The organism is Paenibacillus sp. NFR01 (assembly GCF_900111565.1).
Classification (GTDB): Bacteria; Bacillota; Bacilli; order Paenibacillales; family Paenibacillaceae; genus Paenibacillus_AQ.
This window is the reverse complement of sequence record NZ_FOIK01000001.1, coordinates 802424-860094: the sequence shown is the minus strand read 5'-3', so window position 1 is coordinate 860094 and position 57671 is coordinate 802424. Positions and strand designations below refer to the sequence as shown.

The window sequence follows — 57671 nt, the reverse complement described above, 5'->3', positions numbered from 1 at the left end:
GATGTCGGCCATGAGTTGTTCTTCGCTGCCAAAATGCTCAATGGTATATTCTTTGAGGAATTTCAGCGTTTCTTCGATCTGCTCTTTGCCCTTCTGGTTGGTGCATGCATCAAAAAACTCGTTCAGCTTCGCAAGCAGCTGTCTGTGCTGGCAGTCAATCTTTTCAACACCGATTTCATACGTTTCTTTCCAATCGATCATGGACTCCCCTGGCCACCTTCCATATTTTACATAGTAAATCCCCTTTATTCTCCCTGTTTCCTTATCATTCCGCTGTAATCCACATCACAAGTCGAAAAGCGCCGGAAATAAAGGGATTTTCGGAATATGGGTCGAAATCCCTATTAATCTGCCTGGAAGGAGTTTTTATCAAAGTGAAGCAACTGAATGATTTTAAAGATTCGCTCGGCATATTTTGGGATATCTTCTTGCTGTTCGCCGGTGCAGCAGTCCCGGGCATGTTCAGCCGCAGCAGTAGATGGCTTAAAAACAGGATAATCCGCTTCAGACTGCGCAATACTGTGGATATGGAACATCTAAATATTCTAAAAATATGCAGTGCAAATCCAAAATACGAGTATCGCGACATCAATACCCGCGTGGACGACAAAGAACTGTACATAGGCTTTCCGGAAGAATTCATTGCCCGGGTTAAAGAGACCGATCCAGACTTTCACATTCATTCGGATTGCTCCTTTGACGGTTCTCCCGACTTTCAGGATATCGTAGACCGCACGGAGATCGGCGAACTGAAAGAACTTATTGCCAAACACCGGGCGCTGGTTGCGGATAATTTTGTTCAACGAGCGAATGGCTGCCTTTTTAATCGCCCCAAATTCGGTATCTACGACATCCGTTTCGACGCACGGAAAGGTCATGCGGAAACGCCTGCCGTCAAAATCGAATTTTTCAAAACGGATTACTTCACCCACCGCGTGTTCCGCTCGATCTACAATGAACTTAAAGCCGCGGATCATCCGATCGCCAAGCTCACGCCCGATAATCTGAATGAAGGCCTGCAGAAATACAATGCGTTTACCACATCGCTTGGCATCAATGCTTTTGTTATGGCAAATGCCAAAGGTGGCGAAAGCGTAATTTTCAGCAAACGTTCGGTGCATGCAGCCTATGCAGAAAACCGGCTCAAATACAATTCCACGGTGATGGAAGGCGTGTCGCTGACGGACTGCGATACCCCAAACAATGTTTCTTTGGAACAGGCGGTTTATCGGGCGTTGATGGAGGAGCTGGGCCTGACGAGAGATCTTTTGTCTAAATACAATACGAAAATTAATTATTGCGACTTTTTCCTTGAAAAAAATTACTTTGAAATCGGACTGACCGCTTCCGTAACGATGAACTCCGTCTTCGAGGAGACGATTCGCGATCTTCCCGCCCAGGACAGGGAGCTTGAGATTCATAAGCTTCATCCGGTTCGCAAAACCAAAAAGGCGCTGGAGAAATTCATCCACAAGGAAAACATTTATCCGCAAGGGGTATTCACGCTAAAAATGATCATGGCGAGAGAAATGATCTTTCTGAATCTTAGAAAATAGTGCAACGGGTCGCAAAAATGATTGCTTAAACTTATTTGAATCCGGCCACGCTTCCTTGTAAAGTATGATTTAGCACCTTATGGAAAGGAAGATACGCATCTATGTCTGAAGCTCAATTCGCAATGAAAAATACACGGGCGGCCGCCCAGCGATTGGCGGTTGCCGCGTTAGGCGCAGTGCTCATGCTCGGCGGCTGCTCCGGGGGACGTTCCGCCGGCAGTGAAACGCCTATTGCCTCAACTACGGCACCGGTGGCAACGGCATCAGCAACATCCCCTGCACCGGCTGCTTCGGCAACTGCCGAAGCGACTGCTGAAGCTACCGCCACGTCAACGCCGGAAGCGTCTGCTCCGGGGGAAGACACGCTGGAGGCCCGAGTTGCCCAAATGTCGCTGGAGGAGAAAATTGGCCAGATGCTGCTGGTGGGCATCGAAGGCACCTCACTGGATGCCAAGGCCAAAACGATGATTGCCTCGCATGCGATCGGCGGGATCATTTTATATAAGGACAACATCGCTGATTTGGCTGGGATGGTAGCCTTGACCAATGATCTGAAGCTTAGCAATTGGGGCAACGGCGTACCGCTGTTCATCAGCGTCGACCAGGAGGGCGGCAAAGTCAGCCGTTTGCCGGCGGAATATGCCAGTTTTCCGTCGAACCGCGAAGTCGGGAACAGCGGTAAAACGGAAGATGCCTCCCAGATGGGCCAACTGCTCGCCAAGGCGGTCCGCAGCGCCGGTTTTAATATGGATTTTGCGCCGGTGCTGGACATCAACAGCAATCCCAAAAATCCGGTGATCGGCGACCGCTCCTTCGGCAGTTCTGCCGATCTCGTAACAAAGCTCGGGCTGGCGGAAATGAACGGCATAGCCGAAGAAGGCATTGTGCCGGTGATCAAGCATTTTCCCGGCCACGGCGATACCGGCGTCGACTCCCATTTGGAGCTGCCGGTCGTAAATAAAACGCCGGCTCAGCTCGCCAAGCTGGAATGGCTGCCGTTCCAGGCAGCGATCAATGCGCAGGCCGACGTCGTGATGGTAGCCCATATCCTGTATCCGAAGCTGGACCCGGATAAACCGGCCTCCTTGTCCAAAGCCGTTATTGGGGATCTCCTGCGCGATAAAATGGGCTTTGACGGCGTCGTCATCACCGATGACTTGACGATGGGCGCCATCGTCAAAAACTATACCCTCGCAGCCGCCGCAGTCGATTCGGTACAGGCGGGCAGCGATATCCTGCTCGTTGCGCACGGCTACGACAACGAGGCCTCCGTCCGCGCCGCGCTGCTGAAGAGCGTCAAGAGCGGCGCGATATCGGAGGCCAGGATCGATGAAAGCGTCCGCCGGATTTTGGCGCTGAAGGACAAATACAAGCTGAACGACCACTCCGTCGAGGTTCCGAATTTGAGCCCGTTGAACAAGGAGATTAAAGCTTGGAAGCAGTCGCTGCAACGCTAATCCCTGTTTGTAGAACGGTCAGCATCGGCCTGCAACCCTCTGCACTTCCATTTACGGCATGGGGGCATGTACAGGGATGCAAGACAGAACATTTCTTATTCCTTTGAACGCCCACGCTAAAAACAAAGAACCATCAAAACCGGGAATCCCGGCTTTGATGGTTCTTTTGATGAGATGCATGATCGGTAATCAGTCCCTGACCGGCAAACACCGTTCGGTTAACCCGGAATCTCCAACCCTGTCTTACTCCAGCTTCTCCTTCAGCGCTGCCGCTTCCGAAGACGAGGGCTCCTCCGGCCCGTATCTGGCCTGATAATACAGCTCCAGCATACGCTGCGCTGCGCCTGCGTCTTCTGCCTTGCCTTTGCGCGGCTTGCTTTCGCCGAGCCAGCGCTGCGCATCCGCCGCCGTCTCCTGCGGCGTTAGCGCGCGGTTCACGCTGTAGCCGGAAGCCTGACGGCGGCCGAGCCAGCGGCGATACAGCCAGCGTGCTTGCTCCCGCCCGCCGTGCATATCCTCCCACCGGTCCCTCGCGGTAGAACCCCACTTACTCTTGACGTAAGCGGCGATGTCCTTGACCGTCTTTTCCCAGCGGAAAATGCTGGACTCCTCGTCCTGGTACGTAGCCGTCCGCTCCTTCGACTCCCGGCGCAGCATGGCCAGCAGCCGGTCGGCGAACGCACGGAACCATCCGCGCGAGTTGCGGTACAGCCAGCGCGTCAAATGATACAGAAGGAACCCCAAAACGGCCGCGCCAAGTGCATAAAAGACCATGTCCGCAATTAAGCCGAATAAGCCTGATTCTCCACTCGGCGCCTTCGGCAAATTTTCCGGCGGAGCGGGTTTTGGCGGCTCCTCCATGACCCGCGGCGGCGAGCCATCAAACATATGAAGCACAAAACCGACGAACGCGCGAATCATCCGGAACAGCAGATGTCCGGCAGCCTGCCCGCCTCCTGCGGCAAGAAAAGCCGCTGCCGCCACGAGCACAACCATAAAGATGCGGTTATGCCGCCGAAGGCCCTGCGGAAGCCGGCGCGAATCGCTGCTGAACGAACTGTAACGCAAGTAAGCGCCGTTGCGTATCAGCAGATAGACCAGCAAGCAGAAGCTGCCCAGACCGGTTATCCAAGGCATATGGTCTTCAAATGCTTCAATCCGGCTGGAAGCCAATGCCGCTACCGCGTATAATCCTAACCCGATGATATATTGTTTATCGCGGCTGGCGGTGGAATCTGACGTTAGGCCGAGAAATCCGCATACCGTTCCTGCTGCGGCAAACAGTAGCAGCCAAGGGTTCCAGCCGGTGACAAGCAGCCCGCCCGTCAACCCCAGCAGAGGTGCTGCGAGCAGCTGCCGCCATCTGCGGCGGCAAAAGCCGCGCAGCAGCATGCCGGAGGCCATCGTCAGGAATAACGCCGCCAGCCACACGCTTTCCGGCGTACCCACCCGTGTCTGCGAATGAAGATAGAGCCAAAGGGGATACAGAAACAATCCATCCAGTACTAAGACAGGGAGCAGCTTCAGGCTGGCGGTCCAATATCCGGAAAGGTTTCGTTTCATGCGCTGGCCCTCCCTTCATTCCCCGGCTCCGGCAGCGGCGGGAGATCCAGCCATTCCACGCCGTTGCCGTTCCAGGCGAGCTGCGCTGCCGCCAGTTCAAGCTCGGGTCCCCGGTGGCAGCTGATGATCAAGTAGTCGTTGTCCCGGCTTCCCTGTGTCAGTTCCAGCTCAAGGAGCCGGGACATCGGAACAGAGCGTTCAAGATTAAGCCTCGCAAGCAGGCTCAGAATATCCTCCAGCGATCCGGCCTGCTCCAGGTCGACCGGCTCTTTCATGGACGAACCTTCAAGCGCGCCGTTTATGAGCAGGCCGACCTCCAAGCCATGGCGGGTAGCGTATTCCGCAACCGTGGCGGCGTAACTCAGGCCGCGTTCGATCCGTGCGGGATCGGTCGCGCTTCGCCACATGGCGTCGCTGTCCTCCACGTTTACGCAGATGATCAGCCGCGTATCGGCTGTGTAATCCTGCTTATGGACCTGCAGTGTGCCTGTACGGGCCGTCGCCTTCCAGTTGACGAGGTTCAGCGGATCGCCGGCCATATATTCCCGCGTCCCCGCTTTCACGAAGGGGTCCGGAATCACCCAGCGCTTGACCGTCAGCTCGCCAAGCCAGCTGTGCACCGGAAGCGGCAACTCGTCGTACGACAAAAGGGCCGGGTATACCATCAGCTCCAAATGGACGGGAATCGTCAGAGTTGAACGGCCGAGGCCTATCAGGTCGCCGGTCGTCAGGGTCACCGACTCGAGGCGAAAGAATCCCCGCCGGCTGCACTCGACCAGATGACGCCGTTTAATTCGGCGGTACGGCCGGAGATAGAACAGGCTCACATGGTTCTGGTATATGTTGCCCGCGCTGATCCCGAGGTTGTCCTGGCTGCCGAAGATCAAACCGGAAGTTATGATGGACTCCAGCCGCAGCCACGGGAGCGGCAACAGTTTGGCATTGGCGATCTCCTCGATCATCTCGATATGCGCTCCCTGGAAGACGTGCTGCTCCGAAAAATAGCGCGTATACGAAACTTTACGCAGTGCAAACCGCTGGTACACCCAGCCGACGATACCCAGCAGGATACCCGTTCCGAGCAGAAAATAGGGAAAGAAAGACAAGGCCTACGCCTCCTCTCTGCCCCGCACCGCCGCCGCTTCGGCCGGAACCTCCACCTGGCGCAGCACCTGCCGCACCAGCTCCGCGGCTTGGGCCTCGCTGGCTGCGGGGCCGCGCTGCAGCACCAGCCGGTGGGCCAGCACGGGCACGGCCACCGCTTTGATGTCGTCGGGCACGACGTATTGGCGTCCCCGCACGACGGCATACCCTTGCGCCGCGCGCAGCAGCGCGAAGCCGGCGCGCGGGCTGGCGCCCAGCCTTACCCCGGGGGCGCGGCGCGTCGCTTCCACGACAGCGATGATGTAGCCGAGCAGCTCATCGCTGACCATGAGGGCGGCGGCAAATTTCTGCGCCGCTACGATCTCGCCGGGACCGGCGACAGCCGCTGTGTCCTCGAGCGGGTTGTTCTCGCGGAAACGCCGCAGGATGTTTACGCCGTCCTGAAACGACGGATACCCGGTCGTGATCCGCATCAGGAACCGGTCCAGCTGCGCTTCGGGCAGCGGGAACGTCCCCTGGTTGTCGACCGGGTTTTGCGTCGCAATGACGAAGAACGGAGCAGCCAGCGCATGCGTCTCCCCGTCAATCGTGATTTGCCGTTCCTCCATGCATTCGAGGAGACTGGACTGGGTGCGCGGCGTAGCGCGGTTGATTTCGTCGGCCAGAAGCACGCCGGCGAATACCGGACCGGGGCGGAACTGGAACTCGCCCGTCTTCTGGTTATAAAAGTTGATGCCGCTTAAATCCGAGGGCAGCAGGTCCGGCGTAAACTGGATGCGCTTGAAGCTGCACTCGAGCGAGCGGGCCAGCGTTTTGGCCAGCAGCGTTTTTCCGGTCCCGGGCACATCCTCCAGCAGCACATGACCGCCGGCCAGCAGCGCAGCCAGCAGCAGGTCGATTCCTTCCTCTTTTCCCACGATCACTTTCGCTAGATTGCTCTTCAATGCCGAGAGCAGGATCTGCGATTCCTGCAAATTCATCCGATTTCACTCCCAAGATTCACTTTTAAAGGTATGTACTCCAGTTTCATCATACCAGAAAGCGCATCCATAAGAGAAATATTACGCATGATTCGGACTTGGCATCCTTTGTTTGAACAGCTTAAACCGTATCCAGTAAACGGTAAGGTAATACAGCGGAATAAGCTCCACGACGTACCAGTAGTTGATGGAGGCTAAGGAATGGAAATCGTTATAATAGTTGCTGACATTTCGGGCCGAATAGAAATAAGCAATGCCTGTGGCTATGCAGACAAGCGGTATCGTCATCCATTTCTTGCTTTTGGCAGAGGATTTGCTGAACACGGAGACCAGGCAGACGCTCGCGGTACATATGAGAAACGACGAATGGATAAACATGGAGAACGACCAGATGGCGATCAGAAAAAGGTCCAGGTTGCCGATAATGTCGTCATGCGACGAGCTGCGGACCATATCCAGGTACGGATACTGAAGTTTGGCTCCCAGATGCGGGCCGAAATTCAGGATGGTCATTCCCCAACCGAAAATCAGCAGGAGCAATAACGTCGCTTCCGCGATCATCAGCTTCCGCTGCATTTTCGGCGTAATTTTCAGTACCGGAGCAATAAATAAAAATACCATCCATTCCCCATACCATGAGCCGTCCGCGAACGCACCGGTTGCGATCACTTTAGGATCATGGTAATGAATAAAGGCCGGGATCATATGAAAATTGGCATTAACGGTAAACAGATAGCCGCAAATGGCGATCGAAGCCAGCAAAATCATAAAAATGCCGTCGGCCAAATACAGGATCGTTGAGAGGCCGCGGGTCGCCGTATAGGAAATGATAACGGCTAGAATAAGCTGAATAAACATGGGGGGCGTACCGCGCATATAGTTTGAACCGAAAAACAGTACAAAGTTCTCGATGTCGTACGAGGTATAGTAAACGCACCAGAGCATCAGGATAAAAGCAAATATCCGGTGAGGCCATTTCCCCATGATGTCAGCGCCAAAGTCAATCCAGCTTCTTCCTTCCCCGAGTTCCCCCAGCTTCATGCTCAAATATAATAAGCCCGCTCCGATCAGAGCGCCGCCAGAGAGCGTTAGCCAGCCTTGATAACCCGCATGCTCGACGGCCAGCGGAATCAGAAAAATCGAAGTCTGGGAGCTGTAGTACACCATGCTGAAGCGATAAATCTGCCACTTTGACGCCACGTGCATCCTTTTGTCCCCCTTTCTTATTTAACCGTTCCAAGGTCTTCCAGGCTTATTTGCGTGCTTACTCTGACGGGAACATGATTTTTGTAGTAATCGCTCCATTGCTCTTTGAGCTGCGCCCACTCCTTCGGACGATGCCATTCCAGCTGCATCCCGAGTTGCAATACGTCGGTGCGGTATTCCTTCGTCTTTGCAATGGCTCTGTTGGTGTCTTCGGTGATTTTCTCTTCAAGCAGCCTGGTGATAAGCGGACCTAGCTCTATTGCCGTCAGGCCGGCGGAATCCTGCATCAGGGTCAGGCTGGCTTTGCCCTTCATCCTTATCAGAAATTCGGGCCCTTCGGGCGTCATATGCAGTTTGATCGAAGAGCTGGATTTGTAAAATAACCCGCTGGCCTTGCCTTTATGTCCATTCTCGTTCCATTCCACCGTATAAAGCGGCAGCGCGAATTTTCCTGCCAGGCTGCCTGCCGCCCAAGCCAGGGCCCGGCTGTCTTTCTCGTCGAGCGTTCCCGTCATCTTGGCGTCATTGAACAGCATCAGGCCGCTAATGCCGGCCCATTTGACGGTGCCCCCTTTTTCAGACGTCTCCTTTTTCTCGCCGAAGGATAAATAATTCATGGCATATCCGACCCCGGAGGCTCTCGCGATGAGACAGTCCCGCAGCGTCTCGGCAAACACCATGTTGAGCTTGGAAAAGTTCATCAGCACCTGACTCGGAAACTGTTCGAAGATCGGGGCCAAAGCGACAATGTCTTTTGCTTTGACCGGCGAAGCCATAATGTAGGTACCGAGCGGAACCTCCGGCTGCCGGTTCAACCAGCTCAGCATTTCTTCAATGTTATGTTCGGCGTATTTTTTTCCGATGACAATGGCTTTCAGATGCGAAATTTCCAGCCGCCGCGACAAATCCTTTTGAATCAGAATGATGGCATCGGTAATGCTTCCCGCCGTTTTGGACACGGAAGAATACGCGGTGCCTCCCGTCGATCCCGATTGCGTATTGGCCAGCAGCCGGTTGGGCAGCGGCGAACTGATCGTTACCTCCACCGTGCCCGGCTCTTCTCCCGCATCGACAAAAAGACCATAGATAAAGGTTAATTCATTCAGCTCAATTTTGGACCAGCAGCCGGTGAGATTGAACAGAACCGCCAGAATAACCATCAGTTTGAGCGCCCTCATGACTATTTCTGTCTCCTGTCGTTTTTACGGTCCGTATAGGACGTACTCCTTTTTTTCATCTGCGGGTTAGGGACGCGTAAAAAAATATCTTTCCAGTCTTTGATGACTAGAGGCGCGACAGGCTGCATATAAGGAGTCCCAAAAGATTTGAGATTTGCCAGATAGGCAAAAAGAATAAATTCGGCAAAAATGATGCCGAGCAGCCCCATGATTCCTCCGAGAATCAGCAGCACGAAACGAAGCAGCCGGAAGGTCAGCCCAAGCTCCATATGCGGGATGATATACGACGCGATCCCGGTGATGGAGACGACGATAACCATCGGTGCGGAGACAATGCCTGCCTGGACAGCGGCTTGGCCGATTACGATCCCGCCGATGATGGAGACGGTCTGCCCGACCGGCTTCGGAATTCGCGTTCCCGCCTCGCGCAGCGCTTCGAAGGTCAGTTCCATGATCAAAGCTTCGGTAAGCGCGCTGAACGGGATGTTCTCTCTCGCCGCTGCGATGGTTATGAGCAGATCCGAAGGGATCAACTGGCTGTGAAACGTAGTGATTGAAACATATAGGGCCGGAAGCAGCATGGAGATCATCGAAAAAAAGAGCCGTACCAGCCTTATCCAGCTGCCGGCATAATAGCTTTGATAATAATCCTCCGAGGATTGCAGCAGCGAAAAAAACGTAACCGGCGTCAGCAGCGCCGAAGGCGTGCCGTCCTGCAGAATGCCAATGCGCCCCTCCATCAATGAAGCAGCGACCGAATCCGGGCGTTCCGTATACTGAAACAACGGGAAAAGCGAGTGTTGCTCCTTTTTGATTTGTTCCGCGAGATAGCTGATCCCAAGGATGCCGTCGATCGACAGACGGTCCAGCTTGTCTTCAATTTCGGACAGCACTTCGGGCTTGTATAAGCCTTCGATATAGACCAGATAGACGTCGGTTTTTGTGTACTTGCCAATTAGAAAATGTTTGGTTTTCAAGTCTGGGTGTTTGATCTTGTGGCGCAGAAGCGACAGGTTGGTCTTGATGTCTTCGATAAACGCTTCCTGCGGGCCGATCACGACCAGCTCGTTCTGCGATTCGCTTACCGTGCGTTTTTGATACTGCGACAATTCGAACGCGTAGACATAAGGCAGGTCTTCAAAGCAAAGCACGGCAAATCCGCTGACAACCAGATCTGCGGCTTCTTCGGGACGCGGAACTTTTGCATAGGGAAGGGCAAACGCGGAACCGCCCTCCAAACGCTTCAGATACCCATGCCAATCCGGCTCGGCGTTTGCCTCCTCCTTGAGCGGTTCGGCAATGTATTTTTGCAGGCTGAGCTGGCTCGTAATCGTAGGAATATAAACCAGGACGCAGGAATGCCCGTGCATGCTTAACGATTGGAATACGGCATCGCTGCTGCCGCTCAGTTCGTCTTTGAGGATCTGTAGCACACTGCGTTCCATCCTACGTCATCCTTTCTTTCTAGTTCTGAATAAAGGGCTTCAAGTCCTTTAGCATTGCAACCATCTGCTGAGAGCACGCCTCATACATCTTTTTGGCCCCCTCGTTTTGGGTCGACAGGCTGAACTGTTCCAGATCCGCCTCGCATTTCTTGAGCAGCGCATACAGCTGCGGTTTATCCTGGGGCTGCTGCACCTGGACGTTATCGGCATATAAATCAACCGTCAGCTCCCCATAGGAATCTACTTGCCCGAGAAAAACATTTTCGATCTTCACACCCAGCTTCTCCAGCTCGCCGTCCAGCCATTGCGGGGATAAATTAAGCGAATCCAGTGCTTTGTCCATGAGTTTTCCGTCCATGATGACCGCAAGCGTCTCTTTTTCCGGAGCAACCTTGATGCCAAGATGCTTCGGCGTAAGCGGCTGGTTTTCGCGGGTCAGCAGCACGTTGATGGCCCCGTCCGATTCCATGATGGCAAATTCGACATCGGCGACTTTGAACACATCCTTTTTCCGCAGCTCCTCCAGAAGCTCGTCTGTCGTGAGCCGTTCCTTCTTCATGTTGTCCTCTTGAATCTTGCCGTCCTTAATCAGCACCGTCGATTTGAAATCGATGAAGTCGCGCGCCTTTTTGCTCTTCATCTGTATAAATTCGATGCCGAGCGAGAAGGCGACCCATACCAGCAGCGCAATCATCCCCAGATGCCAAGTCTTATCGGTATCCAGAGAGATGTAGGCTGCGATACTGCCGATCGTAATGCCGGTGATGTATTCGAAAAAGGACAGCTGAGACACCTGTCTCTTTCCCAGCAGTTTCGTCAGGAAAAAGAGCACCACCACGGCGAACACCGTCCGCATGATAACCTCAAGCGATTCTCTCATTGTTCATTCCCTCCCGCACAAAATTTAGATACAAAATTTAGATACAGAAACTATCGGCCTTAATTTGGGCAGAAACAGTGAAGATTAACCATGAAAAATCATATTCCCCATGGTGATAATTCCCAGTATGCACAAGCCGAGAAAGTGAATAATAAATGCCGATAACGATGAATTTTGGAAAAGGAGAGGTTGCAAGATGACCGTCGCATCACAGGTAAAAACCTGCTTGTCATCGCTGAAAAGCGCGCAGGCCAGTCTAGAACAATTCGCCCTGGAGACTCAAAGTCAGGAGGCAAAGGACCTGTTTACGAATGCCGCCACGCAAACGCAGCAAATCGTCACTCAGGTGGAGAGCCGGGTAGCCGAGCTCGAGAAAGAGGAGCCGCAATATCGCGGGTTTTAAACAAAAATACCCCGCTTAGCGGAGGTATGGATTGAACATGGCAAAAGGCTGTCATTCCGCCGCTGCGTATCGCAGTTATGGACGGAATGACAGCCTTATTGTTTACCGCTTACGAAGGCTGCAGGACGCCTTCCTGTTGCATGTATTCGCCGATGTCGATTTTACATCCCCTGCGGGCGCTTTCGAGCGCGCCGAGTACCATCGCCATACTTAAGCGGTTGTCCCGGCAATCCGTTTCCGCAGCCCGGCCTTCCGCCAGCGAAGCGAACATTTCCTCCAGACAGCCGGCGTGGAAGGTCTCGTTCATGGAGATTTCGCCGCCGTCGACCCGTTGGTGTTCACGGACAAACTTCCCTTCGGGCCCGTCTGCATCCACGATTTCCGCATATGGCATTCCGATGCCGTCCCAGATCGCCGTGCCCCGTTCGCCTTGGATCCGCCAGGACGCCTCCCAGGAGGTCGGCGCGCCTTCGGCGCACCATGAGCCTTGGTAGGCAAACACCGAACCGTCCGACATTTCAAAGATGCAAATCGCCGAAGCGTTGCCGGCATACCAGGAGCCCGGAGGGTTCCATTCCTGGCAGTATACGCTCACCGGATCGGCGCCGCTGATAAACCGTGCCTGATCGAATGTGTGGATTGCCATATCAAGCAGCAGCGGGCTTTTCATGATATCTCGGAAGCCCCCGAAATGCGGCCCCAGGAAAAAGCTTGCCCCGATGTATCCCGTTCTCCCGATAACGTCATCCGTAAGCATGCGGCGCAGCGAACGGATTCGGGGATCGTACCTGCGGTTCTGCATCACGGCATGGGTTTTACCGCTGCGCTCGGCTGCCGCCACAATCCCGTTGCACTGCGGCATCGTCTCCGCGAGCGGCTTCTCGCTGAACACATGGCAGCCCCGATTCAGCGCTGCCGTGGCAATGCCGTAATGGCTCTCCGGGACGGTGACGTCGAACACCAGATCGGCGCCGGTCGCCGAGATGGCATCTTCAATACTGTGAAAGAACGGTGCAGACAAACCGTATCGGGCATTCATCGCCTCCGCAGACTCGCGGCGCAGGTCGACAAGCGCGACAATTTCAACATCATCTCTTTTCAACGCATAACGAACCCACTCATTCGCCATGGCTCCGCATCCGGCCACAGCCACCCGGTATTTCGCCGTCATTTCCTCTCCCCCGCTTTAAACAGGATTCGGCACGAAGCTGCCGCCCCGGCAAGATTTCAGATAATTCAAAGCATGTACTTGACCCGTCATCTCCAGTTCGTCACGGTACACCGGATCATGCCAGCCTTCAATGTCGATCGTGCCTTTGTAGCCCGCCTGCCGCAGAATCGTAATGACATCCGTCCAGTTCGTATCGCCGAAGCCCGGCGTGCGGTGCCAGACATAAGGCTTCGGTCCGTGAATGCCGTATTCCTTGATGACGTCCCAGGCGATGGTAGCGTCTTTGCCGTGGACGTGGAAAATTTTATCCGTCCATTTACGCAGCTGCGGAATCGGATCGATCAGCGCAACCATCTGATGGCAAGGTTCCCACTCTAATCCGAGATTGTCGGCCGGCACGGCATTGAACATTTTCTCCCAGGCAACCGGGTTATGCGCGATGTTCCAGTCGCCCGTCCGCCAGTCTCCGTCCATGGAGCAGTTCTCGAAAGCGATCTTCACGCCGCGGTCGGCTGCGCGTTTGGTCAGCTCGCCGAATACTTCGGCGAATTTCGGCAGCGAGTCGTCGATCGATTGTCCGGTGAGCCGGCCGGTAAAGCCGGAGACGAGATCGGTGCCAAACAGATGAGCGTGGTCGATCAGCCGTTCCCAGCTGGCAAGCGTATCGGCATTGTCGCCTTCGCCGGTCAGCGGATTGCCGAAAATGCCGACGGACGAAATGATGAAACCGTGTTCATCTGCAAGCTCGCGTACGCGTGCCGCCGTTTCGGCAAGGTTGGTATTCCCTGTCGTTTGCCAGAAGGTCAGGCTGTAAGATTCAAAGCCGTGCTGAGCAATTTGCGGAATGACCCGTACCGCGTCTGCGCCTCCGACCAGCGTTCCGATTCTAAGTGTGTCCTGCATCTTGTGAACCACTCCAATATTGGTTTATAGTAATTGCAACAAACCCAGTATAATGCGCTTTCTTGATGGATTCTCTACCTATCTTGTGCCATTATAGCTGAATCTTGCGGGAGTTGACATAACGTGACCTATCCGAATGAACTGAAGGAATATCCCAAGCTGGAAGAGACGGATTATCCCTTTCGCCTGTTCTTTAACCAGATTCAAGAGGCGCGTCCGGAGCAGAATATCCTGTTCCTGCACTGGCATGAACATTTTGAAATTATCCTGATGCGGTCGGGTAGAGCGATTTTTCACGTGGACAGCAAACCTTACGAGGCCGGTCCGGGCGATGTGCTGATCGTTCCTTCCGGCGGCCTGCATGTCGGATTCAGTCTTGCCCATGGCCTGATCGACTATGTATCCATCGTTTTTCACCCGTCGCTCTTCAAAGACCGCAGCCAGGATACCCAGCATGAGCAGCTGGTCGCCCCCTATCTGAACAACCGCTGCCGCTTTCCGGTGATGCCGGCGCTGCAGCTTCCGGAGAGTTCGGCCAGCTACCCGCTGCTGCAGTCCATCATCCGGGAGGTGGAGTGTAAAGAACCGGCATTTCAATTGGTTGTCAAAAATTTGCTGCATCTGTTCTTCATGATGCTTTCCCGCTGTTTTCCGCCGCCGCAGCGGCAGACAGACTACCGTTCCTCACTGAACCGCGAGCGGTTTAAGGCGCTTCTGGAGCATCTGGAGCAACATTACGACGAGAAGATGTCGATCGAAGAGGCTGCACGCTCAGTCAACTTAAACCCGTTCCATTTCTGCAAAATGTTCAAAAAACTGACCGGCCGCACCTTCATAGACCACGTCAATCTGCTGAGGATCAACGAGGCGGAACGTCTGCTGCTTGAATCGGACCTGACCGTCACCGAAATTGCAGGGAATGTCGGATGCGACAATCCGAATTACTTTACCAAGTTGTACAAACAGTACAAAGGGAAAACACCGTCGCAAGCCCGAAAATCGGGAGTTTAACCGATTGATGGGACGTCAAACTGAGGATGACGGTCCGTCATTTGCAAGAAGGGAGCTTCCGGCACGTTCAACCGTGCGGAAGCTCCCTTTTGCTGCAACAGGATTGGATTAGTCCAGCGTATATGGAGCCAGCCCCTCAGGCAGCGGCGCCGGCCGGCTGCAGGTGCTTTCCATTTCATAAAAACGCTGAGCGTCGGAGGAATCGTGGAACGCCCACATCGCCTCCAGCACATGGTAGGCCAGTTCGCCGCTGGCCCGGTGCGCACGGCCGGTGCGGACGGCATAGGCCATGTCGGCGGGACCGATGCCGCGCGTGTTCTGGTCGTAGCCGGCCAGCAGCTCCGCTTCATGCCATTCCTGCTCGCCAGTCTTCCGGTATCGCACCGGACCGCCGAAGGTATTCGGATCGGGGACCCGCAGCGTGCCTTCGGTTCCGTAGATTTCGATCGGCGGCAGCTCGCTGCCCCCGAAGATATCGAAGCTCGTAATCATCGTCGCGATTACGCCGCTCTCAAAACGGAGCGTACCGGCGACATGCGTCGGAATGTCGACCTGGATCGACTGGCCGGCTTTCTTCTCGCTGGTAATCTTCCGCTCCGCGAGCGCCATGCCGGTCATGCCGGCCACCGCGTCAATCGGCCCGAGCAATTGAACGAGTGCGGTCAGGTAATACGGCCCCATATCAAACATCGGTCCGCCGCCTGCGGCATAATAGAATTCCGGATCGGGATGCCAGTGTTCGTGGCCGCGGCTCATCATAAACGCAGTCGCCGCAACCGGCCGCCCGATGACGCCTTCGTCGATCAGCTTCAGCGCGGTTTGAATGCCGGCGCCTAGGAACGTTTCCGGCGCGCTGCCGACAAGCAGCCCCTTCTCTTTTGCCAGCTCCAGAACGCGCTGTCCCTCCTCGCGGGTTACGGCCAGCGGTTTTTCGACATACACATGTTTGCCGGCCTCCAGCGCACGCAGGCTGATTTCGGCATGAGCCGCAGGGATGGTCAAATTAATAATAATTTCAATTTCCGGGTCTTCAAGCAGCTGGTCCACTGTGTGGACCTGTGGAATGCCGTACTGCTCAGCTTGCGCTTTGGCCCGGCTCATGTCCACGTCTGCACAAGCCTTGAGCTCCAGAATTTCGAATTTCAGGCAATTTTCCATGTAAATGCCGCTGATTTTTCCGCAGCCGATAATGCCTACCTTCACTTTGTCCATGTTTGCACGCTCCATTTACAGCTGGCTGTCCGCCATACCGGTATATTCATAGGATGCTTGCCCTTCGCGCCCCGCAGTTGCCGCTGTTTTGCCTTCGGCGGCCCACAGCAGTCCGCGGCGCATCAATTCTTTCACCTGCGGGAGATCGACGATATCGGCGTGATGCCCAAGCGAATTGTAATATACCCGGCCCAAGCCCCAGCGTTTGGTCCACACCACCGGCATATCCACTGCTTTGTTCGCGGCATGCGGGCCATCCACTACCGGGAAACGGGTGGTCGCCAAAATTTCCACTGCCGGATCGTAATGGAGGTAATATTGTTCCGTGGATACGCTGAAATCCTCGATGCCGTCAACGAGCGGACTGGATCCGCTGTGGATTTCGACCTTGTAGTTTACCCCATCGTTGCCGGGATGCGCCACCCATTGTCCGCCGGTCATAAACTGCCAATCGACATTCGTGCGGAACGAATCGCACATCCCGCCGTGGCAGCCGGCCAGCCCCGTGCCTTGCTGAACCGCTGCGGATACGTTGTCCACCAGCTTTTGACTGATCTCGCCCATCGTCCAGACGGGCACGATCAAATCCAGGCCGAGCAGCTTCTCCCGGTCCGCAAACGCTTCCAGTGTATCGGAAATTTCCACTTCAAACGCTGCATCCTGCAGTAATCCGGCAAATATTTCGGCGACCTGCTTTGGCTCGTGGCCGTCCCAGCCGCCCCATACGATCAATGCCTTTTTCATGGTCAACACTCCCGTTTAATTGTGATTTTTTACATCTCCGAGATTTGAATCCACCGGCGTTCGTCGATCGAACGTTCCACGGCTTCCAGCACCGCCTGGCATTTTACCCCGTCACGGAAATTCGGCACCGGCTGCCGTCCCTCTGATACCGCGTTTGACAGCTCCAGCATTTCATGCGTGAACGTATGCTCAAACCCGATCGTATGTCCCGGCGGCCACCAGGCTTCGCTGTACGCATGTGCAGGGTCGGTCGCCAGCACGCGGCGGAAGCCCTGAACATCCTCCCCATCCGAGGTGAAATACACGTCCAGCTCATTCATCCGTTCAAAATCGAAACGGACGCTGCCCAAACTGCCGTTGATCTCAAACGCGTTGGTCGAACGGTGGCCCGCGGCAAAGCGGGTCGCTTCAAAGCTGCCCAGCGCGCCGTTTCCGAACCGGGCCAGGAACAAGGTCGCATCGTCCACGGTAACCGGGCCTTTCGGCGCGTCCGCACTTGCCCGGGCGCTGAGGCCGGTCATCGTCGAGGCAAGCGGCCGCTCTTTAACGAAGGTTTCGCTCATCCCGATGACCTCTTGCATATCGCCGACAAGATAATGGGCAAGATCGATTAGATGCGCGCCCAAATCGCCGTGCGAGCCGGAGCCGGCAATCTCCTTCTGGAGCCGCCAGACGAGCGGGAACTCAGGGTCAAGAATCCAGTCCTGCAGAAACCAGGCCCGAAAATGATAAATCTTGCCGAGCCGGCCGCTGTCCACCAGCTTCTTGACCAGTTGAACCGCCGGCGAGAAGCGGTAATTGAAGCCGACCATATGAAGAATGCCTGCCGCTTCGGCGGCCTCCAGCATCTCCCTGGAATCGGCCAGCGAAAGGGCGAGCGGCTTCTCGCAAAAAATATGCTTGCCGGCTTTGGCCGCGGCCAGCGCGATTTCCTTGTGCGCATCGCTCGGCGCATTGATATCGATCAGATCGATATCATCCCTTGCGACGAGCTCGCGCCAATCCGTGACGCTCTCCTGCCAGCCAAACTGCGCCGCGGCTTCCTGAACTGCGGCTTCGTTGCGGCCGCAAATTGCAGTCATCTGCGGCTTCAGCGCTGCCTGCGGAAAAAACATCGGCAAGCTGCGGTATGCATTGCTGTGCGCTTTGCCCATAAACTTGTAGCCAATCATGCCAACGCGAAGCTGTTTCATGAAAAGTCCTCCTATGGGTTAATGTTTGACCGAAGATGCGCGAACGACTAACTCGGTCGGCAGCTTAACTGCGATCACTGCGTCCGCGGGCTCTGAGTCGTTGCGCTCCTGGAGCTCCAGCACCTTGGCCGCGGCAATTTCGCCGATCCGGAAAAACGGCACCCGGACGCTGCTGAGCGCCGGTTGAGCCAGCTCGGCGGCATCCGAATCATCATAGCCGATGATCGCCGGCATGTTGTCGGCGACTAGACCCAGCTCCCGTAAGCCTTGCTGCAGCCCGATGGCCATCCGGTCGTTCGCTACGGCCACCGCCTCGATGCGGTTCAGCTGCCCGGCGATCGCTTTCGCCGCAGCCGCCCCGCTCCGGCGGCTGAAATTGCCCTCGTACAGCAGCGTCGGGTCTAGCTGGAGACCTGCATCCGCTAAAGCCTGCGTATAGCCATCCAGGCGGTCGCGGCTGTTGGAATAGGCTGGCGGACCATTAAGGAAGGCAATGCGCCGGAAACCCTGGTCCAGCAAATGCTGCACTGCCTGACGGCTGCCTTCAATATGGTCGGCGTCAACCTCGTGGAACCCTTCGCCTTCAAAATGCTGGTTGATCAGGCAGAAAGGATGCCCTTCGCGCTTCAGCATGCGCAGCGCCTCAAGTTCGCCCGGTTCTTCCTTTGCACCGAGCACGATACAAGCATCAACCTTACGCATCCGGAACAGCTCCGAGTAGTCGAGCGGTTCGTCGGCGTCGCGGAAGATCATCAGCAGATCATAACCTTCCTCCCGGGCCATGCTGCCGATGCCGCTCAGAATCTCGGAAAAATAATACGCCGAAAATAGCCTGGCCTTCGGCAGGAACGGCATGATGACGCCCAAGTTGCCGCTGCGTCTGCGGGCAAAACTGCGGGCCAGCGAACTCGGCGTGTATCCCAGCTCGCGGGCAGCCGCAAGCACCCGTTCTTTCGTTTGTTCCTTGAGCGGTCCGACATTGTTCAGCACCCGGGATACGGTCGCTTCGGAGACGCCGGCACGCTCGGCCACCTCTTTACGGCTGGCGATAACAACCACTCCTTCTTCATGGATTACTGCGCGAAACCTGATGATCACTCTATCGAATGTACACGCGTACATTCTCTCATGAACACCTTGTCTCGTCAACATTAAATGTACCTAAGCCTTGTTATGCAAGTGCAGCTGACGTAGGGCGATCATAGGCCTGCGTAGCTTGATTAATCGGACGGACGGGTTCTTTGCTATGTTAAAATAGAGAGGCAAACGCAAGGATTTCAAACGATTTCAAATATTATTATGAGATGAGGATATTTCAAATGGGACAAGGATACGTCTTGGTCAATCAAAGCAAGGGTGAAATCATTAGCTTTTCCCATCTTCCCGCCAGTAAAGCAAGGGAGCTGACGGGTAATCCTGTAACAGCAGCTATGACGACATGGTACCTTTTGCGTAATATAGGCAATCAAATCAGTTTTATGGAGGAGGAAAATGTACCTCTCGGCTATTGCGATGTAACCAATCTGGTTATAAACGACTTGATTAGAAACGACATTATCGAAGACAGGGGTATAGAGGTAATAGACTCGAACGAGCCGGAAATATTCATTAGACAACTCAGGAACAAATGGATGGACTGTTGAGCGAATTTAACAGTGATTTAATAAGTGCAAAAGTGGCGTATCGCACGAATGACGTTACTGTGTGCGTAATCCGTTCGAGCCCGATTAATAACTGCCGTGTATCTACAGCGCCAGCCTCCCCATCCACGCCTGCACATGCCGTATAAAACGCTGTGCCGCCGGCGAGGCGTCCTTCATCGAAGCCAGCGCGATGCCCAGCGAACGGAAGCTCCGTTCCTCCAGCTCCAGCATGGCGACATTATGGTTCTGCCGCGTGATTACCAGTTCGGGCAAGATGCTGATGCCCAGCCCGTTCTCTACCATGGCGATAATCGCATAATCGTCTCCCGCTGAAAATTTGACGCTTGGCTTGATCCCTGCCTTGCCCAGCACCCGCCAGACGTCGTAGTCCGAGCCGGCCTTAGGGATAATGAAATCCTCGTAAGGAATTTGTGCCAATGGCATATAAGGCGCTCCGCTCAGCGGATGGTCTTTGGCGACAATGGCCAGCATCCGGTCCTGCTTAAGCGGAAACGTCTCAAAATGCTCGCGTGTCGGCAGGGACATAAAGCCGAAATCGACCAGCCCGCTGTCAATCCACTGCTCGATCTCCGAATAGCCGCCTTCCATTAGCTTGAACTCGATATAAGGGTATTCTTTGCGGAACTCCTTGATCATGCCGGGCAGCCAATGGACCGATACGCTGGTGAACGTGCCGATCGTGATCGTCCCCGTCTCCAGTCCGTGGATATCCGCGACCTGCTGCCCCAGCTGCTCGTTCCATTTCAGGATTTCGCGGATCGGCCGCATTACCTGTTCCCCGTTGACGGTGAGCTTAACGCCCGAGCGGCTGCGGATCAGCAGCGAGAAGCCGAATTCCTGCTCCAGGCTTGCGATCGTATGGCTGATCCCCGATTGGGTAAAACCCAGTACCTCCGCCGCTCTCGTCAAACTGCCCAGCTCAACCACCTTCAGAAACACCTCGTATTTGGCAATACTCAATCCGCTCCGCCTCCCGCTTTACATGAATTTTCTTCATGTTATCTATAACAAACATTCAGTTCTCTTATGGATACCAGAGAATTATACTATATTCAGCTGCTGGAAAGAAGGATGATGAACGAGATGAAACCGCTGAAGGCCGAGCTAATGCTCCTGGTCGTGACGCTCTTTTGGGGCTCTTCCTATTTGTTTATGAAACTGGGTTTGAACTCGCTGGGTGAATTTAATCTGATTGCGCTGCGCTTCGGCCTCGCGTTTATCATCGCCGGGCTGCTGCTCCGCAAGCGGCTGCGCGGGATTAACGCAAAAACAATAAAATATGCAGCCATGCTGGGTGTACTGCTGCTCGGCGTTTTTGTATGCATAACCTTCGGCCTCAAAACAACGACTACCTCGAACGCCGGCTTCCTCGTTGCCCTTACGGTCGTCTTTGTTCCGTTCATTGAGATTTTCGTGCTAAAAAAAAGAGCCGCAGCCCCGCAAATTTTTGGCGCTTTGCTCGCCATTGCGGGAATCGGGCTCCTTACCTTAAACGCCTCGCTGCAGATCCAGCCCGGCGATTTCCTCTGCATCCTCTCCGCCGTCTTCTACGCGGCGCAGATTCTGCTCACCGGCAAAGCCGTCCGCGAGTGCGACTCGCTGCAGATCGGAATCCTGCAGCTCGGCTTCACCGGCGGCTATGCCCTGATTCTCTCGGCCATCTTCGAGACGCCTACGCTGCCCTCGTCCTGGCCGGGCTGGATTGCCATTCTTGCGCTGGGCATCCTGTGCAGTGCCTGCGGGTTCATCCTCCAGCCCGTGGCCCAAAAATACACGACACCGGCCCGCACGGGTCTGATATTCGCCATGGAGCCGGTGTTCGCCGCGTTCTTCGGCTACTGGTTCGCCGGCGAACAATTATCCCTGCGCGGCTATGCCGGGGCCGCGCTCGTGCTGCTCGGAATCGTCGCTTCCGAGCTGCTCAGCGCCAAAGCCGCCGCCATTCCCCGGCGGCGGGCGCTGCACAAACACGGCGCCGATTAGCCGCCCCCGCGGCTTACGGCTTCAAGACGCTGCTCGCCGGCTGATCCGCGGCGAGCGGCTCCAGCTTGAAGCCGGTAATCTGGCCGGCTTCGTCCAGCGCAAGCGTCAGCAGCGCTTGCGCCCCGGTGAAGGACAGCACGCTGCGGATTGTCAGCGTGCCGCCGCTGCGGGAGCTGGCCGTCCCTGCAATGCCGAAGTAGCCGCCGGCCGTTGCGGTGACGTCGTCCCACGTCTTTTTCACGGCTAAAATCCCCAGCGCCGGATCGGTGCTATCCCCAAGGTAACGTTCCTTCAGCTCCGCAACCTTCCCGGCTGCAAGAAGTCCCGCCACCGCACCTGCGGTCACCTCGGGATTGTACACATCCACCGTTCCCAGACTCTCATGGTAGGCCGTCAGCAGCCCGAGCGCTGTAAAAAAAGACAACGGCACATACAAACGTCCCTGCTTCAGCTCCCATTTATCCTTTAACGCCAGCTTTGTACCGTCACCAAACACCAATTCATTGCCGCCTAACCGGTATTCCAGCTTGGACTCCACTTTGTACATCTGGACGATCCCCGTAAGGCCTTGATACGTAGTCTTGTATTTCAGCGCCTCCATCGTTTCCCGCAGCGGAAGCATAACCGCCGCCTCGTTCATATACGCACTGAGAGGATCATTTTGCAGCGCCTGTCCGTTCACGATGATCTTTACGCTTCCGGCCGCCCAAACATGCGATTGTGCGAATCCCCCTGTTCCTCCCGCCAACAACACCATACTGAGGATAACGGCCACGAGCTTGTTCTTCAAGTCGATCCACCTCTCCTGTATTCATAATGGTTTGTGCAAGCATCCTCCAGGGACTTGTCGATAGTATTCATTACCCTTGTCCCTGACAGACTTAACGAAAGCGCCGGAAACGCCCGGTTATTCCACGTCGAAATCAAAGTACGTATTCGGATAAGGTTCCTTCATCAGGGTAAAATGCCACCATTCCTTGCTGTATGGCTTGAACCCGCCATTTTCCATAGCATCTTTGAGCAATTTACGATTGGCGTGCTGCTTCGCTGTGACTTGCATCGTGTTGTAATAAGAGATGTTTCCGAAAAAATCATACGGGCTGCCCATATCCACCAGCGCACCGGTCTTGCGGTCCGCCAGCGTCAAGTCGATGGTCCCTCCCCGCGTATGTCCGGATTTGCTCGAAATAAAACCGAGCTTAAACAGATAACGTTTGTCCAGCGAGGGATAATATTGCGCTTTCATTTTGATATCCGCCGCATCCTTGGACCAGTTTATAAAAAAGTTTACCGCTTTTTGCGGCCGGTATGCATCGTAGATGTGAAGAATGTACCCTTTGGCGGCCAAATCTTTGCTGACCTGCTGTAAGGCGGCCGCTCCGGCGGACGAAAAAATGGCCAGCGGCGCCTTATATCCCGCAACCCGCGTTCCCGTAAAGTTGTTGCTGCTGTAGTACCGGATTTCATATTGCGCCTCAGGGAGAACCTCGTCCAAATAGACAAATCCTTTCGGCAGTTTATTTTTCTTGACGATGGGCTCGGGCACTGCCGCAGCCGCATCCTCAGCGGGTTTGCCGGCAGCCGCCGCCTCGGCTCCCCGTAGTTGGAACAATACTCCGGCGGTGAGCATGACCGTCAATGCAAGCAAAGTCGCTCGCCTTATCGCCGGAATTCGTTGTCGAAGCAATTTATCCGCCTCCTGCCTGGAGTGAACGCCGGATTACAGCGTTTTCCCTCTTACTGCCAGTATAGAATGCCGGTCGTCGCCCGTCCAGACCGAAGCTAACTTCCGCAAACAAAGTAGTCAACGACAATAAAACGATGACTCCCCAATAAGTTCATCTGTTGTTTTACATCCAACAATCCATTATAATTAAATTATTCCAATGCGAAAGGTATGATTTAGATGAGTGTAACTGCCGGTTCCTCCGGAATCCCTCGTCCCCTTGTCAAGACCAATCAGGCCTTTATCGTGGTTTCGGTCGTGTCGGCCTGGATAACGGGCTGGTCCTGGCTTCTGGCCCTGCCGCTTGCCGCCGGTCTGTCGGGCCTCTTCCTCGGGGTAAACCCGGTGATGAAGCTCGCCTCCCGGTTCCTTCGCAAACCCCGTTCCGCATATGTGCTTGAAGATCAAGAGCAGCAGCAATTCAATCAAAGCATCGCGGTCTTCTGCCTTGCCGGTGGGCTGGTCAGCTTCCTGGCCGGCTGGACCGTTGCCGCTTATATCTTTACGATTATGGTCGCCGTTGCGGCTACGGTCGCCATCCTCGGTTTCTGCATCGGCTGCTTTATCCATTATCAGTGGAAAATGTACAGCTACCGCCGCAAACAGCAAAGCTCCCGTTAACGGGAGCTTTGCTGCGTTCATCACGCAATGTTATGCTAGACTGCCGGCCGCCAATCGGTTATTCCGTGTTCTTCTCTGCCCCGGCGACATCCCAGCGGTGGCTGAACTTGGCCAGCCTTGGATGAAGCCTCTCCGGTTCTTCGGACAAAATCAACCGCAGCTTGACGATCCAGGTCTCGAACGAAGAATAGGCGGCAAAGGCGTTCGCGTTCTCCGGCGTCAAATACAGAAAATACGGCGCAGGATAAATATCGGCGATATGCCGCAGCGCGGAATCCATCGGCGTATATTTCTTGCGTTTGCCTTCCAGCGTTTCAACGGTAATCATGGAAGTGCCATGCTCCCGCTTCCATTCATGCAGCCGGCCTTCCCGCTTGTAGTAAGGAAGCACGGGCTCCTTGCTCATCCGGCGCACCGTCTCTTCATGCAGCGGGTACAACACCAGCTTGGCGAATTTGCGTTCCAGCGCCGTTTGGGCCGCTTTCGCCAAGCCGGCATCGGATATTTTTTCAAACGAATCGTAAAACACTAGCGTGCCCTTCCGTTCCTTCGCCGGAGGCTCATATCCGTATGGAACATGCTCAATATTGCGTGTCATTCTCTTCCTCCTTCCAGCCTTATCCGCGCGTGGGTGGCGGCTCCCCATATTCCTGAACGGCTGCCCAGCTCCGCTTGGACAATCCGGCATTTCTCTGTCGGCAGTTTAAGCGCATGTGCATTTACGCTCGCCCGCACGCTGCCGAGAAGACGTTCGCCGGCCGACCCCATGCCGCCCCCGATGATGATCAGCTCCGGATTTAGCAGGTTAATCACGTTCGACAAGCCGTATCCGAGCAACTCGCCCGTCTCGTGCATCACTTCTACCGCCAGCTCGTCCTTAGCGTCATAGGCTTCCGAGATCATCAGCGCCGTAATTTGTTCGCGATTACCCTGGATCCAGGTCTCAATAATGCTTGTCCGGCCGGTATCCAGCTTCTCCTTAAACGTATTGACCATCCCCACCGCCGATACATAACGGCCCAGACAGCCGGAACTGCCGCAGCGGCAAGGCCGGCCCTGCCGGTACATGTTCATATGGCCGATCTCCCCGGCGCTGAACGTTGTACCGTAGACTACCTTGCCTTCATGAACGATGCCTGACCCCAGTCCTGTGCCCAGCGTCAGGAGAAGCAGGTTGTCTGCTCCGCGGCCGGCGCCGTGTCTCCATTCCCCCATCATATTTACCCGCACATCATTGTCGATAAATACGGGAAAATCATAGTGTTCGCCCATTTTCCGCACGATATGTATATTCTCCCAGCCCGGAAAATTCGGCGAAAAAATCGATATTCCCGCTTCCGGATCAAGCAGTCCCGGTATACCCATTCCCATGGCAGCGATATCGGTTGGGCTGATTCCCGCTTCCTTCATCAGCCCATCGGCTATGCCACGGATTCGCGTAAGCACATGCGCCGGCCCGTGCGCCGCTTCGGTCGGAACCGACTGTTCCCTGACCGGTTCCTTATCTCCCTTAAACAATCCGGCTTTAATATTCGTTCCGCCCAAATCAATCCCGATGATATAATCGGCCATTTATGCCCCGCCCTTCTCTCTCGAGCCAAGTCTCTTACATAATCTCCCTCTGTATTTTCGGCTTTTCTATGGATGGTTCCTGCTCGGCACTCTACGGAAAGAAAAACAGCGGGACGAAGTCTGAACTCCATCCCGCTGCTCCTTTAGTCTTGCTTGCCTTTCCTTTAAGAACCTGCGCCTTTATACTTCCGGACGCCGTAATTCCAGGTAATCAGGCCGATGCTTAGGAACACCGCTCCCATAACCGGGGTCAAAAGCGCCATGGTCCGCATTTCTTCCCGCTCCAGAAAGAGCGAAGCCGGGTAGATGCCGACAAAGGCAAACGGAGCCACCCAGGTTAGCAGCACCTGAATCAGCCGATTATAGATCGTGACCGGATACCGGCCATAGTTCTGGATGTTGAACATCAGCGGCAATATGCCGGTCGGCGCATCGGAATAAAACGACAGCGAAGTCAGCGTCGTATAAATACCGGTATAGATCGCGACCGCGCTGACCGAAAACACGATCAGCATCGGGATGCTCCACCATTCGATCGACAATCCGAGATTGGATCCGCTGATCCCCATGATGATCAACCCGATGATCGAACCGACCAGGGAAGGCGGATCAACGTTCTCCAGGAAAATCTGGAACAGGTTATGCGCCGGACGGGTCAGCACCCGGTCCATTTCGCCTTTGACGATATAGCGCTCGCTGAATCCCCACATGTTCACAAAACAGCTGAACAACCCGTAGGGAACCATAAAGAACCCATAGACGAACACAACCTCGTTTTCGCTCCAGCCGCCAAGGCTGCTCGTATGCATGAAGATGACGAAGATAAAGATCAGGTTCGTCGCCTGGAACAACAGATCCGAGATGACTTCGACCCAGAAATCCGCCCGGTAGGTCAGACGGGTCTTCATATAATTTTTCAAATATTCCGACAGTAAACCCAAATAGTACATGATCTCAGCCCCCCTGCACGAACAACCGGCGGCGTGCCGCCCGGTACATCCACAACATCGGAATCATCAGCAGGGCAAACCAGAGCACCTGCACGCCGAGCACGTTCCAAATGCCTACGCCCTGCACCCGTCCGGTAAAGACGGAGCCCGGCAGGTACGTAATGGCTTGAAACGGCAGCACCTTCAGCACGCCGGCCAGCCAATCCGGAAACAGGGTAATTGGAACGATCAGACCGGAGAATAAGTCGACAAGTACCCGCTTCATCCGCATCACGCCTTCATTGTTCTCCACAAAGAAAGACGAGAGCCCGGTGATGACGTTCAGCTGGGAATTGATCAGGAAGCTGAAGAACAGCATCGTCAGAAATCCGATCCAGGCCGACGGTGCTGACGGCAAATGCACCGGAAACAGCAAAATGGCGACCAGCATTCCCGGGATCATCAGCATGATGAAGCGGAACATACCCTCGCCAAGCCCCTGCATCATTTTTACAAGCACATAGTTATACGGCCGGATAAACTGGATCGAGATGCTGCCGTCACGGATATCGTTCGAGATTTCGCGGTCCAAATTATTGAAATAAAAGGCGCGCGCCATCCAGGATACCGCCACATACGTCGTCATTTGCGCCCCGGAGAATCCGCCGATGGAATCCCCGCCGCCGTAAATGGCTTTCCAGGTGAAATAGTTCACCCCGATATTCAGCGTGTAGATCAGGATCCCCGAGTAATAATTAATCCGGTAAGCCAGCATGGTCAGGAAGCGGATGCGGATGAAATCAAAATAAGCGCCCAGCAGCAGACGGCGTCCGCCCGCTCCGGCATGAACTGCGGCAAGCTCTTTCTCAGACATTCGCCGCCTCTTTCTCCGGCTCTGCGGCTTCCTGTGGGTCCTGCGGCCGTTCGGCCGATCCGGACTGGTAAATGCTGCGAACGATGTCGTCCGTATTCGTCTCGATGATTTTGATATCGGTGATGTCCGCTTTGCCGACGACGCGGCCCAGCACATCCGACACATTCGTTTCCAGCGGAATCCAGGCCTTGGCGCCTAAATCGTTTTCCGCCGTCCACGTTACCGGCATTCCTTCCGTCCATGCCTGAAGCTGCTCCAGCTTGGTGGCAAAACCGAATTGGAACACGACCTCGCGCCCCGTTCCCCATGTCTGCTTCAGCTCTTCCAGACCGCCGTCATAGATGATCCGGCCGTCGTCCAGCATAATGACGCGCGAACAAAGTGCCTCGATATCCTGCAGGTCATGGGTGGTCAGCAGAATCGTCGTGCCGTGCTCGCTGTTCATGCCTTTGAGGAATTCGCGAATCTCCGACTTCACGACAATGTCGAGGCCGATCGTCGGCTCGTCCAGAAACAGGATCGACGGATTATGCAGCAGCGCCGCAACCAGCTCGCAGCGCATCCGCTGGCCGAGGCTCAGCTTGCGCACTGGACGGTTTAAGAGATCCTGCAGCGACAGCCGCTCGACCAGTTCGTCCAGCCGCTTCTTGAAATCCTGCTCGGAGACGCGGTACACCTTGCGCAGCAACTGGAACGATTCGATGACGCCGATGTCCCACCACAGCTGGCTGCGCTGGCCGAAGACGACGCCGATATTTTGCACAAACCGTTCGCGCTCCACATAAGGGACATAGCCTCCAACCGTCAGGCTGCCGGCCGTCGGCACTAAGATACCGGTCAGCATCTTGATCGTGGTCGACTTGCCCGCTCCGTTCTCGCCGATGTAGCCGCAGATTTCCCCTTGCGGGATGGTGAACGAAATATCCTTCACCGCCGTGACCTCGGAATATTCCCGTTTAAACAAATCAGCGAAGGCCCCTTTGAGGCCCTCGCGGTTTTTTTGGACTTTGAACGTTTTACGCAAGTCCTTGACTTCTATTGCATTCATATTATACCTCGCAACCTGAAAGAATTGGGCTCAGTATCCCATTATAAAGGATGGGCCCTTATTTGGCGACCCGGCCTTCAAAAAAATCAGAGCCGCCTGCCGCTTCCAAATGTCCCGATCGGGAGACCTTGGTCCGTAAATATTTTTCATTGAAGACCGATACGTCGCCCCAGAGCGGAACCCGTTTGCCGGTATTCATACCTGCGGCACGCAACGCCTCCAGCTTCTTCGGATTGTTGGTGATCAACGTTACCGGCTTGCTGCGCAGCTGCTTCAGCACGCTGATCGCGTCCTTGTAATCACGGGAATCGTCCGCAAAACCAAGCTCCAAATTCGCTTCAACGGTGTCGTAGCCCGCTTCCTGGAGCAGATAAGCCATCGCTTTACTGAACAAGCCGATGCCTCGTCCCTCGTGATTGGCCAGATAAAAGAGTGCGCCCGAGCCGTGCTGCGCGATCATTTTCATCGAGGTACGCAGCTGGAAGCCGCAATCGCAGCGTTTGCTGCCGAAAATATCGCCGGTGTGGCAAATGCTGTGCATCCGGATCAGCGCATCCGGCGACTCCGCAAAATCCCCGTACACAAGCACGCTGGATTGCTGGGCATCCGCCAGCTTCAGCGAAGACAGGCGGGAAATCAACCGCTCTGTCGCTTCAGGACTGTCGCCATCACGCAAATCCTCATCGTCTGCTTTCAGCCAGCTGTACCATTGAAACGTGACGGTCTCCCCGTCCAAATTCACAGGCAACGTAATCGGTCCAACCAATATGTTTGCGGCATCATCCGCCTGGATCCACTGAATCTTATTCTTCAATATCGATAGTATGTCCGGTTTAATCATTGTTGCACCTTCCTTTGTTTCAGAAGTGAAAGTTCGGTATAAGTGTTAAGTAACTATTTGTAAGTAAGTTTATCATTGTAATATAATCTCGTCAAGTTATAACATATATTTAAATATTTATAATAACTTTTCGTAAGTTTATGATATAATGAATGCAGGGGTGATCAACATGAAATCTTTCGAAATGTGTCCGCGTTTTGAGAAAGCGGTGGATCTGCTCAGCAAACGCTGGGTCGCGCTTATCGTTTTCGTGCTGATGCAGGGGCCGCGCCGCTTCGGCGAAATCGAAAGCTGCCTGTCCAATTTGAGCGGCAAAGTATTGTCCGACCGGCTGAAAGAAATGGAGACCGAGGGGATCATCCAACGTACCGTTTACCCGGAAATTCCCGTTCGCATCGAATATTCCCTCACTGACAAAGGCCGGGCGCTGGCTCCCATTCTGGGCGAGATCGGCGCATGGTCGACAGAGTGGATCGAAGTCGGCGCGAGCGGCTGATATGAACCATCTCCCCTCAAAATAAAAGCAGCCCTTCTCTTAAGATGAGGCTGCTTTTTGTCGATTCATTTACAGTTGAAGAACAGGGAAAATACGATCCGGATGCACCGCCCCTGAATTTGCTTCGCTAGGGCAATACGCCGGCACCTGATTCGCTATACACCAAGTATTATACTCGGTATTGTCGATAACACAAGAGGATATTTAACCCCCTTCCCTATTTTTGCCGCAGTAACCATACCATCCTTTGCCTGCAAACATAATATTCTATTGAGCACCAATATTTTGCAGAAAAAGAGGTGGATCGACTTGGCTACCCGTCAACCTGATCTCGTTCTCATCACCTGGAGCCGGAACCCGCTGGTTCCCGGCTCGGCGCGCCGCATCGTCTCGGTACGGATCATCGGCAATGCTTCGCCTTGCCGGCAAGACTTACGGCCAGGTGCCCTGCTAAGTATAGCCCTGGCTTGCCTGCGCGATAACGACGTCGGCTTCCGGATTGTACACCGGCAAAAAACGTCCAGCATCAGCGGATTTCTGCTGCTTGAGCGTCACTAAAAAGAACACGAAAAAAGGGGCCGTTCCGGCAGCCGTTTCACGGCTTCGAGACAGCCCCTTTTATCTACTCCGTTTTGGCCTTCGCTGCAGCGAGCGTTTCCAGGCCACCGATCAATTCATCCAGCTTGCCGAAACCGGAAACGACGTCGTTTACCAGTATGCGCTGTTCTTCCACGCCTGCCAGAATTTCCTGCGTAGCGGCGCTGGATTGCTCGGTAACCGCCGATATGGTCTCCACCTCTGCGATAATGACGTCCGAGGAGGATTGGACCTCCAGCGTTTTTTCTTCTACCTCCCGGGCCTGTTCAACCACCTTGTCGGCGATATCCGCCAGTTCACGGAAGACCAGCTCCGAATGTTTTACCGTCGATTCGCTGGCCGCGATCATCCCTTGGCCTTGTTCCATCAGGCCTGTAACCTCCTGCACTTTAAGCCGCAGCCGACCGAGACGCTGCTCGATCTCGCCTGCCGAGCGGTGGGAGTTCTCCGCCAGCTTCCGCACCTGAGCGGATACGACGGCAAAACCGCGTCCATGCTCTCCTGCGCGGGCCGCTTCAATAGCCGCATTCAAGGCGAGCAGATTCGTCTCCGAAGCGATGGATTGAATCGTTCCGACAATGTCGCCGATCGTGCGGTTTTGCTCATTCAGCTCCTCCATCGCTTCGCCGATCCCGGCCATCATGGAGCTAAGGTCGCCGATGCCGGCCGCCAAGCTGACGACCTGCTCGTTGCCGCGGTGGATGGAATCCGCCGTGGCGCTACTCAGTTCCAGCATCGTTACAGAGTTGGAAGCCACGGTTCGTATCGCCGTATTGGCTCCCCCGAGCGCGCCGGAAATATCATTGACGCTGGAGGCCTGGCTCTCGATGCCCCGGGCCATTTCGGCAAAAGACTGCGCAAGTTCGCCGGTAATCGCACCGGTGATCTGCACGTCATTTTGCAGGCTGCGGTTAAATTTGCTCATTTTCCGGATCGAATCCCCCATCTCCGACAGTAAATGCTCCAGCTCCTGTTTGGATTGCTCGGATTCGGTGCTCCGGTCAAACGAACCGCGGATCAGCTGCCGGGATATATTGGACAAGATAAACAGGATGACCAGCGGGATCAGCATCTTGAGATTGTCGCCTGCTTCATAAGGAGGAAATCCGTTATCTACCGGGTTCAGAATAAAGTAATTCAATTGGGCTACGCAAAGAATGCTATACAAGAGCAGCGGCCCGTATGTAGGGTATAACAGAAGCAGAATGGCGAAGCTGATCAAGGAGATTAAATCCGGCTGAACCCCATTTACATAAATCATCAGCAGCGCCGACAGAATCGCTATGGCATAAGGCATCGCCAGCACACCGATTTTCTTTTTAACTGCGATGAAAAGAAGCCCGTTCAGTACAAGGCACGCCCCGGCGGTAATCAAACCCGTGCGCCAGCCCTCCAGAAATAAAAATACCGTTGCCACCAAAGAGATGAACAATATGATATAGGCCATCATCTGATTGCGTTTTTGAATCAGCGCCGTTTCAAATTCCGCATACGTCAACTTTCTGCCTGGCTCCCCTCCTTCTATTTCCCGAACAATCCTTCGTTTAATGAGCAATGACAATACGCTCTCTCCTTTCGTCTGAAAAATAATCAAAGAAGCAAGGACCAAAATGACATTTGGCCCCTGCTTCCCGAATGCGAAGCTGTTACATTAGTTTTTTGATTTCATCCTTGATTTGCTCGGACTGCGGTCCGAACACTACCTGCACAGCGCCTTGGCCAAGCCGCATCACGCCGGATGCGCCAAGCTGCTTGAGCGCGGAATCCTTAACCGCCTTCTCATCCTTTACGGTCAGCCGCAAACGGGTGATGCAGGCATCGATGTTGGTGATGTTCTCCGGACCGCCGATGTTCTCCAGGATTTTGGCAGCTCTGGACGAACCCGATGCCGCCGTTCCGCCGGCAGGCAGATCCACAATTTCATCGTCGATATCGTCCTCGCGGCCCGGCGTCTTGAGGTTGAATTTCAAGATGATAAACCGGAACAGGAAGTAATAGAGCGCAAAAGCGACTATACCGACCGGAATCAGCATCCAGGCATTCGTCGATAGCTTCAGGCCCAGCAGGTAGTCGATTAACCCCGCCGAAAACCCGAACCCTAGCTTCACGTCAAGCACATAGAACAATGCCATGGCCAAACCGGTGAGCACTGCATGCACCCCGTATAGAAGCGGCGCAACGAACATAAAGGAGAATTCAAGCGGCTCTGTAATCCCTGTCAGGAACGAAGCGATTGCCGAACCGATAAAGATCGAAGCGACCAGCTTGCGTTTTTCCGGCTTAGCGGTGTGAATGAAGGCTAGCGCCGCGCCCGGGAGGGCGAACATCATGATCGGGAAGAAGCCGGCCATAAACATCCCTGCCGATTTATCTCCCGCGAAGTAACGGGTCAAGTCGCCATGTACCACATCACCGGCGGCATTGGTGAAGTCGCCGAGCTGGAACCAGGCGATGGAGTTGATTACGTGATGCAGGCCAAACGGAATAAGCAAGCGGTTTGCCAGACCGAAGAAGAAAGCACCGATGGCGCCGAGTCCGACAATCCAGTTGCCGAAATCGCTGATAACGTCTTGGATCGGGCTCCAGATCATGCCGATGAGTACAGCAAGGATCATCGTGGATACTGCGGTAATAATCGGTACGAACCGTTTGCCGGAGAAGAAACCGAGCCAATCCGGCAATTTGATATTATGATAGCGTTTATACAGGTAGGCCGCCCATGCGCCTGCAAAAATACCGCCGAGCACGCTCATGTCGAGCTTGACGTCGTCGCCGATAAATGAGAACTGGGCCGGAACGATAGCCAGAACCTTGATCAACACTTCGTAGGAAATCAGTGCCGACAATGCCGCAACCGCGTCTCCGGCAAAACCGATGGCGACCCCGATCGCGAAGATCAACGCAAGGTTGCCAAAGATAGCCCCTGCGCCAGCATTGAGGAACGGGGAGACATAATCGTTCAGGAAGCCGCCGACCGTACTTCCCAGATGCAAATCCTTTTCATAGTTAACAAGAGCGATGCCTTGCAGAATCGCCGCCGCCGGAAGCGTAGCCACCGGAAGCATCAACGACTTGCCTAGTTTTTGCAAAAAAGCCAGCATCAATAACTCATCCTTTCGGGTTCTAAAATGGGTAATGCGTTTTATGTGATTATTGCTTTAAAGCCGCTTGTAAGATCGGGTGCTCACCTGCGCGCACCGGACCGTAATGACATTCGGTTACCGTGAACTCGGTTTCTCCGCCGGTAACAATGACCGGCGATGCGATGCTCAGTCCGGCTGTGCGAATGACGTCCAGATCGAACTCAATCAATATTTGGCCGGCGCTGACGACATCTCCTGCGGAGACGCGAGGGTTAAAACCCTCGCCTTTCAGGCTGACCGTATCGATCCCCAGATGTAGCAGCAGCTGAAGACCCGAAGGATGTTCAAGAATCAGCGCATGGCCGGTTTTTACGATATGCGCGACCTTCCCGTCAAACGGGGCGAGCAGCCGGCCTTCGTCCGGCAGGATCGCGGTGCCGCTTCCCATTTGGCCGCCGGCGAACATGGCGTCCGGCACCTCCGTTAAAGGAATGCAGCGGCCGGTAAGCGGTGCTTTAATTTCAATTTGTGGGCCGGCTTCATTGCCGAGCCGATCATTTTTGCGGGACTTCCATTTGGAAAACACTCCCCGTCCTCCTCTCAAGCTGCTATTTTTCCGTCTTCGGGGTTTGAAACAGCCGGTGCAAATGCATGGCCATAAAGCACAGCTCTTCTTCAGGGACCTCGGTTTGAAGCGCGGTTTCCATCACCTTGCCCAGTTTTTGGGCCAATTGGTATTCTTCCTTATATTCCTTTTTGATATGTTTCACAAACGGATTATCAATGAAGGAGCCTTGCAGAATCCGCTCCAGCGTAAAGCGCAGGTGGATCATCAGCCGTACATGATTCATGCTTCCCCGTTCAAACGTCACATCCCGTTCCACGCGGATCATATCCAGCAGCTCGCTGACCATATTCGACGCCTTGACCAACTGCCCGACCGGCACATTGCTTACTGCCGAATAGACATGATAGGTCAGAAAACCAACCTCGTCTTCCGGGATGTCGACGTTAAAGCCGGCGCTGATTTTCTCCGCCGCCTTGAAAGCGATCTCATATTCCTTCGGAAACGTTAACTTGGTTTCTTGCAGGAAAGGATTGATAATATCCATGCCGCTGCGCAGCCGGTAGACCGTAAATTGGATGTGGCTCGGCAGGGCCAGATAGATCTTATCGTTCAGCTTGCCGGGAAATTCACGGGTAATGTCTCCGATGATCTCATCGGTGATCTTCATGACTTTCGGATCGATATCTTCCAGCAAAATCTGCACCTGGCTCCATTCGTCCTTGTCTTCCAACCGGAACAGCTTCTCGATTCGACGGTCACTGCCTTCGATCAGGCTCCCATCTTTCATCCCGAAGCCGATGCCCTTGCCAATAATGACATACTCTTTATCGTTTTTTCCGCCGTGGGCCATGACCACGTTATTTCCGATGACTCTCATTACTTGAAATTGCCCGAGTTCGCGCGGCAAACTGTCCTCTCCTTTCCCTTATGTTCATAATGCCCCATTCAAACCAAAAAGAGCCAAGAATTGTCTGCATATATTAGACAATTCCTGGCTCATGCCCTCGCGGTAACACGCCATTCGATATAAATGATCATTTATGTGCTTATCATAAAACAGCTTTAACCATCCGTCAATGAAAATTATTTTCGCAGCAGATGATATTACGAATCTGCACCATGGACCAGCCACCAGCACATCCGGTTGACGACCTCCTCCAGGTTCACCGGCTTGCTGATAAAGTCGCTTGCCCCTACGGTCAGACATCGCTCCCGTTCTTCCTTCATCGTCTTGGCAGAGATTGCGATAATCGGAAGTTCCGTCATTTGCAGCTCCTCGCGGACAATTGACAGGGTGTCATAGCCATCCAGGTCCGGCATCATAATGTCCAGCAAAATAATATCGATACCGGGCTGCACCCTGAGAATCTGGAGGCATTCGTAACCGTTCTGCGCGGTTAGGATGTTCATCCCGTAAGGCTCGAGCCCTTTTTGCAATGCGAAAATATTGCGCAGGTCATCATCGACAATCAGTACGGTTTTACCGTGTAAAACATCTCCGGCGCTGATCGAAGTCAGTTTCTCTTCTGCAGCAGCTGCTTCTTGCCACCCAAGCCATTCCGCCTGAGGTTCCGTCACATCTCCATGCTCCCCTTCTGCCTCTTCAAGCTCGGGAATCTCTTCCCAGCAAGGCAGGTATAAGGTAAACGTGCTGCCGTAGCCGACGCTGCTCTCAAGTGTAATATGACCGCTAAGCAGCTTGGCGAGCTGTAAGGAGATGGATAAGCCCAGGCCGGTGCCGCCGAATTTCCGTGCGGTTGATCCGTCCGCCTGGCGGAACGCTTCGAAGATCAGCTCGCGGTTTTGCTCGGAGACGCCGATCCCGCTGTCCCGGACCGCAAAGGCCAGCACCGGCCCTTCAGGCGCGTAATCCTTATCCTCATAATGCTCAAGGCGGCGGATGACCACTTCGACTTCGCCTTGTTCGGTAAATTTGAAGCTATTGGACAGCAGATTGCGCAGTATCTGATGCAGTCTCATTTCATCGCTGTAGAAAAGATCCGGCACGTTGTCTTCCAGCCTAATTTTAAAATCAAGCTGCTTCTGCTCCGCTGTTTGGTCAAAATAGCCCCTAAGCATCGATGGAAGCTCGGTTAAATTCACCGCATCCATCTCCACCTGCATTTTTCCGGCTTCGACCTTGGACAAATCAAGGATGTCGTTGATCATCGAAAGGAGCTCGCTGCCCGAAGAATTGATGACCGAAGCATAGCTCAGTTCTTCTTCGTTCAGCGTTCCATTGCGGTTCTCGGAAAGCAGTTGAGACAGAATCAGCATGCTGTTCAGCGGCGTCCGCAGCTCATGCGACATATTGGCCAGGAACTCCGATTTATAACGCGAGCTGAGTTCCAGCTCATCATTGTAACGTTCCAGCTCGACAGCCGTTTTTTCGACCGCTGTTTTTTGCTCCTTCAGCGCCTGGTTCAACGTTAAAAGCTCCTTGGTATAACCTTGCAGCTCTTCCGATTGGACTTGAAGCTCCTCCGACTGGACCTGCAGCTCCTCGTTCATGGCCTGGGATTCACCGTACAGCTTCTGGATCTCCATACGCGTCGTCACCGAATTGAGGGTAACGCCCATCATCGTAAGCAGCTCCGTCAGCATTTTCATGTGAAACGGGGACCATTTCGTCAGCGACGCGGCTTCAAGCACGGCAACCGTCTTGTTCTCGAACAAGATCGGCGTAATTGCAATATAGCGCGGCGCCGTTCGTCCGAGACCGGAATTGATGCTGATGTAGTCTGCCGGCAAATCCTCAAGAATCCGGATACGTTTGTCGACGGCACATTGTCCCAGCAACCCTTCGCCGGAAGCAATCCGCTCGGCGCCCATGTGAACCTCCCGCTCCTCGCTGCCCGCATAGGAGTAGATCCGCTTGTACTGATCGTCGCCGTCCAGCACGTATATCACGCTGTATTGAACCTCGAGGATCAGGGCCAGCTTGTTTACAAATGTGCGGCACAGCCCGGCCAAATCGTTTGATTGCTCCTGAAGAGACATCGACATCAGGCTGATCTGCTCGCTGCCCCACTGCTCCTGCTGCACCGTCTCCAGCAGCCTGTTGGTCGCCATGGCGAGATCATAGGTTTCGTCCTGCGATTTGACGGTAATCCGCTGGGACAGGTTGCCGCCTCCGGCAATTGAACCGATGGCCTCAATGACGCTGCGCAGGGGCTTGACGATGCTGCCGGAGAGCAGCGAGACGATCAGTGCGGCCAGCAATGCGACTAGGCCCCACAATATGTAAATCGTAACCAGCAGCTTATGATTGCTGTCCTTCAGATCGGCAATGCGCTCCGCGGTCAACATGCGCTCGTTGCTGCGAAAGTAGTCGGACTGCGAGCGAATGAGATCGACGATGGATTTCCCGGCGTCGTCGGTAAGAAAAAAAGTGCTCAGCGCCTCATCTTGCCCGCCGCGCTTCATTTCGATGACCGGCTCTCCCGCCTTATCAATCCAATCCTCGATACTGGCCAGGATATTGTTTAGATTCCGCATCTGCTCCGGATTGTCGGCAATCAGCTCTTTTAATTTTGCGGAATTGATCCGCCAGCCGACCAGCCCGTCATTATAAGGCTTTAAATAGTCCTCAGTGCCGGTCAGGGCGTACCCGCGCTGGCCGGTCTCCATATCGAGCACGTTTTTTTCGATTTGGTACGAAAGCTCATGAACCTGCATGTCGTGGGTGCTTAAATATACCGTTTCTTGCTCAAGATCGGTAATCCGGCTGGAGACGATCATTAAGAATAGTCCCAGCATCAGGAGTATTAACACATAACCAAGCGCGATTTTGCCGCGGATCTTCATCCCCCGGGCGTGCTTGACAGGCAAGGGCGTTCCCTCCATCCGGCTTTTCATTGAAATGATGTCCGGTGATTCGGAATTACAGGTATCCTTCGTTTTTAGGGAGCTTCTCCTTCAATTCCCGGATGTTGCTCTCCAGCTTTCCGATGACCTCTTCCACCAGATTCGGATCAATGCCGCGGATGGTGAATGTCGGGGCCGCCGCGGTTTTCATCTCCGCTTTTGCCGCTTGAAGTTCTTCTTGCTGTTCCTGCCATTTATCCATCAGATCGGCAATGGTTGCGTAAAAACGCTCGTAGTCTTTGATGACGTTGTCCAGAAAAGTATCCACTTCCTCCGCGTCGTAGCCCCGAAGCTTCATGCTGAATTCCTTCTCGTGAATCGTCAATGCGTCAAGGGTGATGCCGAGCTGGCTGAATAGCTTGCGCTGCTTGTCCAACCGGCGTTTCATATGTTCGTCCATCGATGATACCTCCAAATATACTGTGTTCTCCGGCAGTACCCATTATATCAAGCAATTTTCCTCATGAAAATATCACTAAAGTTGCAGTTGTTTACATTCGCATCCCTTGATTGTCCCGCCCGGGAATCGGGTAAGGAAGATTACGCCCGGATTCCCCTAGGAACGACGCCTACACGAAGATGAAAGGAAGATGAGGCATGAACCATTTAAGCGATGAACAACTGAAGACTTTAAAATCCGCGCTGCTAGAGCGAAAGCAGGAGTTGGAAAATCATTTTGCGGCAAACGGCCAAGAAAACAGCATGCTTGGCGATTCCCTGCTGGACTCCACCGGCGAGCTGTCTTCGGCCGACAACCATCCTGCCGACGCCGGAACCGAGACCTTCGAACGGAGCCGGGATCTCGGGATCAATCAGGCTCTTCAAGAAGAGCTTCAGGAAGTTAATGACGCGCTGGAACGGATGAAGGAGGGCACTTACGGGATTTGCTTGATCAGCAAGGAGCCGATTCCCTATGAACGGCTTGAAGCCATTCCATACACTGCCTATACCGTAGAGCATTCGCCAAGCCGGGAGCCCGAAGCGGGCCGGCCGGTCGAGGAAGAAGTCATCACACCGCCTGCCGGAAGCCGATCTGACGATACCTTCGACGATGCAGGCGCATGGGACAGCGTTGAAGAATACGGCAGCGCAAGCTCGCCGGTATCCCCGCCGGACGAAGGCGCGGACCGCACCGATCCGGCCACCTAATAATTGTCCGCAACCGCCTTATTCAATATTCCGAGGCAGCGGTCCAAATCGGCCTTTACCTGTTTTTTATATAACCTGGCTTTCTCCTCCCCATCCGCTGTGAAATGATAGAGCACGATTTCCTGAAAATCGACCTTTGGGTCGTGTCCCTTCAACTGTTTGGTCCGGTATAAAATTCCCTGCTGGACCAGCTCATGCAGCGCCCGGTAGATTTCACTTTGGGGCGGAGAATAGCCGTACGCTTTAAAATCCTTCCGCATATCCTCCAGCATCTGGTATCCGTAATCCCGGTGCTTCTCCACCATCGTAATCAGATAGACTTTGATAAACGCCCGCTGGGCAATCATAAATGCCATAAGGCCACCTCCAGTGATGCTTCTTAAAAAATAGCAAACTTTTCCGTATTCCAAGTATAAACACTATTTTCCAAGTTTCACAACATGAAGTTCATTCGTTTTACCCATCCTTTTAACCAAAAACTGCAGGGTTAGAAACGATGGAAAGATGGACAGGGATTAAGGTGCTAGATGCAGCGCGAAGCATTTTGTCTTTCTTTTATGAATTTTTCATGTATTGAAATTATCATTTTTGGTGCCGGACTCTCTTGATAAAGAATGCAAGCACCAGCCCGGCAAGCGCGATGATCATTCCAAACAGAAAGGCATCCTGTACGCCGGCGGTCAAAGCAGCCGGAAGCAGCGAAGGATCGCCCGGATCGGCGGATCGGCTCATAAATTGCTGCGAACCGTTGCTCATCACGCTAACGGCAACGGCTGTACCGATGGCACCGAATACCTGCTGCATCGTATTCATGATCGCCGTACCATGCGGATATAACGACGGCGGAAGCTGGTTGAGGCCGTTGGTCTGGGCTGGCATCATGATCATTGAAACACCGATCATCATGACGATATGGACCGCAATAATGAAAGCGACAGAAGTAGCCAGCGTGACGCCGGAGAACATCCAGAGCGCGGCAGCCACCAGAATTAGTCCCGGCAGAACGAGCCATTTCGGTCCGTACCTGTCAAAGAGCCGGCCCATCAGCGGGGCCAGAAGCCCGTTCAGCGCGCTGGCCGGCAGCAAAACCAACCCGGCGCTTAGCGTCGAGAACGCCAGGCCTGCCTGCAGGTACATCGGCAGTACCAGCATGGAGGACAAAATGATCATCATGCACAAGGCAACCATCAGCGCGCCAATCGTAAACATCGGATATTTGAATGCACGCAGATCAAGCAGCGGACGCGACATCCGCAACTGCCGTATCGCAAATAGGACCAGGGCGATTATGCCGACCGTCAACGAAATTAGAACCGTCGGACTGGTCCAGCCCCCATCCCCTTCGCCCGCGCTGCTGAATCCGAAGACCAGTCCGCCGAAGCCGAACGTGGACAGAGCCAGCGACAGCAGATCCACATGTGGCTTGCGGGTCTCGGAGACATTTTGCATCGTAAATATCCCGATGAGCAGCGCGATGAACAGAAACACGAAAGAGATCCAGAAAATATAATGCCAGTTTAGCGCTTCGATCAACAGGCCGGCAATCGTCGGCCCAACCGCTGGCGCGAACATAATAACAAGCCCGATCAGCCCCATGGCCGCCCCGCGTTTCTCTACCGGAAAAATAATCAGAATCGTATTGAACATCAGCGGCAGCAGCAGCGCCGTGCCGATTGCCTGGATAATTCGCGAAACGATTAGAATGCCAAAGCTTGACGCCATTGCTCCGATCAAAGCTCCAATACATGAAAAAATTAGAGCCGTAATAAACAGCTGCCGCGTCGTGAACCGCTGTATCAGTAAGCCCGATAACGGAACCAGAATGCCCATGGTCAGCAAATAACCCGTAGTCAGCCATTGAATTGTGGAGGAACCAATCTGAAATACCTGCATCAGATCGGTCAGCGCGACGTTTAACGCCGTTTCACTGAACAGGCCGATAAATCCGCTGAGCAGAAACGCAAGAACAACGGGGTACACTTTGATATTTGGCTTGGCGTCATTACGCCCGGTACTGGATGAGGATACTGAAGCTTGCATGAATTTCTCTCCTTTTTTCTCTCGAAATAAATAGACCGTTCTATATAATTTTGACGATAAAAGAAACAATGGAACGGCTCCATTGTTTGGGGACACGGCTTATTCGGTTGGCAGTCCATGGTTTAGAATCATCGGAATATGCTCGGCTGCACGCCGCATCGCCCGTGAATTACGTTCAACCACGGTCAGAATGGTGGCGCCTTCGATCAGGCATACCGACAACTCCGCCATTTTTTCCGCTGTGGTTAATGATACTCCCGACTCGTTGAGCTTTCCGGCGATGAGGGATTTCCATTCGGCAAACGCGGTCTGACAGGCTTCCCGCAGCACATCGCTGACCGTCGAAGTCTCAGCGGCGGCCCAGAAGCCGATCGGGATAAAATTGCCGGTCCCTGAAGCATCCATGCTGTCGGCCATTTCCAGCACAAAAGCCTGCATGAAGTCTACCGGCTTCGGATGTCTGGTTATCTGGTACATTAGCTTCTCCAGCAATCGTTCGCGGATCAGATGCACGCAGGCAATGGCCAGCTCTTCCTTCCCGTCCGGAAAGTAATAATACAGCGAACCCTTAGGCGCTCCGCTCTCCCGTATGATTTGATTCAGCCCGGTTCCGTGATAGCCTTGTATGGCGAACAGCTGGGCGGCCGTCTCTAAAATGATTTCCTTGGAACTCCTTTTTGCTGTTTCCAATGTCCATTCATCTCCATTATAACAATCGGTCTATATATTCATCTTACCTGTTCGCGAAAAGAAAAAGCAAGAAGGAAATTAAATTATTTGGGGCTGCGATGCGCCGCTCGGCGTCTGGCTGAATAATGAAATTGCAGCTTAAATGTGGATCGACTGTCTGTTATGAATTTTTCATATGTTGAAATTCTTTCTACAGAATCGTCCGGAAAAACCATTGCTGTCTGAGCAATATCACTTCCGCATAAGAACAGTAAAAAGCGGCGGCAAGGTATACCCTGCCGCCGCTTTCTTATGTTTATTTAGGTCGCTTCGCGTTCAGTTGGCTGCTTACAGCGGCTTACGCGGGTCATCTGCCGGATAACGGTCCGCATAATCCGTCGTCCGCACTGCCGCCGGGTCATCCGGATACAGGCTGTCATAGCGGCTTGCATTCAATGAACGATTGTCGCGGAAGACCCGGTGTATGTCACGGCCGCGGCCGTTCTCATCGACCAGAACCAGGATTTTGCCTTGGTCCACGTAGTTTTCGTAATCTTTGGCCTCATCCTCCGGAATTCCAAGACCGATAAGGCCGCCGACAAGACCGCCTGCTCCTGCTCCTACTGCTGCACCCGTTATGGTCGCCACAATAGGGCCGGCCGCGAGAATCGGGCCGATGCCCGGAATCGCCAGTGCGCCGATGCCTGCAAGCAGACCGGCTACGCCGCCGATGACGCCGCCGGTTGCCGCACCGGTTGCCACGCCTTCGGGTGCCATCGTTCCGGTATCGTCCGAAATGCTCTTCAGATCGTCGCGGTCGCGGGAGATGACCGAAATTTCATCATTGGTGAATCCCTGCCGCTGTAGTCCTTCAATTGCTCTGGTCGCTTCCTGTTCTGTATCAAAGATGCCTACAATCTTCTCTGCCACATGAAGCCCTCCTTCGTAATTGTCGTTCGCTCTTTTATTACCCCGACAACAGGAAGTACTAACAGGCATTTGGCTAAAGATTTTATTTGCGTCCCGTCTCCGGTAAAAAGCGATGAAAGGCGGATTAATTGCTCTATCATTATTTGCCCTATCTTTATTACTTCTGCGGCGGGCGGACCCGGCTTGTTGGAACCGCCTGACGCGGATCCTCCGGCCAGTAATGCTTCGGATACCGTCCCTTGAGATCTTTTTTCACCTCGAAATAGGCGCCGCTCCAAAAACTCGCGAGATCGGATGTCACCTGCACCGGACGCCGTGCCGGCGACAGGAGGTGCAGCAGAAGCGGTACCCGTCCCTTCCCGATCCGCGGCGTTTCTTCCAGCCCGAACATCTCCTGCAGGCGGACTGCAAGCACCGGCATCTCCGGATTGCTGTAATCGATCGCGACCCGCGAGCCGCTCGGAACGGCGATGTGGGTCGGTGCTTCCCGCTCCAGCGTCTGCCGGCTGTTCCAGTCGAGCAGCCCCTCCAGCGCGCGGGCCAGCGGAATCCGCTGGAGGTCCTTCAGGCTCCGCATGCCGTGCACATACGGGGCCAGCCAATCCTCCAGCATCCCGAGCAGCGCGGCGTCGCAGACATCCGGCCAGTCGGCGCGCTGCCCGTGCATGAACGCCAGCCGTTCCCGCAGCTGGAGCGTCGCTTTGTCCCAAGGCAGCACCTGCAGGCCTTGGGCGCGGACGGCGGCAAGCAGCGCTGCCGCCGTCTCTTCCGGAGTCGGCCGTGCGTCTGCCGACTCCTTCAGGACCAGCGCGCCAAGCAACGTGCGGCGGCGCGCTTTCACGCTCCCGCTGGCGTCATCCCAGTAGACCTCCCGCTGCTCCGCGATCCGGTCTTTATGGTGGAGCAGCAGGTCGGCTTCCGAAAGTTCCGCCGCCAGCAGGATGCGGCTTTGCCCGGCCTGGTCATCGACGGCCGCGGCAACGATGTACGCTGCCCGCGCGAGGAGATCCCCCTCGCGCAGGGCAGCCCCGCGGCCGCCGGAGAGCAGGAAGGCGCCGCCGCCCCGCGTTTGCCCGATCCGGTCCGGATAGGCAAACGAGAGCAGCAGCCCGGTGCGCTCCGCGTCACCGGGCACCGGCGCAGCAGCCAGCCGCAGCTGCGCCTCCAGCGTGCGGGCTTCGCGCAGTACGGCGCGAAGACCCGCAGGGTCAGCTCCGCCCGTGTCGGCGGAGCGCTCGTACCGCAGCAGCGCCTCGGCGCGGAGCGCGAGGTCGCCGCCGGCGGCGGGACCGCGCAGCAGGTCCCGCTCCTGAAGCAGCGCCGCGAGCCGGCAGGCCAGCGGCGCCGCGTCAAGCTCGGCCGCGCGCAGCAGCATATGCGCGGTCCGCGGGTGCGCGCCCAGCAGCGCCATGCGGCGGCCGTGCGCGGTGATGGCGCCGCCGGCGTCCAGCGCGCCGAGCTCGCGCAGCAGCGCTGCACCCTGCGCGTACGCAGCCGCAGGTGGCGCGTCGAGCCACTGGAGCGCGTCCGGGCGCGCTCCCCACAGCGCCAGCTCCAGTGCGAGCGGCGCCAGATCGGCTTCGAGCATCTCCGGCACCTGATCGTCCGGCAGCCGATCATGCTCCTCGCGGCTCCACAGCCGGTAGCACACGCCGGGTGCAGTCCGTCCGGCCCGGCCGCGCCGCTGATCCGCCGAAGCTTTGGATACCGGCACCGTCGTCAGTCGCGGCATACCGGTGCGCGGGGAGAACACCTGCGTACGCCGCAGGCCGGTGTCGATCACCGTGCGCACCCCTTCGATCGTCAAGCTCGTTTCCGCAATCGAGGTCGCCAGCACGACCTTGCGTTCTCCCTTGACGGACGGGGCCACCGCAGCATCCTGCTGATCCTGCGGAAGCTGCCCGTACAGCGGGCGCAGCACCGTGCCTGCCGGCAAGCTTCCGCCCGCCAGCTCGCGCTCGGTACGCCGGATCTCGCGCTCGCCCGGAAGAAACACCAGCACGTCGCCGGGCTGTTCCGCCAATGCACGGCGGACGGCCGCCGCTGCGCGCTGCTCCAGCGGCAGCTCCGTTTGCAACGGGCCGCGCGGAAGATAGACCGTCTCGACCGGGAACGTCCGCCCCGGCGATTCCAGCACAGGCGCGCCGCCGAGCAGCGCCCCGACGCGCTGACCGTCCAGCGTCGCCGACATGACCAGGATACGCAGATCGTCGCGAAGCACCGCCTGTGCCTCCAGAGCCAACGCCAGCCCGAGATCGGCATGCAGGCTTCGCTCATGGAATTCGTCAAAGATCACCAGCCCGACCCCCTCCAGCGACGGGTCCTGCTGCAGCATGCGCGTCAATACGCCCTCTGTGACCACCGTAATCCGCGTGTCTTTGCTTACTTTCGTTTCATTGCGCATCCGGTATCCGACGGTTTGACCGGCTTGCTCACCTTTTGCCCGGGCCATATAGACCGCTGCCGAACGGGCGGCAAGCCGGCGCGGCTCGAGCATGAGAATGGTTTGGCCGGCCAGCCACGGCTCGTCCAGCAGCGCGGGTGGCACGCCGGTTGTTTTCCCGGCGCCCGGCTCGGCGATCAGGACAGCGGCGCGGTTTGAACGCAATGCCGTTTGAAGCTCAGGTATAATTTGTTGAATCGGAAGCGTCATGACAATCTCCATCGTATTCATAATAGTCTAGCAATGTTCACTCTTCGCCAAGCAGTTTTCGCCGCACGGCTTCTTCATAAGCGCCGAAACCGCCGCCCTCCACGCCGCGTTCCTGCAGGAGCTGCTGCAGCCGAAACCGTTTCAGGGACAGTTTCGTCTCCAGTTCCTTCATCGCGCCGGAAGCGGCACCGCCTTCATTTCGGCAAGCGGCCAGCATTTCCTCCAGCGTTACGCATTCCTTGCGCAGGATCAGCTCTTCCGGCAGCACGCCGGCATTTTTCATAATTTTGAAAGACATCCTCAGTTCTTCGGGCACGCCCGACAAATCCTCCAGGTTCAGCGGCTTGCCGTGGCCCGGCAAATGGTCAAACGCTCCGCTGCGCATCGCCTCCTGAATCCGCTGCTCCGCCAGCCAGGACATCATTGCCATCGCCTCTAATTTTGAATCCAAGCATATCCTTCTATTATAAGCACCGCCACGATGAGCGACAACAGCAAACAACCCCGAGCGCGCGTGCGCACCGGGGCTCTACCGTCTTTAATACTTTTACGAAAGCAGCGATTCCGCACCGTCGATGACAATCTGCGCGCCCGTAATATGGCTGGACTCATCCGAAGCCAAAAAGGCGACCAGATCGGCCACGTTCTCCGGCTTGCCGGGCCCGTCAGCTAGTGGCTGCGCGCCTTGCGGGAACTCGATCGGGATCACGATTTCCTCCACTTCCTCATTGAACTCCGTACTCTCGTCGATGTTGGTCGAGATCGCTCCCGGACAAATAACGTTTACCCGGATTTTGAATTTCGCCAGCTCCAGTGCAGCCATCTTGGCAAAGGCGACCTGGCCCGCTTTGGTCGTGCTGTAAGGCGACCAGCCGAAGCTGGTAAACCTGTAGTTACCGTTAATGGAACTCGTGATAATGATGCTGCCCTTTCCCTTTGCTTTCAAATGAGGAATGGTATATTTCAAGGTCAAAAAGGTTCCCGTCAAGTTGACGGAGATCGTGCGCTCCCAATCCTCGATGCTCAGTTCTTCAATGGGGCCGACTACCCCGTTAATCCCGGCATTGGCGAATACGACATCGACGCCGCCAAAATGCTCCACCGTCCGGCGTACCGCTTCCTCCATGCGACCGTTGTCGGAGGTATCCACATCGATGGCCAGCGCACAGTTATCCCGCAGTTTGTTCAGCTTTTTCGCCAATACAGCCGTACGTTCGTTCACCAGGTCGAACAAAGCGACATTGGCACCCTCGCGAGCCAGCTGGATCGCTGCCGCTCTGCCGATTCCGGAGCCTGCACCTGTAATTATCGCGGTTTTTCCGATAAATCGCTGTTTTTTCGTCATATTCGGGGTCATATGTACTCTCTCCTCTCGATGTTTCTGTAATCCGGGTTCTTTTTCAAGATTACCCAAATCTCCGGCGATTATAATCAGATGGTGCAAATTTTGCACAAGCTGATGCTGAAAGCGCAAAAAGGCCCGCTTGCGCGGGACCTTGATCACTTCTTCAATTGTCGATCCGCCGCACGTCCACCTTGACGTCCAGCGTGCCGGCCACACCGCGGTATACACCTTTGACCGGGACGATATCTTTGTAATCCCGGCCGTGGCCGAGCTTAATGTAACGCCAGTTCACCTCGATATTGTTGGTTGGATCAAAGCCCAGCCAGCCGGTTCCCGGTATATGCGTCTCCACCCAGGCATGGGAGGCCTGCTCGAAATCGGCGTTTCCGCCCTGCAGGTCGCCGACAAAATGATAGCCGCTCACGTAACGCGAAGGCAGGCCGACGCTGCGGCAGACCGCGATCATCAGATGGGCGTAATCCTGACAGACGCCGCGTTTGAGCTTGAGCGCCTTTTTCACGGTCGTGTTGACGCTGGTCGCCTCCGGATCGTACGTAAACTGCTCATATATGGTCGAAGACAGCTTTTTCAGCCAGTCGTACATATCCTCCGATTCATCAAAAGGGTGCTGCGACGCAAACTCCACCAGTTCGGGCGTCACTTCGGTGTAGCGTGTAGGCAGCATAAATTCGATGTACCGGTTCTGGAACTTCTCTTCGCCCAGTATCCGGATCTGCTCCTCCAGCGGTACCCGCGGCAGGTCGGCACCTTGCGCTTTGTCCAGCGTCACGACGGTCGCCTTGGTCTGGATCACCATTTCCGTATGCGGCTTGTTGACGGAGTACGCATGTACCCGGTTGCCGAAGAAATCCTCGTACGTCATCAGCTGCGCCGGGGGAAATACCTCAACCTCATGGTGATAGCAGGACTGCCTGTAATTGGTGCGCGGCGTCAGCCGGATTTCATTGACACTGTCCGTCACCGGCTCGGGGTAGGTGTATGTGGTCGTATGGTGGATTTGTATTTTCATGCAAAAGCTCCTTCGCGGCGAAAAAAGGCGCCTTCCATCGTTTTGCCCAGCTTCTGGCAGGACAGCATCAGCGAACCCAGCACGTCGTCGATCAGATCGCCATGCATCTCGTCCTTCTCCATATAATCCAGTTCGGCCTTCAGCTTGCCGGCCTGGCGGATGACTTTTTCATGCCCGGAGCCCCGTTCGGAAGAGTCCAGCTCCAGTTTGGCTAAATGCTCCTCCAGCTTGTGAAACGAATAGCGGATCGAACGCGGGAACTGGTGATTCACAATCAGGAATTCAAGGATGCTTTCCGGCGACATGGCGTCGGCATAATACCGGCGGAACGCCTGATATCCGCTCACCGACTTCAGCACGGCCTGCAGCAGCGTATAAACCGCGTTGATATCTTTATCTTTGCAGGAGGACGTCACCGACTGCAGAATCCGCGTCGTATTCTCCGCACGTTCCAAAAAGCGTCCGCTCTCGATGAAATGCCACTCGTTGCAGCGCAGCATCACGGATTGTTCCGCCCCAAGGAACATGGCCGCCCGTTCTTTGACCTGCTGGTAAAATGGATGCGGTCCCTGCATGATGTCGGCCACGCTCTGCTCCGCAAGCCATAGATTAAAGCCGTTGATGATATCCCACAGCTCGCTGGGCAGCTGCTGCCGGAGCGTACGCAGATTATTTCTCGCCTGATGCACGCATGAGAACAGTGAATTGGAGTTGCCGAGATCCAGCGTAATGAACGACAGTACATTTTGCTCAGAGAATGCCGCATACTGCCGCTGATATTCCTCCCGGACACCGAGCGCGTCAATCAGTCTCGACCATTTATGCCCTTCTTCCTGAAAATCCTCCGCTTGCTGTATATGATAATGCACATCGATCAACCGTGCGTGGTTCTCCGCCCGTTCGATGTAACGCCCGATCCAGAACAATGCTTCCGCATTCCGATTCAGCATTGCAGCCACTCCCTCATTAGTTATTGAGCCCGTGAACTACCGCGTTATCAAGCGATGACCCAGGTATCCTTGACGCCGCCGCCTTGCGAAGAATTAACGACCAGCGAGCCCTCCTTCATGGCCACCCGGGTCAAACCGCCGGGAATGACATGCGGTTTACGGTCTGCGCCCATCAGCACAAACGCGCGAAGGTCGATATGGCGCGGCGCCATCGACTCCCCGCTCAGCACCGGCGCCCGCGACAGCGACATGATCGGCTGGGCGATGTACCGGGAAGGATCGGCCAGTATCTTCATCCTGAACGCCGCCAACTCTTCCTTGGTCGCTTCCGTCCCGATCAGCATCCCGTATCCGCCGGACAGCGAGGTCTCTTTAACGACCATCTCGGACAAATGCTCCAGCACATATTGACGCTCCAGCGGGCGCGAAAGCAAATAGGTCGGCACATTGTTCAGGATCGGTTCTTCGTTCAAATAATAGCGGATCATATCCGGAACATACACATACATCGCCTTGTCGTCGGCCACACCGGTACCCGGTGCATTGGCGATCGCGATATTGCCGGCCCGGTAGGCGTTCATCAGCCCGGCGACGCCAAGGAGCGAGTTCGGCTGGAAAGCCAGCGGATCAATGTAATCGTCATCCAGCCGGCGATACAACACGTCTACCCTGCGCAGCCCGTTCATCTCGCGCAGATAGATTTTGTGGTCCTGGGCAACCAGATCCCGCCCTTCCACCAGATGAATGCCCATTTGCTGGGCCAGGAAGGCATGCTCGTAATACGCCGAGTTGTATTCGCCGGGAGTGAGCAGCGCAATCACCGGATCTTTCGTACGCGAAGGCGACAGGCTGCGCAGCACGGATAAAAAGCGGTTCAGGCTGTGCTCCACGTCCCGGATGGAGTTCGAAAAGGACAGTTCGGGGAACAGCTGATTCATCAAGGAGCGCCCTTTAAATAAGTAGGAAAAACCGGACGGTGTACGCAAATTGTCTTCAAGCACATAATATTCGCCGTCATGATGGCGGATCAGGTCGATCCCGGAAGTGGTAATGTACGCACCGCCCGGTACACGCAGGCCGGCCATTTCCGGACGGAAATAACAGTTGGCGATGATCATGCGCCGCGGTACGATGCCGTCTTTGACGATGTACTGCTCATGGTAAATATCGTGGATAAATAAGTTCAGTGCGGTAACTCGCTGGATAATGCCGGCTTCAAGCTTCTCCCACTCGTTCTTCGGTATGATCCGGGGGATCATGTCAAACGGAATCGTCCGTTCCATCGGATGCTCCTGCTCCGGATTGTACAGCGTAAATGTGATCCCCTCTTCCATCATTCTGCGCTGCATCAGCTTCTGTTTGCCCTGCAGCTCTTCGGGGGTCATCCCGGAGAACTTGTGGTGTACATGCTTGTAATGAGAGCGGACGCTCCGTTCATCGGCATACATTTCATCGTAATAGTGCTCGAGCGGGTACGGAGACAGACCGGGCATTGGATCAAGTTTTGACATGAGCCCGACTCCTTTCGGATCAATAAGTGTGTAATCTTTAGTGACAGCAAAATTGAAATTCATGAAAATATACAATGAAAACTAAATTTTGTTATTCCCATCATACGTGAATGTCAATTTTGATGTCAATATATATAACAACGAAATGGAGTTTAGGAGCGTCCCTCCTAATTGAAATCGCTTCCTTTCTCCTTCGGATAGTCTGCGGGATGCGGACAAGTGGGTTACATAGAATTGTATGCGGGCGCGTTGACAAGCATTACTATTATGAATTTTTCATATAATGAAATGTATATAGTTATTTTTGCGTAAAAAAAGAGCCGGAACATGATGTTCCGGCTCTTTTCGGCGAGACGCCCTTGGCAGCGGCGGTACGCTTAAGCTTCTTCGGTTTCTTCGGTAATCAATCCCGAAAACAACGCATGTACAAATTGTTCGGAATCGAAGGTCTGCAGGTCTTCCATCTTCTCGCCAAGCCCGACCAGCTTCACCGGCAGGTTCATCTCCTGGCGGATAGCAATGACGATGCCACCCTTGGCGGTGCCGTCCAGCTTGGTCAGCACAAGGCCGGTTACGCCGCTTTTTTCGCCGAACAGCTTGGCTTGCGTCAAAGCGTTTTGTCCGGTGGTCGCATCGAGTACCATCAGCACCTCATGCGGAGCGCTCGGAATTTCGCGTTGAATGACGCGGAAAATCTTGTTCAGCTCTTCCATGAGATTCGTCTTGTTCTGGAGCCGGCCTGCGGTATCGCAGATCAGCACGTCGACGTTCCGCTGCTTGGCGGCTTGCACGGCATCAAACATGACTGCCGCCGGGTCGGAACCGGCTTGCTGCTTGATGACCTCCACACCCGCGCGTTGCCCCCATACCTCAAGCTGCTCGATTGCGCCTGCGCGGAAAGTATCGCCCGCAGCGAGAAGCACTTTTTTGCCCTCCTGCTTGTAGCGGTGGGCCAGCTTGCCGATGGTCGTCGTTTTGCCGACGCCGTTGACGCCGACGAACAAAATGACGGTGATGCCGTCCGGATTCTCACGCAAACGGTTGTCGTCATCGCCGCGCAGCAGCTCCATCAGCTTGCTCGACAGGATCGGCTGCAGCTCCGCCGCATCCTCGATCCGCTGCTTCCGCACTTCGGCACGCAGCTCGTCGATCAGCTTCAAAACCGTATTCACGCCGACGTCGGCGCCGATCAGAATCTCTTCGAGTTCCTCATAAAATTCCTCGTCTATCTTTTTCCGGCGCGTAATGAGGTCGGCGACCTTTTCGACAAAGCCTTTGCGCGTTTTTTCCAAACCATCGCGGAAGCTTTTGGTCACACTTTCCGTTTTGCCGGAGATGCTGTCTTTCAGTTTTTTGAAAAAGCTCATATTTGACCTCCTCTATCGTCTTTAAGCAATCTCCGCTTCTTCGTCCTCCAGCTTGACGGACACGAGCTTCGACACGCCGCCTTCTTCCATGGTGACACCATAGAGCACGTCGGCTTCCTCCATCGTGCCTTTGCGGTGGGTGACGACGATGAACTGGGTCTGCTCGGAGAACTCGCGCAGATATTGGGCAAAACGTACAACGTTCGCTTCGTCGAGCGCGGCTTCGACTTCATCGAGCACGCAGAACGGAACCGGCTTGACCTGCAGGATGGCAAAGAGCAGCGCCATCGCCGTCAGCGCCCGTTCACCGCCGGAAAGCAGTTGCAAATTTTGCAGCTTTTTGCCTGGCGGCTGAGCCACGATGTCGATGCCGGTATCCAGCATATGTTCGGGGTCGAGCAGCTGGAGGTCGGCGCGGCCGCCGCCGAACAGCTTCGAGAAGACGGTGCCGAATTCGCGGCGGATCGCGTCAAAGGTCTGCTTGAACCGCTTCGACATTTCTTCTTCCATTTCGCGGATAACATGGTACAGCGTCGTTTTCGCTTCCACCAGGTCGTCTTTTTGCCCGCTCAGGAACGTAAAGCGTTCATGTACCCGCTGATATTCCTCGATTGCGCCCAGATTGACCTCGCCAAGCGCAGAGATGGCGCGTTTCAGCCGCTGCACATCGGCCTGCGCTGCAGCGATATCTTCGGGAACGGGATACCGCTGCTTCGCCAGCTCGTAGCTCAGCTCGTATTCGTCGCTCAGCTTGCGCAGGATATTGTCCAGCTCGACATCAAGACGGTTTGCGGCAATTTCCGTCGCCCGGAGTTTGTCTTCCACTTGTTTTAGCGCCTGACGCTGATCTTTCGTCTCCCCCTCAGCCAATTCGAGCTTACGCGAAAGCGAAGAACGTTCCGCGCGGGCGAGATCAAGCGATTCAGCCGCGGATTCCTTTTTCAGTCGGTAGCTGTTCAAATCTTCCTTCTGCTGTACCATTTCCTTGGTATTCTGCTCCAGATCGCGTTCCACGGTCAGCAGCATATTGCGGCTCTGGCTCAGCTCCTTCTCCTGCGAGCCTGCTTCATGCTTCATACGGCGCAGCTGCCCTTCCAGCGAGAAGATTTCCTGGTCCAGCTTCCCTTCCGCAACCTTCATGCCCGTCAGCTTGCCCTGCAGCTCCTCTTTGGCTGACTCGCTGGCTTTACGCGCTGTCTCGGCCGTACGGATGGCTTCATGGGCATGCTTCTCTTCTTGCTCCAGCTTGGCCAATTCGGCAGCCGCTGCTGCACGGCTCTCGTCCAGCGCCTTTACTTCGCTCTCAAAACTGCTGTGCTCAGCGCCGGCTTCGTCCACCTGCTCCTGCACATGGCGAAGCTCCTGGTCCAGCTGCTTCAGGTCACCGGAGACGCGCTGCTCTTCCAGCCGCTTCTCGTCGCCGCTGTGACGCAGCTCTTCCAGCTTCCGCGCCGCCTCTTCCTGATCCTGGCGCAAGCGCCCGATGCTGGCCTTCAGCTTGGCAATCTGCCGCTCGCTCTCTTCGATCTCGCCGGCAAGCTGATCGAGCTGGCGTTTACGGCTCAGCAGGCTGTTATTCTTCTTGTGTTGGCTGCCGCCGGTCATCGATCCGCCGGCATTGACCACGTCGCCTTCCAGGGTAACGACACGATAACGGTACTGGCAGCGGGCGGCTATGCGGTTCGCCTGCTCCAGGTTTTCCGCTATCACGACGTTGCCGAGCAGGCTGCCGATAATGCTGGCGTATTTATCTTCGAACCCTACGAGCTCGGAGCCGATGCCGACAAAGCCTTCCGCCCCTTCGACCATGGACCGGTCACTGCCGGATATTTGCCGCGAGCGGATAACGTCAAGCGGTAGGAAGGTAGCACGTCCCAATTGGCGCTGCTTCAGAAAAGCGATCGCCTGCCGGGACACCGCCTCATTCTCCATGACGATATGCTGCAGGGAAGCCCCGAGTGCGGTTTCGACCGCCATCTCCAGCTTCTCCGGCACCGCGATCAGTTCCGCGACCGCCCCGTGCACGCCGCTCAGCTGGCCCTTGCGGGCGCCTTTGAGCACTTCCTTGACGCCGAGCATAAAGCCGTCAAAATCGTCCTGCATTTCTTTCATCGTCTCGTGGCGGGATACTTGCGCTTCCCGCTTCTGCTCCCATTTGCGGAGTCCCGCTTGGGTTTCTTCCAGCAGCTTCTGGCGTTTGCCGGTTTCTTCGCTTTCTGTGATGTACCGGCTCCGCAGGGTTCCGATTTCAGCAGACACCGCAGCAATCTTGGTTAGTAGCGCCTCTTTGGCGGAAGTCAACTCCGTCAGCCGAGCAGTCCATTTTCCGCTTTCCTCCTGGCTGCGGCTCATCCGCCGCTCCAGGCTTTCCTTCTGCTGCTCTGCGTAGCGGATCTCATTGCGGGCTTGCGCCATAGCATTCATCAGCTCAAGCAAAGAGCTTTTCAGCGTTTCCTCCGCGCTTTGGCTGATGCCGCCGGTTACGCCTTCCAGGCGTGTTTCTTCGGCAGTGATTTCGCCGCGCAGCGTCTCCAGCGCCAACCGAGCCTGCTGAAGCTTCTCCTCCAGCTCAGCCAGCTCCCGTTCGCGCCCAGCCGAACGTTCGTCCGCCGAGCCGAGCGACAGCAGTAGCTGTTCGCGGTTATTTTCCAGGTTGCGCTTACGCTCTTTCAGCAGCTCGGCGTAACCTTCGCTTTTCTCGTAAGCTTCACTGAAACGGAGCAGCTGTTCCTGAAGCTGTTCGACCTTCTCTTCCAGCAAACGCAGCTCAGCCCGCCCGCTTTCCAGCTTGGCATCATGCGCTGATACGATGGTCGAAAGCTCTAATTGCTCGCCCTTTAGCGTCTCCAGACGGGCATTGCCTTCCTTCCACGCTGTATGAATCTCTTCAATTTGATGCACGTACACGGAAATCTCGCGATTCTTGAGCTGCTCGCGCAACTCCTTGAACTTAAGCGCCTTTTCAGACTGCTCCTTGAGCGGCCCGACCTGATCCTCCAGCTCGCTGATCAAATCATGAATCCGCAGCAGGTTCTGCTCGGTTTCATCCAGCTTGCGGGTAGCATCCTTTTTACGGGATTTATATTTAACGATGCCGGATGCTTCCTCAAAAATCCCCCGCCGGTCTTCGGAACGCGTACTGAGAATTTCCTCGATCCGGCCTTGTCCGATGATGGAATACGCCTCGCGGCCGATGCCGGTATCCATGAACAGTTCCGTAATATCCTTCAATCGGCAAGCCTGTTTGTTGATTAAATATTCGCTGTCCCCGCTGCGGTGCACGCGCCGCGTTACCGTGACTTCGTTAAAATCCAGCGGCAACACATGGTCTGCATTGTCCAGCGTGAGCGATACCTCGCCGAAATTGACCGCTTTGCGCGCGTCGCTGCCGGCAAAAATAATATCTTCCATTTTGCCGCCGCGCAGCGATTTCGCGCTCTGCTCCCCAAGCACCCAGCGGATACCGTCGGAAATATTGCTTTTACCGCTTCCGTTCGGCCCGACCACGGCGGTTATCCCGCGCACGAATTCCATTTCCGTTTTATCGGCAAACGATTTGAAGCCTGCCAACTCTATCCGTTTCAAAAACATGACTCGCCAATCACCTCTGCCCTATTATACCATAGCGTTTCCCCGGTCTGTCTGAAAATCCCCCACAAGGTGGAGGGTTGACTTCAAAGCGGACCCAGGTACTTGCGGGGACCCCGAAAACCGCTTTTCTTCCGAAAAAGAGCAGCAAAGGCCTGACTTTCGCCAAATTGGCGGCATTCAGACCATTGCTGCTCTTCTCCGCTTGCTTGTCCTGCCTCCGGCATAAACAACGCAACTGCCTGCCTAACCGGTCTTCAGGCGCCTTCGTTCTTCAGCTGTTGCAGGGCCGCGGCTGCGGCTTGCTGCTCCGCTTCCTTCTTCGAACGTCCGCTTCCCTTGCCCAGCGAGCGGCTGGCCATAAAAACCTCGGAGACAAATTCGCGTTCATGCGCCGGGCCACGTTCTTCAACAATCCGGTATTCCAGCGTTCCCATCCCATGATGCTGTATCAGTTCCTGAAGCTCTGTTTTAAAATCGCTCATCTGCATCTGCAATTTGCCGTCCGTTTCCACCAGCGGGAAAACATGGCGGTCCAGGAATCCCCTCGCCGTATCCAAACCTTGGTCGAGGTAAAGCGCTCCCACAAAGGATTCGAACACATCGGCTAAAAGAGCCGGGCGGGTACGGCCGCCCGTCAGTTCTTCACCTTTACCCAGCAGCACATACCGGCCAAAGCCGAGGCTTTCGGCGAATTTGACCAACGACGGCTCGCAGACGATGGCCGCGCGAAGCTTAGTCAGTTCGCCCTCCGGACGGTCCGGCAGCAGGTTGTACAGATACTCCGAAACGGTCAGCTCCAGAACCGCGTCGCCGAGAAATTCGAGACGTTCGTTGTCCTGGTGCTGACTGAACCGGTGTTCATTCACATAGGAAGCATGGGTAAAAGCCTGCTTCAGAAGCGCAGCATCGTGAAATTGGATTTGAAGTTGCTGTTGTAACTGCTTCAGGTCGCCTTTCACGCTACTATTCTCCTTAGGAATTGTATTTTTTGAGAATCACCGTTGCATTGTGTCCGCCAAATCCGAAGGAGTTGGACATCACAATATTCAGGTCCGCTTTGCGCGGTACGTTCGGTACATAATCGAGATCGCAATCCGGATCTTGATTCTCCAGGTTGATCGTTGGCGCAATCATGCCATTCCCCAGAGACATTGCGCAGATGATCGCTTCCACGCCGCCGGCTGCCCCGAGCAAATGGCCGGTCATCGACTTGGTGGAGCTTATCGCGATCTTGTAAGCATGCTCGCCGAGCGCCTTTTTCACGGCAGCCGTTTCCGACTTGTCGCCAACAGGCGTGGACGTTCCATGCGCATTGATGTAATCAATTTCCTGCGGTTCAATTCCGGCATCGCGGATCGCCATCTTCATGCAACGCGCTGCGCCGTCGGGATCAGGCTCAGTCATATGGTGAGCATCGGCGCTAAGGCCGTAGCCGATGACCTCGGCATAAATTTTCGCTCCGCGCTTCTGGGCATGTTCCAGCGATTCCAGAATCAGAATGCCGGCGCCTTCGCCCATAACAAAACCGTCACGGTCGACGTCAAACGGACGGCTTGCTTTTTGCGGATCATCGTTGCGAGTGGACATGGCCCGCATTGCGCAGAAGCCGGCCATACCGGTCGGACGGATGGTGGCTTCCGAACCGCCGCAGATCATTGCATCCGCATCTCCGCGCTGGATCAGACGGAAGGATTCGCCAATGGAGTGGCTTCCCGTCGCGCAAGCGGTCACTGTCGTCGTATTCGGGCCTTTCGCTCCCAGATTAATCGATAATTGCCCGGAGCCCATATTCGCGATCATCATCGGGATAAAAAACGGGCTGACGCGTTTTGGACCTTTCTCCAGCAGCAGATTATGATTGTCTTCCCAGGTTCCGAGGCCGCCGATACCGGAGCCGACCGATACGCCGATTTTTTCAGCGTCGATATTTTCACCGATTTGCAGTCCGCTGTCCTTAAGCGCATCTTCGCCTGCGGCCAGAGCAAACTGTACGAAACGGTCCATCTTACGCGCTTCCTTGCGGCCAAACCGTTCCTCCGGATCAAAATCCTTCACTTCGGCAGCGATCCGCGTCGGATATTCGCTGACATCAAAGGCTTCGACCAGCGATACCCCGGACTTTCCGTTCATCAGGTTCTCCCAGAAGGTATCCAGATCTTTGCCGAGGGAGGTTATAACCCCCATACCTGTAATGACTACTCTATGACTCAAACGCATTCACCCCATCTGATTTCTAATTCATCCGCAAGCTATATAAAGTCAATCCCCGCGCCGCAGCTGCGCGCACGGTTCAGTACATTCCCTGTGTTGATATGCCAAACCCTGAGCCGGGCATCCGGTGATGCCGTCCAAAGCGCTGTAAAATGAGGAGAAGTCCCGCCCTAGCGGGAACGGGACCCTCAATCATATGACACTAGGTATGAGATTGTATGTACTTCACAACTTCACCCACGGTCGTAATCTTCTCTGCATCTTCATCAGAGATTTCCATATCGAATTCATCTTCCAATTCCATGACCAATTCCACTACATCGAGAGAATCAGCACCCAAATCATCTTTG

Annotated in this window: 54 protein-coding genes (2 of these 54 running past the window's edge); 10 read left to right on the top strand and 44 right to left on the bottom strand. The window is 55.0% G+C overall.

Annotated features, from left to right (window positions below; all coding sequences use genetic code 11):
* Positions 1–201 carry the 5' end (the start) of a bacteriohemerythrin gene (locus BMW84_RS03825; protein WP_091064636.1) on the bottom strand. 213 nt of this gene lie to the left of the window's left edge, so 201 of the gene's 414 nt are visible here — the first part of the coding sequence; it begins with the start codon at positions 199–201; the stop codon falls past the left edge of the window.
* Between the two features lie 173 nt (positions 202–374).
* On the opposite strand from BMW84_RS03825, the gene BMW84_RS03820 reads away from it, so the two are divergent.
* Together BMW84_RS03820 and nagZ are read left to right on the top strand one after the other, a co-directional pair.
* The gene (locus BMW84_RS03820) at positions 375–1556 is read left to right on the top strand and encodes a hypothetical protein (RefSeq protein WP_091064633.1); all 1182 of its coding nucleotides are present in this window, start codon (positions 375–377) and stop codon (positions 1554–1556) included.
* Positions 1557–1657: 101 nt separating this feature from the next.
* The gene (gene nagZ / locus BMW84_RS03815; protein ID WP_254772855.1) at positions 1658–3013 is read left to right on the top strand and encodes a beta-N-acetylhexosaminidase; all 1356 of its coding nucleotides are present in this window, start codon (positions 1658–1660) and stop codon (positions 3011–3013) included.
* A 243-nt stretch (positions 3014–3256) separates the two neighbouring features.
* On the opposite strand, the gene BMW84_RS03810 is transcribed toward nagZ, so the two are convergent.
* From BMW84_RS03810 to BMW84_RS03780, 7 genes are all read right to left on the bottom strand, one after another.
* The gene (locus BMW84_RS03810; RefSeq protein WP_091064632.1) at positions 3257–4576 is read right to left on the bottom strand and encodes a DUF4129 domain-containing protein; all 1320 of its coding nucleotides are present in this window, start codon (positions 4574–4576) and stop codon (positions 3257–3259) included.
* On the bottom strand, positions 4573–5682 hold the full coding sequence (locus BMW84_RS03805; RefSeq protein ID WP_091064629.1) for a DUF58 domain-containing protein: 1110 nt from the start codon (positions 5680–5682) through the stop codon (positions 4573–4575). The genes BMW84_RS03810 and BMW84_RS03805 overlap by 4 nt, the downstream gene beginning before the upstream one ends.
* Positions 5683–5685: 3 nt before the next feature.
* On the bottom strand, positions 5686–6660 hold the full coding sequence (locus tag BMW84_RS03800; protein WP_091064627.1) for an AAA family ATPase: 975 nt from the start codon (positions 6658–6660) through the stop codon (positions 5686–5688).
* Positions 6661–6741: 81 nt separating this feature from the next.
* Positions 6742–7866, bottom strand: a complete 1125-nt coding sequence (locus tag BMW84_RS03795; protein WP_091064625.1) for a GerAB/ArcD/ProY family transporter — start codon at positions 7864–7866, stop codon at positions 6742–6744.
* 17 nt (positions 7867–7883) lie between these two features.
* The gene (locus tag BMW84_RS03790; protein WP_091064622.1) at positions 7884–9044 is read right to left on the bottom strand and encodes a Ger(x)C family spore germination protein; all 1161 of its coding nucleotides are present in this window, start codon (positions 9042–9044) and stop codon (positions 7884–7886) included.
* Positions 9045–9046: 2 nt separating this feature from the next.
* Positions 9047–10489, bottom strand: coding sequence for a spore germination protein (locus BMW84_RS03785; RefSeq protein WP_091064621.1), 1443 nt, complete (start codon positions 10487–10489; stop codon positions 9047–9049).
* A 19-nt stretch (positions 10490–10508) separates the two neighbouring features.
* Complete coding sequence (locus tag BMW84_RS03780; RefSeq protein ID WP_091064618.1) at positions 10509–11369, bottom strand: DUF421 domain-containing protein; 861 nt, start codon at positions 11367–11369, stop codon at positions 10509–10511.
* 196 nt (positions 11370–11565) lie between these two features.
* Here BMW84_RS03780 and BMW84_RS03775 point away from each other — a divergent pair, with 196 nt between their 5' ends.
* Positions 11566–11772, top strand: coding sequence for a DUF1657 domain-containing protein (locus BMW84_RS03775; RefSeq protein ID WP_091064616.1), 207 nt, complete (start codon positions 11566–11568; stop codon positions 11770–11772).
* 109 nt (positions 11773–11881) lie between these two features.
* Here BMW84_RS03775 and BMW84_RS03770 read toward each other — a convergent pair whose 3' ends face one another.
* Positions 11882–12943, bottom strand: a complete 1062-nt coding sequence (locus BMW84_RS03770) for a Gfo/Idh/MocA family protein (RefSeq protein ID WP_091064613.1) — start codon at positions 12941–12943, stop codon at positions 11882–11884.
* A 15-nt stretch (positions 12944–12958) separates the two neighbouring features.
* Entirely contained in the window at positions 12959–13846 is an 888-nt protein-coding gene (locus tag BMW84_RS03765) for a sugar phosphate isomerase/epimerase family protein (protein WP_091064611.1), read from the bottom strand.
* 123 nt (positions 13847–13969) lie between these two features.
* On the opposite strand from BMW84_RS03765, the gene BMW84_RS03760 reads away from it, so the two are divergent.
* Positions 13970–14857: a helix-turn-helix domain-containing protein gene (locus tag BMW84_RS03760; protein WP_091064608.1), complete on the top strand. Its 888-nt coding sequence runs from the start codon at positions 13970–13972 to the stop codon at positions 14855–14857.
* A 108-nt stretch (positions 14858–14965) separates the two neighbouring features.
* Here the strand turns inward: BMW84_RS03760 and BMW84_RS03755 are convergent, their stop codons facing one another.
* The 4 genes from BMW84_RS03755 to BMW84_RS03740 are packed head-to-tail and all read right to left on the bottom strand — an operon-like array spanning position 14966 to position 19065.
* On the bottom strand, positions 14966–16069 hold the full coding sequence (locus BMW84_RS03755) for a Gfo/Idh/MocA family protein (RefSeq protein ID WP_091064605.1): 1104 nt from the start codon (positions 16067–16069) through the stop codon (positions 14966–14968).
* A 15-nt stretch (positions 16070–16084) separates the two neighbouring features.
* Complete coding sequence (locus BMW84_RS03750) at positions 16085–16813, bottom strand: ThuA domain-containing protein (RefSeq protein WP_091064604.1); 729 nt, start codon at positions 16811–16813, stop codon at positions 16085–16087.
* Positions 16814–16842: 29 nt separating this feature from the next.
* The gene (locus tag BMW84_RS03745; protein ID WP_091064601.1) at positions 16843–18006 is read right to left on the bottom strand and encodes a Gfo/Idh/MocA family protein; all 1164 of its coding nucleotides are present in this window, start codon (positions 18004–18006) and stop codon (positions 16843–16845) included.
* Between the two features lie 18 nt (positions 18007–18024).
* Positions 18025–19065 (bottom strand): LacI family DNA-binding transcriptional regulator, encoded by a 1041-nt coding sequence (locus BMW84_RS03740; RefSeq protein ID WP_254772931.1) that lies wholly within the window; start codon positions 19063–19065, stop codon positions 18025–18027.
* Positions 19066–19325: 260 nt separating this feature from the next.
* Between BMW84_RS03740 and BMW84_RS03735 the strand changes: the two genes are divergently transcribed.
* On the top strand, positions 19326–19649 hold the full coding sequence (locus BMW84_RS03735; protein ID WP_091064597.1) for a hypothetical protein: 324 nt from the start codon (positions 19326–19328) through the stop codon (positions 19647–19649).
* A 102-nt stretch (positions 19650–19751) separates the two neighbouring features.
* Here BMW84_RS03735 and BMW84_RS03730 read toward each other — a convergent pair whose 3' ends face one another.
* Positions 19752–20630, bottom strand: coding sequence for a LysR family transcriptional regulator (locus BMW84_RS03730; RefSeq protein ID WP_091064595.1), 879 nt, complete (start codon positions 20628–20630; stop codon positions 19752–19754).
* 123 nt (positions 20631–20753) lie between these two features.
* Here BMW84_RS03730 and BMW84_RS03725 point away from each other — a divergent pair, with 123 nt between their 5' ends.
* Positions 20754–21653 (top strand): DMT family transporter, encoded by a 900-nt coding sequence (locus tag BMW84_RS03725; protein WP_091064593.1) that lies wholly within the window; start codon positions 20754–20756, stop codon positions 21651–21653.
* A gap of 13 nt (positions 21654–21666) precedes the next feature.
* On the opposite strand, the gene BMW84_RS03720 is transcribed toward BMW84_RS03725, so the two are convergent.
* On the bottom strand, positions 21667–22443 hold the full coding sequence (locus BMW84_RS03720; protein ID WP_091064590.1) for a copper amine oxidase N-terminal domain-containing protein: 777 nt from the start codon (positions 22441–22443) through the stop codon (positions 21667–21669).
* A gap of 117 nt (positions 22444–22560) precedes the next feature.
* On the bottom strand, positions 22561–23340 hold the full coding sequence (locus tag BMW84_RS03715) for a M15 family metallopeptidase (RefSeq protein WP_217646116.1): 780 nt from the start codon (positions 23338–23340) through the stop codon (positions 22561–22563).
* A gap of 219 nt (positions 23341–23559) precedes the next feature.
* Here BMW84_RS03715 and BMW84_RS03710 point away from each other — a divergent pair, with 219 nt between their 5' ends.
* A complete protein-coding gene (locus BMW84_RS03710) occupies positions 23560–24000 on the top strand; it encodes a DUF4395 domain-containing protein (protein WP_091064587.1) in 441 nt (146 codons plus the stop codon).
* A 58-nt stretch (positions 24001–24058) separates the two neighbouring features.
* Here BMW84_RS03710 and BMW84_RS03705 read toward each other — a convergent pair whose 3' ends face one another.
* The 6 genes from BMW84_RS03705 to BMW84_RS03680 all read right to left on the bottom strand — a co-directional run bounded on the left by BMW84_RS03705 (position 24059) and on the right by BMW84_RS03680 (position 29264).
* Positions 24059–24598: a hypothetical protein gene (locus BMW84_RS03705; RefSeq protein WP_091064584.1), complete on the bottom strand. Its 540-nt coding sequence runs from the start codon at positions 24596–24598 to the stop codon at positions 24059–24061.
* On the bottom strand, positions 24595–25572 hold the full coding sequence (locus BMW84_RS03700) for an ROK family protein (protein WP_091064582.1): 978 nt from the start codon (positions 25570–25572) through the stop codon (positions 24595–24597). The genes BMW84_RS03705 and BMW84_RS03700 overlap by 4 nt, the downstream gene beginning before the upstream one ends.
* Before the next feature lie 164 nt (positions 25573–25736).
* Positions 25737–26525 carry an ABC transporter permease gene (locus BMW84_RS03695; protein ID WP_175498753.1) on the bottom strand — a complete coding sequence of 263 codons (789 nt, stop codon included), beginning with the start codon at positions 26523–26525 and terminating at the stop codon, positions 25737–25739.
* Between the two features lies 1 nt (position 26526).
* On the bottom strand, positions 26527–27321 hold the full coding sequence (locus tag BMW84_RS03690) for an ABC transporter permease (RefSeq protein WP_091068032.1): 795 nt from the start codon (positions 27319–27321) through the stop codon (positions 26527–26529).
* Between the two features lie 46 nt (positions 27322–27367).
* Positions 27368–28423 carry an ABC transporter ATP-binding protein gene (locus tag BMW84_RS03685; RefSeq protein WP_091064576.1) on the bottom strand — a complete coding sequence of 352 codons (1056 nt, stop codon included), beginning with the start codon at positions 28421–28423 and terminating at the stop codon, positions 27368–27370.
* A gap of 58 nt (positions 28424–28481) precedes the next feature.
* Positions 28482–29264: a GTP cyclohydrolase II gene (locus BMW84_RS03680; RefSeq protein WP_091064574.1), complete on the bottom strand. Its 783-nt coding sequence runs from the start codon at positions 29262–29264 to the stop codon at positions 28482–28484.
* Positions 29265–29433: 169 nt separating this feature from the next.
* On the opposite strand from BMW84_RS03680, the gene BMW84_RS03675 reads away from it, so the two are divergent.
* Positions 29434–29760 carry a winged helix-turn-helix transcriptional regulator gene (locus tag BMW84_RS03675; RefSeq protein ID WP_091064571.1) on the top strand — a complete coding sequence of 109 codons (327 nt, stop codon included), beginning with the start codon at positions 29434–29436 and terminating at the stop codon, positions 29758–29760.
* Between the two features lie 309 nt (positions 29761–30069).
* Positions 30070–30318, top strand: coding sequence for a hypothetical protein (locus BMW84_RS03670; protein ID WP_254772854.1), 249 nt, complete (start codon positions 30070–30072; stop codon positions 30316–30318).
* 64 nt (positions 30319–30382) lie between these two features.
* On the opposite strand, the gene BMW84_RS03665 is transcribed toward BMW84_RS03670, so the two are convergent.
* From BMW84_RS03665 to BMW84_RS03640, 6 genes are all read right to left on the bottom strand, one after another.
* Positions 30383–31855 (bottom strand): methyl-accepting chemotaxis protein, encoded by a 1473-nt coding sequence (locus BMW84_RS03665; RefSeq protein ID WP_091064570.1) that lies wholly within the window; start codon positions 31853–31855, stop codon positions 30383–30385.
* Positions 31856–32003: 148 nt separating this feature from the next.
* Positions 32004–33458 carry an N-acetylglucosamine-specific PTS transporter subunit IIBC gene (gene nagE, locus BMW84_RS03660; protein ID WP_091064567.1) on the bottom strand — a complete coding sequence of 485 codons (1455 nt, stop codon included), beginning with the start codon at positions 33456–33458 and terminating at the stop codon, positions 32004–32006.
* A gap of 49 nt (positions 33459–33507) precedes the next feature.
* Complete coding sequence (locus BMW84_RS03655) at positions 33508–34026, bottom strand: PTS sugar transporter subunit IIA (protein ID WP_091064566.1); 519 nt, start codon at positions 34024–34026, stop codon at positions 33508–33510.
* A gap of 22 nt (positions 34027–34048) precedes the next feature.
* The gene (locus tag BMW84_RS03650; RefSeq protein ID WP_254772853.1) at positions 34049–34915 is read right to left on the bottom strand and encodes a PRD domain-containing protein; all 867 of its coding nucleotides are present in this window, start codon (positions 34913–34915) and stop codon (positions 34049–34051) included.
* 197 nt (positions 34916–35112) lie between these two features.
* Entirely contained in the window at positions 35113–37839 is a 2727-nt protein-coding gene (locus tag BMW84_RS03645) for a CHASE3 domain-containing protein (RefSeq protein ID WP_175498660.1), read from the bottom strand.
* Between the two features lie 52 nt (positions 37840–37891).
* Complete coding sequence (locus tag BMW84_RS03640) at positions 37892–38275, bottom strand: DivIVA domain-containing protein (protein WP_091064560.1); 384 nt, start codon at positions 38273–38275, stop codon at positions 37892–37894.
* 197 nt (positions 38276–38472) lie between these two features.
* Here BMW84_RS03640 and BMW84_RS03635 point away from each other — a divergent pair, with 197 nt between their 5' ends.
* Entirely contained in the window at positions 38473–39024 is a 552-nt protein-coding gene (locus BMW84_RS03635; RefSeq protein WP_091064558.1) for a TraR/DksA C4-type zinc finger protein, read from the top strand.
* On the opposite strand, the gene BMW84_RS03630 is transcribed toward BMW84_RS03635, so the two are convergent.
* The 15 genes from BMW84_RS03630 to BMW84_RS03560 form a co-directional block, all read right to left on the bottom strand.
* Positions 39021–39380 carry a replication termination protein gene (locus BMW84_RS03630; protein ID WP_091064555.1) on the bottom strand — a complete coding sequence of 120 codons (360 nt, stop codon included), beginning with the start codon at positions 39378–39380 and terminating at the stop codon, positions 39021–39023. The genes BMW84_RS03635 and BMW84_RS03630 overlap by 4 nt on opposite strands.
* Before the next feature lie 226 nt (positions 39381–39606).
* On the bottom strand, positions 39607–41064 hold the full coding sequence (locus tag BMW84_RS03625) for a DHA2 family efflux MFS transporter permease subunit (RefSeq protein ID WP_091064553.1): 1458 nt from the start codon (positions 41062–41064) through the stop codon (positions 39607–39609).
* Between the two features lie 99 nt (positions 41065–41163).
* Positions 41164–41754, bottom strand: coding sequence for a TetR/AcrR family transcriptional regulator (locus tag BMW84_RS03620; RefSeq protein ID WP_091064550.1), 591 nt, complete (start codon positions 41752–41754; stop codon positions 41164–41166).
* Between the two features lie 327 nt (positions 41755–42081).
* Positions 42082–42663, bottom strand: a complete 582-nt coding sequence (locus BMW84_RS03615) for a YflT domain-containing protein (protein ID WP_091064547.1) — start codon at positions 42661–42663, stop codon at positions 42082–42084.
* 157 nt (positions 42664–42820) lie between these two features.
* Complete coding sequence (hrpB, locus tag BMW84_RS03610) at positions 42821–45316, bottom strand: ATP-dependent helicase HrpB (RefSeq protein ID WP_091064545.1); 2496 nt, start codon at positions 45314–45316, stop codon at positions 42821–42823.
* 37 nt (positions 45317–45353) lie between these two features.
* Positions 45354–45746: a DnaJ family domain-containing protein gene (locus tag BMW84_RS03605; protein ID WP_091068025.1), complete on the bottom strand. Its 393-nt coding sequence runs from the start codon at positions 45744–45746 to the stop codon at positions 45354–45356.
* A 117-nt stretch (positions 45747–45863) separates the two neighbouring features.
* Complete coding sequence (locus BMW84_RS03600) at positions 45864–46673, bottom strand: SDR family oxidoreductase (protein ID WP_091064543.1); 810 nt, start codon at positions 46671–46673, stop codon at positions 45864–45866.
* Positions 46674–46824: 151 nt separating this feature from the next.
* The gene (locus BMW84_RS03595) at positions 46825–47691 is read right to left on the bottom strand and encodes a transglutaminase family protein (RefSeq protein WP_091064541.1); all 867 of its coding nucleotides are present in this window, start codon (positions 47689–47691) and stop codon (positions 46825–46827) included.
* Positions 47688–48641, bottom strand: a complete 954-nt coding sequence (locus BMW84_RS03590) for an alpha-E domain-containing protein (RefSeq protein ID WP_091064540.1) — start codon at positions 48639–48641, stop codon at positions 47688–47690. The genes BMW84_RS03595 and BMW84_RS03590 overlap by 4 nt, the downstream gene beginning before the upstream one ends.
* 47 nt (positions 48642–48688) lie before the next feature.
* Complete coding sequence (locus BMW84_RS03585; RefSeq protein WP_091064537.1) at positions 48689–50152, bottom strand: circularly permuted type 2 ATP-grasp protein; 1464 nt, start codon at positions 50150–50152, stop codon at positions 48689–48691.
* 377 nt (positions 50153–50529) lie between these two features.
* Entirely contained in the window at positions 50530–51519 is a 990-nt protein-coding gene (gene ftsY / locus BMW84_RS03580; RefSeq protein WP_091064536.1) for a signal recognition particle-docking protein FtsY, read from the bottom strand.
* Positions 51520–51540: 21 nt separating this feature from the next.
* A complete protein-coding gene (gene smc / locus BMW84_RS03575; RefSeq protein ID WP_091064533.1) occupies positions 51541–55110 on the bottom strand; it encodes a chromosome segregation protein SMC in 3570 nt (1189 codons plus the stop codon).
* Between the two features lie 254 nt (positions 55111–55364).
* Positions 55365–56069 (bottom strand): ribonuclease III, encoded by a 705-nt coding sequence (gene rnc, locus BMW84_RS03570; RefSeq protein ID WP_091064531.1) that lies wholly within the window; start codon positions 56067–56069, stop codon positions 55365–55367.
* A gap of 13 nt (positions 56070–56082) precedes the next feature.
* Positions 56083–57321: a beta-ketoacyl-ACP synthase II gene (fabF, locus tag BMW84_RS03565; protein ID WP_091064529.1), complete on the bottom strand. Its 1239-nt coding sequence runs from the start codon at positions 57319–57321 to the stop codon at positions 56083–56085.
* Between the two features lie 202 nt (positions 57322–57523).
* A protein-coding gene (locus BMW84_RS03560) for an acyl carrier protein (RefSeq protein WP_019911228.1) crosses the window boundary here: on the bottom strand, positions 57524–57671 show its 3' portion. It continues 86 nt past the right edge of the window; only the last 148 of its 234 coding nucleotides appear in the window; the start codon falls outside the window, past its right edge; the stop codon is at positions 57524–57526.

What these genes read in the sequence shown, in the direction of transcription:
- BMW84_RS03780 (WP_091064618.1), bottom strand. Translation starts at nt 11,369, where the DNA reads ATGAGAGAATCGCTTGAGGTTATCATGCGGACGGTGTTCGCCGTGGTG.
- BMW84_RS03600 (WP_091064543.1), bottom strand. Translation starts at nt 46,673, where the DNA reads ATGACCCCGAATATGACGAAAAAACAGCGATTTATCGGAAAAACCGCG.
- BMW84_RS03635 (WP_091064558.1), top strand. Translation starts at nt 38,473, where the DNA reads ATGAACCATTTAAGCGATGAACAACTGAAGACTTTAAAATCCGCGCTG.
- BMW84_RS03595 (WP_091064541.1), bottom strand. Translation starts at nt 47,691, where the DNA reads ATGAAAATACAAATCCACCATACGACCACATACACCTACCCCGAGCCG.
- BMW84_RS03680 (WP_091064574.1), bottom strand. Translation starts at nt 29,264, where the DNA reads ATGATTAAACCGGACATACTATCGATATTGAAGAATAAGATTCAGTGG.
- BMW84_RS03735 (WP_091064597.1), top strand. Translation starts at nt 19,326, where the DNA reads ATGGGACAAGGATACGTCTTGGTCAATCAAAGCAAGGGTGAAATCATT.
- BMW84_RS03675 (WP_091064571.1), top strand. Translation starts at nt 29,434, where the DNA reads ATGAAATCTTTCGAAATGTGTCCGCGTTTTGAGAAAGCGGTGGATCTG.
- BMW84_RS03640 (WP_091064560.1), bottom strand. Translation starts at nt 38,275, where the DNA reads ATGGACGAACATATGAAACGCCGGTTGGACAAGCAGCGCAAGCTATTC.
- BMW84_RS03705 (WP_091064584.1), bottom strand. Translation starts at nt 24,598, where the DNA reads ATGACACGCAATATTGAGCATGTTCCATACGGATATGAGCCTCCGGCG.
- BMW84_RS03725 (WP_091064593.1), top strand. Translation starts at nt 20,754, where the DNA reads ATGAAACCGCTGAAGGCCGAGCTAATGCTCCTGGTCGTGACGCTCTTT.
- BMW84_RS03810 (WP_091064632.1), bottom strand. Translation starts at nt 4,576, where the DNA reads ATGAAACGAAACCTTTCCGGATATTGGACCGCCAGCCTGAAGCTGCTC.
- BMW84_RS03795 (WP_091064625.1), bottom strand. Translation starts at nt 7,866, where the DNA reads ATGCACGTGGCGTCAAAGTGGCAGATTTATCGCTTCAGCATGGTGTAC.
- BMW84_RS03590 (WP_091064540.1), bottom strand. Translation starts at nt 48,641, where the DNA reads ATGCTGAATCGGAATGCGGAAGCATTGTTCTGGATCGGGCGTTACATC.
- BMW84_RS03585 (WP_091064537.1), bottom strand. Translation starts at nt 50,152, where the DNA reads ATGTCAAAACTTGATCCAATGCCCGGTCTGTCTCCGTACCCGCTCGAG.
- BMW84_RS03700 (WP_091064582.1), bottom strand. Translation starts at nt 25,572, where the DNA reads ATGGCCGATTATATCATCGGGATTGATTTGGGCGGAACGAATATTAAA.
- BMW84_RS03770 (WP_091064613.1), bottom strand. Translation starts at nt 12,943, where the DNA reads ATGACGGCGAAATACCGGGTGGCTGTGGCCGGATGCGGAGCCATGGCG.
- ftsY (WP_091064536.1), bottom strand. Translation starts at nt 51,519, where the DNA reads ATGAGCTTTTTCAAAAAACTGAAAGACAGCATCTCCGGCAAAACGGAA.
- BMW84_RS03750 (WP_091064604.1), bottom strand. Translation starts at nt 16,813, where the DNA reads ATGAAAAAGGCATTGATCGTATGGGGCGGCTGGGACGGCCACGAGCCA.
- hrpB (WP_091064545.1), bottom strand. Translation starts at nt 45,316, where the DNA reads ATGACGCTTCCGATTCAACAAATTATACCTGAGCTTCAAACGGCATTG.
- BMW84_RS03800 (WP_091064627.1), bottom strand. Translation starts at nt 6,660, where the DNA reads ATGAATTTGCAGGAATCGCAGATCCTGCTCTCGGCATTGAAGAGCAAT.
- BMW84_RS03755 (WP_091064605.1), bottom strand. Translation starts at nt 16,069, where the DNA reads ATGGACAAAGTGAAGGTAGGCATTATCGGCTGCGGAAAAATCAGCGGC.
- BMW84_RS03710 (WP_091064587.1), top strand. Translation starts at nt 23,560, where the DNA reads ATGAGTGTAACTGCCGGTTCCTCCGGAATCCCTCGTCCCCTTGTCAAG.
- smc (WP_091064533.1), bottom strand. Translation starts at nt 55,110, where the DNA reads ATGTTTTTGAAACGGATAGAGTTGGCAGGCTTCAAATCGTTTGCCGAT.
- BMW84_RS03745 (WP_091064601.1), bottom strand. Translation starts at nt 18,006, where the DNA reads ATGAAACAGCTTCGCGTTGGCATGATTGGCTACAAGTTTATGGGCAAA.
- BMW84_RS03775 (WP_091064616.1), top strand. Translation starts at nt 11,566, where the DNA reads ATGACCGTCGCATCACAGGTAAAAACCTGCTTGTCATCGCTGAAAAGC.
- BMW84_RS03630 (WP_091064555.1), bottom strand. Translation starts at nt 39,380, where the DNA reads ATGGCATTTATGATTGCCCAGCGGGCGTTTATCAAAGTCTATCTGATT.
- BMW84_RS03765 (WP_091064611.1), bottom strand. Translation starts at nt 13,846, where the DNA reads ATGCAGGACACACTTAGAATCGGAACGCTGGTCGGAGGCGCAGACGCG.
- BMW84_RS03605 (WP_091068025.1), bottom strand. Translation starts at nt 45,746, where the DNA reads ATGGCAATGATGTCCTGGCTGGCGGAGCAGCGGATTCAGGAGGCGATG.
- BMW84_RS03685 (WP_091064576.1), bottom strand. Translation starts at nt 28,423, where the DNA reads ATGAATGCAATAGAAGTCAAGGACTTGCGTAAAACGTTCAAAGTCCAA.
- BMW84_RS03790 (WP_091064622.1), bottom strand. Translation starts at nt 9,044, where the DNA reads ATGAGGGCGCTCAAACTGATGGTTATTCTGGCGGTTCTGTTCAATCTC.
- nagZ (WP_254772855.1), top strand. Translation starts at nt 1,658, where the DNA reads ATGTCTGAAGCTCAATTCGCAATGAAAAATACACGGGCGGCCGCCCAG.
- BMW84_RS03785 (WP_091064621.1), bottom strand. Translation starts at nt 10,489, where the DNA reads ATGGAACGCAGTGTGCTACAGATCCTCAAAGACGAACTGAGCGGCAGC.
- BMW84_RS03625 (WP_091064553.1), bottom strand. Translation starts at nt 41,064, where the DNA reads ATGCAAGCTTCAGTATCCTCATCCAGTACCGGGCGTAATGACGCCAAG.
- nagE (WP_091064567.1), bottom strand. Translation starts at nt 33,458, where the DNA reads ATGCTGGCTTTTTTGCAAAAACTAGGCAAGTCGTTGATGCTTCCGGTG.